Annotated in this window: 54 protein-coding genes (1 of these 54 running past the window's edge); 41 read left to right on the top strand and 13 right to left on the bottom strand. The window is 54.0% G+C overall.

All coding sequences use genetic code 11. From position 1 onward, the window contains the following. The 3 genes from HY913_17165 to HY913_17155 all read left to right on the top strand — a co-directional run. Positions 1-418: the 3' portion of a pentapeptide repeat-containing protein gene (locus HY913_17165; GenBank protein MBI4965008.1), read on the top strand. 383 nt of this gene lie to the left of the window's left edge; only the last 418 of its 801 coding nucleotides appear in the window; its start codon lies beyond the left edge, outside the window; the stop codon is at positions 416-418. Next, positions 415-1,047 carry a nucleotidyltransferase domain-containing protein gene (locus HY913_17160; protein ID MBI4965007.1) on the top strand — a complete coding sequence of 211 codons (633 nt, stop codon included), beginning with the start codon at positions 415-417 and terminating at the stop codon, positions 1,045-1,047. Before HY913_17165 ends, HY913_17160 begins: the two co-directional genes overlap by 4 nt. 656 nt (positions 1,048-1,703) lie before the next feature. Next, a complete protein-coding gene (locus tag HY913_17155; GenBank protein MBI4965006.1) occupies positions 1,704-1,904 on the top strand; it encodes a hypothetical protein in 201 nt (66 codons plus the stop codon). A 78-nt stretch (positions 1,905-1,982) separates the two neighbouring features. On the opposite strand, the gene HY913_17150 is transcribed toward HY913_17155, so the two are convergent. After that, entirely contained in the window at positions 1,983-2,252 is a 270-nt protein-coding gene (locus HY913_17150; protein MBI4965005.1) for a hypothetical protein, read from the bottom strand. Positions 2,253-2,668: 416 nt separating this feature from the next. Next, positions 2,669-3,511 carry a patatin-like phospholipase family protein gene (locus tag HY913_17145; protein MBI4965004.1) on the bottom strand — a complete coding sequence of 281 codons (843 nt, stop codon included), beginning with the start codon at positions 3,509-3,511 and terminating at the stop codon, positions 2,669-2,671. Between the two features lie 394 nt (positions 3,512-3,905). On the opposite strand from HY913_17145, the gene HY913_17140 reads away from it, so the two are divergent. The 3 genes from HY913_17140 (at position 3,906) to HY913_17130 (ending at position 8,224) form a co-directional block, all read left to right on the top strand. Further along, positions 3,906-4,706, top strand: coding sequence for an alpha/beta fold hydrolase (locus HY913_17140; GenBank protein ID MBI4965003.1), 801 nt, complete (start codon positions 3,906-3,908; stop codon positions 4,704-4,706). A 149-nt stretch (positions 4,707-4,855) separates the two neighbouring features. Beyond that, entirely contained in the window at positions 4,856-5,980 is a 1,125-nt protein-coding gene (locus HY913_17135; protein ID MBI4965002.1) for a DegT/DnrJ/EryC1/StrS family aminotransferase, read from the top strand. A gap of 243 nt (positions 5,981-6,223) precedes the next feature. Then, positions 6,224-8,224, top strand: a complete 2,001-nt coding sequence (locus HY913_17130) for an aminotransferase class I/II-fold pyridoxal phosphate-dependent enzyme (protein ID MBI4965001.1) — start codon at positions 6,224-6,226, stop codon at positions 8,222-8,224. Between the two features lie 442 nt (positions 8,225-8,666). On the opposite strand, the gene HY913_17125 is transcribed toward HY913_17130, so the two are convergent. Continuing rightward, positions 8,667-9,068 (bottom strand): hypothetical protein, encoded by a 402-nt coding sequence (locus HY913_17125; GenBank protein MBI4965000.1) that lies wholly within the window; start codon positions 9,066-9,068, stop codon positions 8,667-8,669. Positions 9,069-9,464: 396 nt separating this feature from the next. Between HY913_17125 and HY913_17120 the strand changes: the two genes are divergently transcribed. The 19 genes from HY913_17120 to HY913_17030 all read left to right on the top strand — a co-directional run bounded on the left by HY913_17120 (position 9,465) and on the right by HY913_17030 (position 31,088). Beyond that, positions 9,465-10,805, top strand: a complete 1,341-nt coding sequence (locus tag HY913_17120; GenBank protein ID MBI4964999.1) for a lipopolysaccharide biosynthesis protein — start codon at positions 9,465-9,467, stop codon at positions 10,803-10,805. Positions 10,806-10,875: 70 nt separating this feature from the next. Continuing rightward, on the top strand, positions 10,876-11,577 hold the full coding sequence (locus HY913_17115; protein ID MBI4964998.1) for a class I SAM-dependent methyltransferase: 702 nt from the start codon (positions 10,876-10,878) through the stop codon (positions 11,575-11,577). Next, a complete protein-coding gene (locus tag HY913_17110) occupies positions 11,570-12,367 on the top strand; it encodes a DUF268 domain-containing protein (protein ID MBI4964997.1) in 798 nt (265 codons plus the stop codon). Before HY913_17115 ends, HY913_17110 begins: the two co-directional genes overlap by 8 nt. A 180-nt stretch (positions 12,368-12,547) precedes the next feature. Beyond that, on the top strand, positions 12,548-14,002 hold the full coding sequence (locus tag HY913_17105; protein MBI4964996.1) for a B12-binding domain-containing radical SAM protein: 1,455 nt from the start codon (positions 12,548-12,550) through the stop codon (positions 14,000-14,002). A 495-nt stretch (positions 14,003-14,497) separates the two neighbouring features. Beyond that, entirely contained in the window at positions 14,498-15,334 is an 837-nt protein-coding gene (locus HY913_17100) for an FkbM family methyltransferase (GenBank protein ID MBI4964995.1), read from the top strand. A 23-nt stretch (positions 15,335-15,357) separates the two neighbouring features. Further along, on the top strand, positions 15,358-16,263 hold the full coding sequence (locus HY913_17095; GenBank protein MBI4964994.1) for an alpha-1,2-fucosyltransferase: 906 nt from the start codon (positions 15,358-15,360) through the stop codon (positions 16,261-16,263). A gap of 104 nt (positions 16,264-16,367) precedes the next feature. Further along, positions 16,368-16,538: a helix-turn-helix domain-containing protein gene (locus HY913_17090; GenBank protein ID MBI4964993.1), complete on the top strand. Its 171-nt coding sequence runs from the start codon at positions 16,368-16,370 to the stop codon at positions 16,536-16,538. 56 nt (positions 16,539-16,594) lie between these two features. Next, positions 16,595-17,587, top strand: a complete 993-nt coding sequence (locus HY913_17085; GenBank protein MBI4964992.1) for an acyltransferase — start codon at positions 16,595-16,597, stop codon at positions 17,585-17,587. 62 nt (positions 17,588-17,649) lie between these two features. Continuing rightward, a complete protein-coding gene (locus tag HY913_17080; protein MBI4964991.1) occupies positions 17,650-17,775 on the top strand; it encodes a hypothetical protein in 126 nt (41 codons plus the stop codon). A gap of 19 nt (positions 17,776-17,794) precedes the next feature. Continuing rightward, positions 17,795-18,865 carry a glycosyltransferase family 2 protein gene (locus tag HY913_17075; protein MBI4964990.1) on the top strand — a complete coding sequence of 357 codons (1,071 nt, stop codon included), beginning with the start codon at positions 17,795-17,797 and terminating at the stop codon, positions 18,863-18,865. Between the two features lie 28 nt (positions 18,866-18,893). Then, positions 18,894-19,544, top strand: a complete 651-nt coding sequence (locus HY913_17070; protein MBI4964989.1) for a methyltransferase domain-containing protein — start codon at positions 18,894-18,896, stop codon at positions 19,542-19,544. Further along, the gene (locus tag HY913_17065) at positions 19,541-20,680 is read left to right on the top strand and encodes a glycosyltransferase (protein ID MBI4964988.1); all 1,140 of its coding nucleotides are present in this window, start codon (positions 19,541-19,543) and stop codon (positions 20,678-20,680) included. The genes HY913_17070 and HY913_17065 overlap by 4 nt, the downstream gene beginning before the upstream one ends. After that, on the top strand, positions 20,668-21,552 hold the full coding sequence (locus HY913_17060) for a methyltransferase domain-containing protein (protein MBI4964987.1): 885 nt from the start codon (positions 20,668-20,670) through the stop codon (positions 21,550-21,552). Before HY913_17065 ends, HY913_17060 begins: the two co-directional genes overlap by 13 nt. 423 nt (positions 21,553-21,975) lie before the next feature. Then, complete coding sequence (gene asnB / locus HY913_17055; GenBank protein MBI4964986.1) at positions 21,976-23,856, top strand: asparagine synthase (glutamine-hydrolyzing); 1,881 nt, start codon at positions 21,976-21,978, stop codon at positions 23,854-23,856. A gap of 47 nt (positions 23,857-23,903) precedes the next feature. Then, positions 23,904-25,028, top strand: a complete 1,125-nt coding sequence (locus HY913_17050) for a glycosyltransferase (GenBank protein MBI4964985.1) — start codon at positions 23,904-23,906, stop codon at positions 25,026-25,028. 313 nt (positions 25,029-25,341) lie between these two features. Then, on the top strand, positions 25,342-25,536 hold the full coding sequence (locus tag HY913_17045) for a hypothetical protein (GenBank protein MBI4964984.1): 195 nt from the start codon (positions 25,342-25,344) through the stop codon (positions 25,534-25,536). A 72-nt stretch (positions 25,537-25,608) separates the two neighbouring features. Beyond that, positions 25,609-27,360, top strand: coding sequence for a carbamoyltransferase (locus tag HY913_17040; protein ID MBI4964983.1), 1,752 nt, complete (start codon positions 25,609-25,611; stop codon positions 27,358-27,360). Between the two features lie 597 nt (positions 27,361-27,957). After that, complete coding sequence (locus tag HY913_17035; GenBank protein MBI4964982.1) at positions 27,958-30,042, top strand: glycosyltransferase family 39 protein; 2,085 nt, start codon at positions 27,958-27,960, stop codon at positions 30,040-30,042. A 512-nt stretch (positions 30,043-30,554) separates the two neighbouring features. Next, the gene (locus HY913_17030; GenBank protein MBI4964981.1) at positions 30,555-31,088 is read left to right on the top strand and encodes a hypothetical protein; all 534 of its coding nucleotides are present in this window, start codon (positions 30,555-30,557) and stop codon (positions 31,086-31,088) included. A 92-nt stretch (positions 31,089-31,180) separates the two neighbouring features. Here HY913_17030 and HY913_17025 read toward each other — a convergent pair whose 3' ends face one another. Beyond that, positions 31,181-31,705, bottom strand: a complete 525-nt coding sequence (locus HY913_17025; GenBank protein MBI4964980.1) for a PilZ domain-containing protein — start codon at positions 31,703-31,705, stop codon at positions 31,181-31,183. A 198-nt stretch (positions 31,706-31,903) separates the two neighbouring features. Beyond that, on the bottom strand, positions 31,904-32,707 hold the full coding sequence (locus HY913_17020; protein MBI4964979.1) for a DUF3786 domain-containing protein: 804 nt from the start codon (positions 32,705-32,707) through the stop codon (positions 31,904-31,906). A 351-nt stretch (positions 32,708-33,058) separates the two neighbouring features. On the opposite strand from HY913_17020, the gene HY913_17015 reads away from it, so the two are divergent. The 10 genes from HY913_17015 (at position 33,059) to HY913_16970 (ending at position 40,025) form a co-directional block, all read left to right on the top strand. Beyond that, positions 33,059-33,994 (top strand): hypothetical protein, encoded by a 936-nt coding sequence (locus HY913_17015; protein MBI4964978.1) that lies wholly within the window; start codon positions 33,059-33,061, stop codon positions 33,992-33,994. Positions 33,995-34,185: 191 nt separating this feature from the next. Beyond that, positions 34,186-36,366: a HAMP domain-containing protein gene (locus tag HY913_17010; protein ID MBI4964977.1), complete on the top strand. Its 2,181-nt coding sequence runs from the start codon at positions 34,186-34,188 to the stop codon at positions 36,364-36,366. A gap of 193 nt (positions 36,367-36,559) precedes the next feature. Next, complete coding sequence (locus HY913_17005) at positions 36,560-36,790, top strand: type II toxin-antitoxin system HicB family antitoxin (protein ID MBI4964976.1); 231 nt, start codon at positions 36,560-36,562, stop codon at positions 36,788-36,790. A gap of 51 nt (positions 36,791-36,841) precedes the next feature. After that, positions 36,842-37,132, top strand: a complete 291-nt coding sequence (locus HY913_17000; GenBank protein MBI4964975.1) for a nucleotidyltransferase family protein — start codon at positions 36,842-36,844, stop codon at positions 37,130-37,132. After that, complete coding sequence (locus HY913_16995; protein ID MBI4964974.1) at positions 37,129-37,476, top strand: DUF86 domain-containing protein; 348 nt, start codon at positions 37,129-37,131, stop codon at positions 37,474-37,476. Before HY913_17000 ends, HY913_16995 begins: the two co-directional genes overlap by 4 nt. Before the next feature lie 63 nt (positions 37,477-37,539). Beyond that, on the top strand, positions 37,540-37,785 hold the full coding sequence (locus HY913_16990) for a DUF433 domain-containing protein (protein ID MBI4964973.1): 246 nt from the start codon (positions 37,540-37,542) through the stop codon (positions 37,783-37,785). Between the two features lie 140 nt (positions 37,786-37,925). After that, on the top strand, positions 37,926-38,114 hold the full coding sequence (locus HY913_16985) for a hypothetical protein (protein MBI4964972.1): 189 nt from the start codon (positions 37,926-37,928) through the stop codon (positions 38,112-38,114). Continuing rightward, positions 38,111-38,398 carry a type II toxin-antitoxin system RelE/ParE family toxin gene (locus HY913_16980; protein ID MBI4964971.1) on the top strand — a complete coding sequence of 96 codons (288 nt, stop codon included), beginning with the start codon at positions 38,111-38,113 and terminating at the stop codon, positions 38,396-38,398. Before HY913_16985 ends, HY913_16980 begins: the two co-directional genes overlap by 4 nt. Positions 38,399-38,677: 279 nt before the next feature. Then, the gene (locus HY913_16975; protein MBI4964970.1) at positions 38,678-39,232 is read left to right on the top strand and encodes a hypothetical protein; all 555 of its coding nucleotides are present in this window, start codon (positions 38,678-38,680) and stop codon (positions 39,230-39,232) included. Positions 39,233-39,383: 151 nt separating this feature from the next. After that, positions 39,384-40,025, top strand: coding sequence for a transposase (locus HY913_16970; GenBank protein ID MBI4964969.1), 642 nt, complete (start codon positions 39,384-39,386; stop codon positions 40,023-40,025). A gap of 59 nt (positions 40,026-40,084) precedes the next feature. Here the strand turns inward: HY913_16970 and xsc are convergent, their stop codons facing one another. The 6 genes from xsc to HY913_16940 form a co-directional block, all read right to left on the bottom strand. Continuing rightward, positions 40,085-41,806, bottom strand: coding sequence for a sulfoacetaldehyde acetyltransferase (gene xsc / locus HY913_16965; protein ID MBI4964968.1), 1,722 nt, complete (start codon positions 41,804-41,806; stop codon positions 40,085-40,087). 250 nt (positions 41,807-42,056) lie between these two features. Beyond that, positions 42,057-42,893, bottom strand: coding sequence for an SDR family oxidoreductase (locus HY913_16960; protein ID MBI4964967.1), 837 nt, complete (start codon positions 42,891-42,893; stop codon positions 42,057-42,059). Then, complete coding sequence (locus tag HY913_16955) at positions 42,859-43,842, bottom strand: SDR family oxidoreductase (GenBank protein ID MBI4964966.1); 984 nt, start codon at positions 43,840-43,842, stop codon at positions 42,859-42,861. Before HY913_16955 ends, HY913_16960 begins: the two co-directional genes overlap by 35 nt. A gap of 106 nt (positions 43,843-43,948) precedes the next feature. Next, the gene (locus tag HY913_16950) at positions 43,949-45,247 is read right to left on the bottom strand and encodes an MFS transporter (GenBank protein MBI4964965.1); all 1,299 of its coding nucleotides are present in this window, start codon (positions 45,245-45,247) and stop codon (positions 43,949-43,951) included. A 44-nt stretch (positions 45,248-45,291) separates the two neighbouring features. Further along, positions 45,292-47,043: a thiamine pyrophosphate-binding protein gene (locus HY913_16945; GenBank protein MBI4964964.1), complete on the bottom strand. Its 1,752-nt coding sequence runs from the start codon at positions 47,041-47,043 to the stop codon at positions 45,292-45,294. A gap of 49 nt (positions 47,044-47,092) precedes the next feature. Next, the gene (locus HY913_16940; GenBank protein ID MBI4964963.1) at positions 47,093-47,752 is read right to left on the bottom strand and encodes a TetR/AcrR family transcriptional regulator; all 660 of its coding nucleotides are present in this window, start codon (positions 47,750-47,752) and stop codon (positions 47,093-47,095) included. A gap of 339 nt (positions 47,753-48,091) precedes the next feature. On the opposite strand from HY913_16940, the gene HY913_16935 reads away from it, so the two are divergent. From HY913_16935 to HY913_16910, 6 genes are all read left to right on the top strand, one after another. After that, positions 48,092-49,330 carry a glycosyltransferase gene (locus HY913_16935; GenBank protein MBI4964962.1) on the top strand — a complete coding sequence of 413 codons (1,239 nt, stop codon included), beginning with the start codon at positions 48,092-48,094 and terminating at the stop codon, positions 49,328-49,330. A 431-nt stretch (positions 49,331-49,761) separates the two neighbouring features. After that, complete coding sequence (locus HY913_16930; protein ID MBI4964961.1) at positions 49,762-50,946, top strand: efflux RND transporter periplasmic adaptor subunit; 1,185 nt, start codon at positions 49,762-49,764, stop codon at positions 50,944-50,946. 14 nt (positions 50,947-50,960) lie between these two features. Further along, on the top strand, positions 50,961-54,062 hold the full coding sequence (locus HY913_16925) for a multidrug efflux RND transporter permease subunit (GenBank protein ID MBI4964960.1): 3,102 nt from the start codon (positions 50,961-50,963) through the stop codon (positions 54,060-54,062). A gap of 106 nt (positions 54,063-54,168) precedes the next feature. Further along, complete coding sequence (locus HY913_16920) at positions 54,169-54,585, top strand: hypothetical protein (protein MBI4964959.1); 417 nt, start codon at positions 54,169-54,171, stop codon at positions 54,583-54,585. A gap of 69 nt (positions 54,586-54,654) precedes the next feature. Then, positions 54,655-56,637 (top strand): MBL fold metallo-hydrolase, encoded by a 1,983-nt coding sequence (locus HY913_16915; protein MBI4964958.1) that lies wholly within the window; start codon positions 54,655-54,657, stop codon positions 56,635-56,637. 35 nt (positions 56,638-56,672) lie between these two features. Continuing rightward, the gene (locus HY913_16910; GenBank protein MBI4964957.1) at positions 56,673-57,050 is read left to right on the top strand and encodes a hypothetical protein; all 378 of its coding nucleotides are present in this window, start codon (positions 56,673-56,675) and stop codon (positions 57,048-57,050) included. Here HY913_16910 and HY913_16905 read toward each other — a convergent pair. Next, positions 56,952-57,506, bottom strand: a complete 555-nt coding sequence (locus HY913_16905) for a type II toxin-antitoxin system VapC family toxin (protein MBI4964956.1) — start codon at positions 57,504-57,506, stop codon at positions 56,952-56,954. The two genes, HY913_16910 and HY913_16905, sit on opposite strands and share 99 nt — an antisense overlap. Continuing rightward, positions 57,499-57,636 carry a hypothetical protein gene (locus tag HY913_16900; GenBank protein MBI4964955.1) on the bottom strand — a complete coding sequence of 46 codons (138 nt, stop codon included), beginning with the start codon at positions 57,634-57,636 and terminating at the stop codon, positions 57,499-57,501. The genes HY913_16905 and HY913_16900 overlap by 8 nt, the downstream gene beginning before the upstream one ends. Between the last annotated feature and the right edge of the window lie 35 nt (positions 57,637-57,671).

Genomic DNA, 57,671 nt, shown 5'->3' with positions numbered 1-57,671 from the left:
CGAGGCTGTAAATAAAGCAGCAGCAATGGAAGTGAAACTGACAGGCCAACATCTTTACAACGCGGCCTATTCTCACCAGTCCTATTACCGCGCGAAATATAAAGGACAAGCCCGTTTAGCGCATGTACTGCGGCACTTACGCTGGAAAGCCCTGGAATTGCTTTGGGGTAATGGGGAAAGCATCTTCCGAGTTGCTCTAACAGGTCTTGTCGTTATTATCGTTGTGGCTGTTTTCTACTGGTGCAACACGGCTGGGGTCTCGCTCCCAGAATCTTTCCTAGAGGCGCTCGGGCACTTCTGGGGTGTCCAATATCGTGGGCCGATGCCCATGACTTACGGTGTCCTGCTTGCGGTGCCCCGGTACGTTCTCATTGGCCTGTTTGTAGCAATTATGGTGAAGAGGTTATCTCGGCGGTGAATGACGAAATATATATATTTGGGTCCGCGGTTCGCGGTGAGGTATCACCAACTTCGGACGTCGATGTACTAGTCATCGCGACGCAGGGTGCCCGTGCAGAATATCCAGCATCATGGAGCGTTTACTCGCCCGAAATCATCGAGTCGTACTTTCGTGAAGGGCGCTTATTCGCATGGCATCTTCATCTGGAGGCACAGCGCATCTTCCCGCTCGAAGGTGCGTCCTATTTGGAGCGACTTGGGGCGCCAGCCTCATATACTTCGGCTCAATCAGATATTTCTGACCTTGAATTTATGTTGGCTGAGTCGCTCATGGAAATCCGGTCAGAAACCAACAGCCTGATCTACGAACTCGGTATCGTGTATACAGCGATTCGAGACATAGCCATGGCCGCGTCATGGATTATCTTGGAAAAGCCAAGCTTCTCTAGATATACGCCATACATTCTTCCTACGGCTTGCCCGCTTCCAATTGATGCATATCGCGGAGCCATGCTTGCGCGACACCAAGCGACCCGCGGTACTGTATATCCGTTTGACCCGGGGGTTGTCGCCTCCCAGGTACTCGCGTCACCTGTCCTCGAATGGGCAAACAATCTCAGGAGAGCAATATGCCCAATTCCTTCTTGAACAAAGTCTCCGCCGAGCGGCGTGTCCTATCCGTAATTAACGCCCGTTTTCGGGGCGACAAACAGTTAGCTGGTCTATCTAAGTCAGCGATCGATTTGTGGCAACGCACAGTGGGTGCTCAGGTAACTGGTGAGGTTATAGAGACATTAATAGCCCTCGCTGACATGTGTCAGAGCCTCTCGGATAGAAGCCATGAATCGTTCAGACCGCTTAAACGAGATGTGGAAGAACGGCTTGAGGCAGCGCTTCTTACATTAAATACCGCCATCCATCAACTCAAACATGAAGAGTAACAATCGCGTCGACACGAAAAAGGGGACAAGGGAGAATTCTGGGGACACAAAACCCATTTATTGTTGCCGCGTGAGCGGCTCTCTCATACGGTAGCTCTGTGACCGGACTTTCGCGAATCCATGAGGGTTCTCGGCGGCGTACCAGCATGAGATCCCATTGCGAGGCCATGGGCGGCAGCAAACCTTCTTCTGTTTGACACCGAAGAGTTTATCGCCCTTCTTAATAAAACTCTTGGGCGGGTGATCCAAAGAAAAAAGCCGGGGCCAAAAAGAAGGGCGGACACGATGGAGCGTAGCGCACGTGGAACTTCCGCTGGACTACCGTCCGTATTGAGGATAAATTGTCGATAGAGGTGGACAAAAATGACAAGGGTCCAAAAACTGGAACAGGAAATCAAGGAACTCTCTTCCAGTGAGCTTGCAGCCTTTCGGGAATGGTTCCAGGAGTACGATGCCACCGAGTGGGACAGGCAGATTCAAGACGATGCTATTGCAGGGAAGTTCGATAAACTCGCAAAAAAAGCCCTTGCAGACCACAAGGCAGGAAGAACAAGGGAAATTTGAAGCATTTTGCGTCACCCGACTTTTGGGCGGGCTAAAGAAGGCGGTTAGTGGGCACGATGGAGGATGGTGTACCAGGGACTAACGAAATGTGGTTTCTATCGCTTCATGCGCGGCGAGCGCTTTTCTTAGGAGCATCACCTTTTTCCAGGCAGTTTCTTTCCAAACTACATACTGCATCCTCATGGCAAGCCTGCCGGAAGCGACAGGCATCTTCCGAACAATCAGCATATCCTCTGTTGAAGCAGTCAGAGTAACCGGCTCTGAGTTGGGAAGCTCGAATTCTGTCCGTATATCTTGCTCGTATGCACGCCAGGCAGTACCCATGCGAGATGTCGATATCTGTCGCATGAACATCGCCCCATTCTGTCCCACAAAGTAAACACCTGTATTTTAGCATTTCTTGAAGGCCTCCTGGGCTCGCTCTTTCGTGCCGCGTCGCCCTGAAAGTCTTGAGAAGCATAAGACGTGCCAACCACGGCCACGCCTTGCGACGCAAGTCGGACTGGCTTAGCATGGCTCGTGGAATTTTTCCAGAAATTTTTCAGGACCATGCGCGAAGAGCCTGAGAGCTATGGAGTAAGTTCCACATGTGGGGATCAATTTCCCCAACTCGCACCGGCGGGGTTCGGGCCAAACCGCGGCGTGGTCGTTTGTCAAACGTCTGACTCCGAGGTCGTGTTTGTGAGGCCGGGAGCCGCGGACGCCAGCCAGGGCAGGCGATTCTCGCCGAAGCATGAGGGGTGTCTTGCTGCGGTTGCCGGCCTTCATCGAGTCGCCGTGCCTTTCGACAGTACCTGAATAAGTCCTTTTCGCAATTCTTGTGCTGCTGAGGCGGCCTGGCTAAAGACCTCTTCGACCTTGCCAAAATCAAGCATCCTGACGTCACGGATCTGCGGCCATACATAGATGTCCGGCTTGAGCCTCTTCAGTTTATGGGTTAGGATCGTTGTCTGCATGATGTCGAAGGTCCCGAGCACTGACTCCAACGCATTTGGGACCTCGGGGCCGTCGGCAACCCGCACTCTACTGACGTTCACAGCGATGATGAAGTCCGCACGGCCTACAAGCAGGTCATAGGGCACCAGGTTGACGACACCGCCGTCCACCAGAATTCTCCCATCTACGGAAACGGGTGAAAAGACCCCTGGGACAGCCATGCTGGCATGTATGGCTGTTAGCAACGCACCCTTTCCAAACACGACCTCCTCAGCCGACCAATAATCGGCTGCAACGACGAGCAGGGGAATTTCCAGATCTTCAAACTTGTCCACCTTGATTTCCTGGAGCAGCGAATTCAGGATGCCCTGCGCATTGATCAACCCACTGCCCGAGAAGTCCGGTTTGAAAGCATAAACCCACCTAAGCAAGTCTTCCCTTTTCTCTATGACGTCCCGCCACGTATCATTCCTGAGAATGAGACGTCTTTCGATAACCTCCCTGATCTCTCTGGCGGACATTCCCGATGCATACAGGGCGCCGACAATCGCCCCCATGCTGGTGCCCGATATAACGGCAGGACGGATCCGCAGATCGTCCAGAACTTGAAGCATGGGGATATGGGCCAGGCCTCTCACGCCGCCGCCGCCCAGAGCGATACCCACGTTCATGGGTTACACCTCCTGACACAGAGTAGCTTCCCTGTTTGTCATTTGCCGCATCGTACCACACATCCGAGTCTTTTGCTTCGGCGGATGTTCCTCGCTTGGGGTCTCGACTTCGTCACGCTTGATCATTGGCTATGATTGCTTTGAGGGGATGGAAGGCAATGTGGGATAAGATTCCTTGAAAGTTGCTCCAAGCGAGCCTCAGCACTCGGAGGCACACACGGCGTCAGGAGACTTTCTTCCGCTTGACAGCGACTGGTTAATAGGCCACCTTGGGGTGGCGGGAACGCGTCCTGAAGGCCAGGGACCTTCTCCGGCACGCTCACCTAGCCTGTATGTGGAGCTTTCAGCCTGAAGGCTTCCCAACAATTCCAATCGCAGCTCAAAGGGTAACACAATGGCCATAGCGCATGTAAAAGACATAGACATCTATTTCGAAATTCACGGCAGTGGACCGCCGCTTGTCCTGATCATGGGACTAAGGAGAAATGCGGAGTGGTGGTATCGCCAGATCCCGGAATTATCCAAGCACTTCACCGTAATCGCTTTCGACAATCGAGGCGCGGGAAGATCCGACAAGCCTGAGATGGAATACTCTATCCGGCTCTTTGCAGATGATACCGCGGAGCTGATGAATTTCCTGGAAATTCCCAGAGCCCACATCCTCGGCGTCTCCATGGGAGGATACATCGCTCAGGAATTGGCCATCAACTACCCGGACAAGGTCAATGGGCTGATCTTGGGTTGCACCAGCTGCGGTGGACGCCGAGCGGTGATGATGCCGAACGACAGGATGGAGAAATTCAAGGCCAACAAGGGGTTAACGCCGGAGCAGATATTGAGAAAGGATATGGATCTATTATTCTCAGATCGTTTCGTCCAAGAGCAACCCGAGTGGATCGAAGAATTTGTGAGCATCTCACTCCGTTATTATCAACCTGCCGATGCTTTCTTCCGGCAACTCGATGCCTGCCTGAAGCACGACACCGTGGATCGGGTCAGCGAGATATCCTCGGCCACGATGATCATGACCGGAGACGACGATCTTTTGGTCCCGTCGGAAAACTCGCTCATTCTGAAGGAACTTATGCCCGCAGCCGACTTGGAACTCTTTGCAGGGTGTCGGCACTGCTTTTTCTTGGAAGAGTCCGCAACGTTTAACAACTCGGTCGTCCGCTTTTTCCAGTCGGTTCGTTGATTGCCGCGGCGGGAGCAAGATCCGTGATTGCGTGAACACTAGACGATTGACAGTAGCCGCCAAAATCGCCTATCGTGCTTCTAGCGTTTGCACTCTGCGCTCGGCGCCCCGTGCCGAGGCGGGTGGAAAGGAAATCAACAGGAGAAACTTTGGACAGCATTCCCGTTTCGTGTCCCACAATGCCGGACATGGCTGAAGTTCAGGAATTAATCAAGGAGAACTTCTACCCCCGCGAAAACCAAGCAGCGGACATCGAAAGTCAGTTCGAAGATGCGTTGCAGCGATTTGTGCACTGCGAGCACGCTGTTGCAGTATCGAGTTCCACATTCGGTTTGATGCTGGCTCTAGCCTCGATGGAATTGCCTCGCGGACGTGAGGTCATAGTCCCGTCATTTGCATTTGGCGCCACTATTCAAGCCATCTACTGGAATGAGTTCACCCCCGTGTTCGTGGATTGCCTGCCCGGAACCATGACAATAGATCCGGAAGAGGTCGTTAAAGCCATAAACCCTCAGACCACAGCGATAGTTCCGATTACGGTTTTTGGCCTACCCCCTGATATTAGAGCCCTAGACCAGATATCGCAGAAATATGGTATACCCATCATATCCGACTCCAGCCAGGGGCTTGGTTCGTTGGTCGACGGAAAGCCCATCGGAGGATTCGGTCAATGTGAAGTTTTTTCGCTCAATTCAGAGATGGTTGTCTGCGCAGGAGAAGGAGGAGTTCTGGTCACCAATGACGCCAACCTTGCCAACAAAGTCCGAGCTATGAGACAGTGGGGACAAGGCAAAGACGGTGAGAACTCGGTTTTCAAGGGCGTGTCATCCCGAATGGGACATTTCAATGCGGCAATCGGGCTCTTGAGCCTGCGCCGGGCAGACTCCCTGATAAGTTCACGCCTGAGATTGATTGCCGGATATCGTGAGCGACTCTGCAACCTTCCGGGATGCCAATTCCAACAGGATGCGCCCGATCGGAAGTCGAATGGCACCTATTTCACTTTATTCGTAACAGAGGAAGCCGGAATGAATCGAGATCAGGTTCTGGAAGGACTCAAGGAAATGGGTGTCCAGGGCCGTAGGATGTTTTTCCCACCGGCCCATGCTCACCAGGCATTCCAGGGCAGGCCTGCTAGAATCATTGGCGATCTCGGCAATACCCGGGCGGCATCATCATCCAGCCTGGCCCTGCCGCTTTTCTCGCACATGACCGAGGAGACTTTGGATCGCGTGTGCGGTGCAGTCAGGTCATTGCTGGGAGGCCGCTCTTGAAATTGGTGGCGGCCTTTCCGGTTACTGAAGGGTCCTTCCCGATGAGCTTGACGGATGCGCATATTGTATTGGCACGGCTTTTGCTATTATTTGCGTGGCGCGAGGCTCGCGCGGGACGTTGCATGATCCGCTTTTTCCGGTCTCGCATGGACAATATCGTTGGTCTGCTTCCAACCCACGGGTTCAAGGCCGATTCCGGGGGAGGATTGCAGGTCTGAGGAATCTGCTATTACACAGTTATCCATGACGAAATCACTCCAATACTACTTGAAGCGTTTACTCGCTCTTTCTATTGTTTTCCTCCTGGCCTGTTTGGGCTTCCTCGCGTCCTATCTTCTGCGATTCGATTTCGAAATCCCTGAATACTGGCTAAGACAGTTTTTCTTGCACGTGCCTCACGTTGCCCTTATAAAAGTCGGCGTTTTTTGGTTGCTGAGCGCCCGCTTGAGCAACTGGCGGTATTTCAGCGCCAGCAGCATATTCTTTGTTTGCCTTTATGCGATCGTGTGTTCGGTCCTTGTATTCGTGCTCGCATCTTTCGATTCCCGACCGCGCATTCCCAGGGGTGTTATCATTATAGATTTTCTGGTCACCTTGAGTATCGGCATCGGCGCGGGCCTGATTTGGAAATCCGCGTCGGAACGCATCGCCACGGGGTTCGACCGCAGCAGGAAAAGAGCGCAGCGTGCCGTAATAGTGGGAATCAGCAACGCTACCGAGGCCTACATCATCGAGACGAAACGAAGCCCGGGCGCCAACGTACAGGTCGAGGCCATATTCGACGTGGACTCATCGAGGAAAGGCTCATTCATCCACGGCGTGCCTGTAAAGGGAAGCCTGGAGGAGTTAAGACCGTACCTTGCCAAAAGCCCGGTTGACATGGTTCTGGTGTCACTGGACCCTTCCGTTCAGGGCACGATGAAACGGATCAACAAACTTCTGAAAGGGTTTGACGTTATTGTTAAGCCGCTCCGCCCAATGCTGGAATCCGTGGACCGGTCCCTCCCCCTGTCGAGATTGGACGTTACCGGAGCGTACGATGTTGCGGCCCAAAATGGAGGCCAAGGTCTGCCGCCTCGTTCGGAAAGGGACCCGAACTTCATCCCATTGGTGAAACCAACTCTCCCGGAATTTGAGGACGTGTTCTGGGTGGTGAAGCAGTCCTACGCATCGGGCCAGGTGACCTCCGGAGACGTTGTGAAGCTCTTCGAGAAGGAGCTTCAAAGATTTACCGGGGTTGAGCATGCCATAGCGGTTTCGAGTGGAACATCGGGTCTAATGCTGGTTTTTTCCGCTCTTGATCTCCCTGAGGGCTCAGAGGTAATTGTTCCGTCTTTCACCTTTGCAGCGACAGTCCACGCTCTGCTATGGAATGGGCTCACACCTGTTTTCGTGGATTGCCTACCAGGCACGATGACCGTGGATCCGGAAGAAGTGTCCAAGGCATTGAGCCCTAAAACCAAGGCTATCTATCCTGTTACCGTGTTCGGTTTGCCCCCGGATTTGGACGAACTGGAGGCTCTTTCACGGAAATGGGATCTCCCTCTGATATGTGACTCGGCACAGGGGCTGGGAGCCAGTTACAAAGGGCGACCTTTGGGCGGGTTTGGTATTTGTGAGGTCTTTTCGCTAAGTCCCAGCAAAGCTATTACGTCTATGGAGGGAGGAGTAGTCACCACCAACGACCCGCAATTGGCAGACAAGCTGAGGTCCATGAGAAATTACGGCAAGGCTTCCCAGGGACAAGAGATGGTCTATATGGGACTTTCGGCAAGAATGGTGGAAATTGACGCAGCAGTTGGTCTTCTCAACTTGCGGAGAGCCGAGTCTTTGCTGGCAAACCGCCTGAAATTAATCGGTGATTACTGTGAACGTCTAAAGGGCATTCCAGGATGCTCTCCCCAGGAATTTCCCACCGACCGCACGTCCAGCGGGAGCCTCTTTGCTTTTCGCGTTGGTTCGGAGGCGGTGAAAAGCAGGGACGGCTTGATGAAAGCTCTCAGATCCAAAAATATAGAGAGTAAGGAATACTTTTCACCGCCCGCGCATGCCCATCCGTTGGTCAGCAACAGGCCGCACCGGATAGTGGGTGACCTGCCTGTGACATGGGCGTGCAGCCGGGAATGTATCGCCTTGCCTCTGTATTCCGAAATGGCATCGGAGGATCATGAACGAGTTTGCGCAGTTGTGGAATCCATACTCGGCACAGGTTATCAGGGTGTTGTGTCTCCCACCTTGTCTTAAAGGCCCCATTGTTTAGTTACGTGCACATCGGTGGGAGCTTCCGCAAAAAAAATCGCAATTTGCGGTGGAGCCCGAAGGATCATCAGTTTCCGAAAGTAAACACAGATTAATTGTGGGTATTCCGCCAACGCGGGACGATCCCATTCGGGAAGAGCTTTAGGGAACAACTATATTGGACCCTTCTGTCAAACGATGCTTTCTGTATTGGTTGCCACGGACCTGGGCCTTACCAGGTCCGTGCTTCCTACCGGTTCTATTGCCACGATAACCTTGAAGATTCCAAGCCTTAAGGTACCGTCCGCTCGTTTTTCAATTTGGTTTCAATGCGGGTGACAACCTTATCGTTGTCCAAAAACGCGGGCACGGACCTAGCGGAGCCCAGGTCCGTGGCACCCGGGACTCAATCTGTGACAACTGCCGTGAACCGGCCTAACAACAAGATTCAATCGAGTTCCTCAATAGCTTTGCCCATTTCGACAAATGCTTCTCTAACCTGGCTTCTGGTAATGGTGAGCCGATTGCCCAGCTCCAGCGGCCCCATCAAACCCGCCTCTATGACCTTTCTGAAGCAGGTTTGAAGTTCTCGTGGAGTCAGGGTGTATCTGATCATCAACGATTCGTCTTCCATTCCTGATTTGATATCAGTGACGAACCGCTTTGCGTCTATTTTCCTCGCGTTTTTGCCGCGGGTGGCTTTTACCTTGGCGATGATGTCCAAGGCAGCGGCCTTGTACAAGTAAAACTTCTTTTCCGACAAACCATATTTCTCTTGGAGGACAGCGTCCGGCAAACCGGCCTTCACGTCGGCTAAGAATGCTTGGGATCTCGTCCTGTCGCGGCTCATTCCTGTCCCCTCCCCCACTCTTCGACCATCTGTCCCATAACATAACAAGAATTGCCGGTACTTAGCCAGCGCAAAAGTGAGATCCGCGGAAAGCCCTAGTTGTTGCCGATGGCCTTTCCGGAAGGCTGCGCAACTTGACTTCCCGCAGGGATTTGCGTACGATAACCCTCGGTAGGAAACAAACGAATATACGCTCGGCCCTGGCGAGGATGCAACAATTCATCGTGATTCCCGGCCGAGGCATGGTGCGGCCGTCGGGATCTCGAACTTCTTGAGAAGCTCTCCTGAGAGGAAACCTTTGTATTATCATGGCGCTGCTGTCATGGTACGGGGCGGAGCTGTGCTTGTCAACATTTCCCGCAAGGCGTTTTAAAAAAACATGACCCAAGAACGTTCGTGAGCAGGACCAGCCTCAGAAGAGTGCCCGGAGAGATCGCTCGGCTTGTCCGAGGCCGAAAGCGGCTTTCCCGAGAGATTTTATGGGTCCTTACAGGCCAAGTGACCTCTGTGGTCGGCGCAATCGTGGGCGTCAAGCTGCTCACCGAAGTGCTCCCTCCCCATGCCTATGGCGAACTGGCCTTGGCGATGACCGCGGCTGCACTTAGCCATCAAATCGTTTTGGGACCATTGTCCAATGCCTTTACACGATTCTTCGCTCCTGCCAGTGAAGCCCGTGAAGTGCGGCGATATCTCAAAGCCGTGCTGTCCCTTACTCTGGGTGGAGCGGCGGCACTGTTCGCTTTAGGAGTGCTGGCATTTGGTTTTTTCGAAATAGCCGGTCACGGGCGGTGGCTCGCACTCGTCGCCGCGACGTTCGCTTTTGCCGTAGTGTCAGGATGCAATTCCGTAATGGATAGCATACAGAATGCGGCTAGACACAGGTCGGTGGTGGCCTTGCACCAAGGCCTGGGAACCTGGCTTAGGTTCCTATGTGCAGTTTTTCTGGTGGAAAAACTGGGAGTAAGCAGCACGGCGGCGATGTTTGGATACGCCGTAGGGGCTCTCGTGACAGCGGCTTCGCAGGCGTGTTTTTTTTCCCGTGGAATAGTTAGTCCCCTGTCTGGAGAGCAAAGCGCCTTAAGTGGGGTTTCCTCGCGATGGGGTCCCAGAATGATTGATTATGCCTCACCTTTTGCACTCTTCGGCATATTCACATGGTTGCACATGGCCTCGGACAGGTGGGCGATTCAAATATTCGGGTCCACCGCGGAGGTCGGCCGGTTCGCCGTATTGTACCAGTTGGGATATTACCCAATGATGCTCCTGTCCGGCATCGCTTCCCAGCTTCTGGCACCAATTCTCTTTCAAATGGCTGGAGATGCGACTGACCCACTGAGGAGAGGAGCAGTATCTAGAACAAATCACCTGGTGATCTGGGCATCACTGGGCTTTACAGTATTTGCCGTTTTGGCCTTAGCCATGTTTCACACCCACATATTTGCAGTACTGACATCAAGGAATTATCTGGAAGTGTCCTGGCTCTTGCCCCTCATGGCACTGGCAGGAGGATTGTTTGGAACAGGTCAGTTGGCGGCCTTGGAAATGTTGAGCAACGAGAGTGCCCGAAACCTGATCAGGCCCAAGATCGTGACTGCCGTTCTTGGGGTCACGTTGAACATCGCCTTTGCTGCACTCTGGGGAGTTAGCGGAGTAGTATTGGCCGCGATAGTTTTCGCGGGGGCATATTTCGGATGGGTTATTTTGCTAAATTATTACTCCGCAGATGCTTCGCGATAGGGAAGGAAAATCGGGAACGCAATCCTGCCTTGACGGACAACGTTTTGCTCATGACTTTGATGATTGAAGGATGGCTATGAGGCTTGGTTTCAATCAGAGGGAACGAGATCGGTGGGTGGCTATGCACGCGTCACAGATCCGGCCGGGGCTCCGAGTCCTCGATGTTGGAGCAGGTAGTGGCCGATATCGCGACCTATTTGCCCACTGCGAATATAAGACCCATGACTTTGGCCAAGAACCGAGCACTTTGGGCGGCTATACCAAGCTGGATTATGAATCGGACATCACAGATATTCCGGTTCCCGATGGCTCATTTGACATGGTCTTGTGTACGGAAGTGTTGGAACACGTCCCTGAGCCTATCAAAGCCGTGCAAGAAATTGGACGCATCCTCAAGCCCGGAGGCCGTCTGTTGCTGACTGCACCCCTTGGCTCTTTCTTGCATCAGGAACCGTACCACTTTTATGGCGGCTTCACACCGCATTGGTATTTGAAATTTCTTCCGTTGGCCGGATTTACGGTTGAGACTATTGAACCGAACAGGGGTTTTTTCAGTTGGTTCGGACAAGAGGCAGACCGGTTTAGCGCTCTCATCGACCCTCGCAGGACTCTCAGAACAGGAGCAAACTGGCTCCTGGTAACCCCGTTGTGGGCATTGACGCTGCCTTTTTGCCGTGTATTGTTCCCTCTGGTTTCCGGTTGGCTTGACCGCCTTGGCTTGGACCAAACTGCCACTGTCGGCTACCACGTTGCGGCTACGAGGAATGCGTAAAACATTAATAAGAACGTATTGGCTCATGCGCGAGCAGTTTGGGCTTGATCCTATCAGGACCTACAGGTCACTGATTGAGTTACCCCGGTTCGCAAGAGCGTGGTTGGCCTTCAGGAGATCCTACGAGGGAAGAATGGGGTTTCTCCCCTGTCTGCATGACTGGGACGAGGAAGCCGGGGTGGTCGGCAATGAGTATTTCTGGCAGGATTTGTATGTCGCTCGCAAGATTTTCCATGCGAATCCTGACAGGCATGTGGATGTCGGATCCCGTATTGACGGTTTTGTGGCCCATGTAGCCAGTTTTCGCCAAATTGAGGTTATTGACGTAAGGCCGTTGCCTGCCATTCCGGGAGTCGTATTCAAACAGGCCGACTTGACAAAGAAGGAGCCGGCGTCGCTAGGTTACTGTGATTCGCTGTCCTGCCTCCATGCCTTGGAGCACTTCGGTCTGGGGCGATATGGAGACGCGATAGATCCTGATGGACACAGGTCCGCTCTGAAGAATATGGCGCAAATGGTGTCACATGAAGGATTGTTCTATCTTTCCGTGCCAATAGGACTCGAACGGGTGGAGTTCAACGGTCAACGTGTGTTTGATCCGCGTACTGTCGTCTCGCTTGCCGGTGAATACGGTCTCCGACTCAAGGAATTCGCATACTGCAGCGATGGCCGTTCAATCCAGGAATCCTCAGAGCCTCACGGGGACTTTCAGGTGCTGAGCAAATCACATTATGCCCTTGGCATTTTTACCTTTCAGAAGGTAATTGAGCATGGGGAGAGCAAAAGGTAAATTTACCGGCTCAAGCTTCATAGTTGTCGCAGCCGCTGATTCCAGCCGAGGCGCAGATCTTGTGGGAGCCACACTTGGAGTCTGTCTCAAGGCCGAGCCTGACCGGAGATCGCGCCACTCGGGAGCGAGGGTTATGTTTCCGAGGCCCACACTGAGCAGTGGATGGCAGAAGGAAGAGCAATGGACTACATTTTGATCGATGCGCAGCCTAGCACCGAAGACGCCAGTTCCGGTCACGGCTGGTTTGTCCCATATGGCCTTGCGATTTTGGCTCAGGAATTGAACCGGAACGGATATACAGGAAAGGTTTTGCTCGATCGGACCGAATATCAATCTTTTATTTCCCAGGCGAGCGGGCGATCCGCTCCAAAGATGATTGGGGTGTCAGCGTCAAGCTGGAGTCGATTTGATGCAATAGACAAAATCAAGGAATGCCGCGGCTTGTTCCCGGATGCGCTCATAGTGGCCGGTGGGTTTCATTTTGGGAGTTGTGCCGAAGATTCGATTCGCAACATTCCCGAATTAGACGTTGTAGTGCGAGGGGATGGCGAAGAAGTTATCGTAGCATTAATGCAGCATGCTTTGAACAAAACGGGACTAGGCGAAACAAAGGGGATCACTTATCGAGGCGGAAACGGGCAGCCTATCGAGCAAGGGGCAAACGCCGTTGTCAAGAACCTGCCGGACTTGGGCTTTCTCGATCAATTTTTCACAAAGCAAGCCTTCGAGGCCAATCCGCTTCATCCGGATATGCCGATTCCCTCAATGAACGTTCTTGCCGGAAGAGGATGTCCGCATAATTGCATCTTCTGTTCTGTCGGACGAACCAAATATCGTCCTTATCCTCCAGAGCAAGTAGTTGATCTTATTTCCAGAGTCACCAGTAGTTACGGAATTAAAGGGGTAAAGTTCTGGGATGACTCCCTGACCATCCGTAAGTCGCATGTAATTGAATTGTGTGAAGGAATTAAGCGGAGGGGGTTGGAAATTTTCTGGTTCTGTGATTCGCGAGCGGACATTGACCTTGATCTTATTCCGCTTATGCATTCAGCGGGTTGCAGGTTCATATCGGTTGGATTGGAATCGGGCTCCCCCACAATCCAAAAGATTGTTGACAAGAAGATCTCGAATGAGGACATCCTCAAATTTGCGGCAAAATGCCACGAGGTCGGGATTCGACCGTTCATTTTTCTCATTGCGGGTTTCCCGGATGAGGGGCCTGATGAACTCGAGATGACGATTGAAATTGCAAAAGAGCTGAGCCAAAAATATCGCGCTCGTGCCGGGTCGATGGGGATACTGACGATCCTGCCCGGAACGCGACTTGAGCAGATAGCGAGGGAGCGCGGCCTTCTGCCCGCAACCTTTTCGTGGGCTCGGCCATACAATAATCCGGAAAACAGCGAATATGGTCAATCACCATTGATGCCTATTTATAATGAGGGACTTTCCGCTCAAATGCTTAGAGAAGCAAACCGGATCATTCAGGCAAACTATGCCAGTAGCATGTCACCAGCCGAATTTGCCAAGAGTGTGTTGGAGAATCTGTGTCGAAGAGACTTGAGCCTGCTGGAAAAAATTGCCATTGGCAAGAAGGTTTTTGTCTCCAAGGTCAAAATGTTAGTCGGAGGATAGTGGAGCTGCTCTCCCAGCCCTAAAATGATACGATACAACTCCACATGCCATCGAATCATATCCTCCTCGGTGAAGCCGCAGGCACTCTTTAAATCCGGTCTTCCTTTTTCGTCTCCTCCTGCTTGTGGCAGGAGCAGCGCCGGCATTTTACCTCGAATCCCGGAATGACTTCCATTCCGACGATGTGACGAGAGGATTTCGGGCGCAATGTATTGGGTGCAGCCTCAAAGGCTTTTTGAGCTATTCTGCAAGCAGTCTCCCCTGTCGTAGGGACAGCTAATCAGGCAAATAATCCTATCGATGAGCTTGCCCGACCGACCGATTTTCACTTCTAGTTATGATAATCACTTCAACCAGGTCGCGGCTGCTTATGTCGTCGAATACCTGGCAAAGGATCTGCTATTTGAATCTCCTTTACCATGTATTCGCCCCATAAAGGATATGAACGAGAAATTGCCTCCGAATTATCTTCGGTGAACGATTACAGGGAATGGTATGAAGTTTCTGGGCCCGTTTAAGAGAGCTGTCGAGCGAACTCCTCTGGCCACCATCTATCGGTCCGTACGCGATGACTGGCGATGGATGCGCTCTCGTCCAATCCTGACCCCCTTCGGCTACCGATTTGCGGGGTGGGAGGACATGCAAGCCGAGGGCTTCGAGCCTGACGAGGCAGCGCTAATCCAAAGCTGCCTGGGTGAGGCAGATGTCTTCGTGGACGTGGGTGCCAACATCGGTTGGTACACCTGTCTGGCCCGGTCAAAGGGCAAGCACACGATTGCCATTGAGCCGTTTCCGGACAATGTGCGCTACCTCATGGGCAATCTGGAGGCAAACGGCTGGACCGACGGCGTTGAAATATATCCTGTTGGCGTTTCGGACAGGCCGGGATTGGCCCGGCTGCACGGAGGCGGAACAGGCGCCTCATTGGTAAGCGGTTGGTCGGGGACGTCTCACAGGTTCGGGCGCATGATTCCTTTGACCACGCTCGACATCCTGGTCGGGGGCCGGTTTGCTGGAAAACGTCTGATGATAAAGATCGACATTGAAGGCGCAGAGTACTCCGCTCTACAAGGCGCGTCGAACATCTTGAACTTCGTCCCGCGGCCGACCTGGCTCGTGGAAATAACGCTTTCTGAAAACTGGCCTGCAGGCAGCGACAATCCGAATTTCGTCAACACCTTTGAGTTGATGTGGCGCCACGGTTATCGGTTTCGATCTGTCGGCCCCACTGGCCGGGAGATCTCCATCGAAGATGTCCGAGAGTACGTGACCACCCGTCGGCGACCTGACTGGGTCGGAGTCAACTACGTTTTCACCGGCGATAGTAGATAACGTCGTATTTGGACTCGCCCTGCATGAACAAAAGACGCAAGGTCATCGTCCGCTTGATGGGCGGTCTCGGCAACCAGCTTTTCTGCTACGCCGCCGCGCGCAGACTCGCCCTAGTGAACGACGCAGAACTTGTTATTGAGGACGTGAGCGGGTTCGCATGGGATTTCCTGTATCGCCGGCGGTACGCTCTGGATCAATTCAATATAACCGCTCGAAAGGCAACTCCAGCGGAGAGGTTTGAACCGTTTGCGCGGTATCGTCGGTACATCACCAAGATGATTGCCCGCCAGCGCCCCTTCCTCAAGCGGAAGTACTTGCAGCAAGAAGACATTGCCTTCGACCCGCGTCTCCTGGATTACAGGGTCAAGGGCACAGTCTATCTCGACGGCTTGTGGCAAAGCGAGAGGTACTTCAAGGACGTTGAGGACGTGATCCGGGAAGACCTGCGAATTGTTCCTCCGCAAGACAAGGCCAACCAGGCGATGGCGGAACGAATCCGGACTTCAAACGCGGTGAGCGTCCACGTGCGGTGGTTCGAGAAGCCTCAACAAGGCCAAGGTGGGTCGGAATACAATTTGGAGTCGGATTATTACAGCCGTGCTGTTCAGTGGATTAAAGCCCGCGTGGACGATCCCCATTTCTTTCTCTTCTCGGACGATCCGCACGCGGCACGGCTCCTGCTAAAGTTGCCGGAAAGCCTTATCACCTGCGTGGATCACAATCGAGGAGCCGAGAGCGCCTATGCCGACCTCTGGCTCATGACTCAGTGCAAGCATTTCATAATCGCAAACAGCACCTTCAGTTGGTGGGGAGCGTGGCTCGGGAAGTTTCCGGAAGCCGTGGTCATCGCGCCGGCGTTGAGTATTGAGGGCATAGCAGCGTGGGGTTTTGAAGGATTGATGCCGAGCAGATGGATCGTTCTCCAGTAGCGGCCCAAGCAATGGGCCGAGGAATATGTTCCTGAATCCTTTGGATCGTGAAACGAAATTTTGGGAATGGATAAGCTCCGGGAATTTGAAAGGAGAATTGTCAGATGACCACGGAGCGGAAGACCATTAAGGACAGGTTGGGCGTTCTGAAGTTTGCAGAGAAGCTGGGGAGTGTGCCTTGTGCCTGCAAGGTTATGGGGTATTCCCGAGACGGCTTCTCTCGGTTCAAGCAGTTGTATGAGCAAGAGGGGACCTGGCGCTCCAGGAGATCGTAATCCCCTAGTCACGGCCGGTATTTTCATCGGAGCAGCGGGAAAGGACAGATTGACAAATGGAGGAGCAAAAGTCACAATTTCTGCATTTCCTCCGCTGGATAAGTGCCCTCTTCGTGGCCATTGGACATTCCCAAATGATAGGTGGCGGCGGAAACTCCATCTTTATTTTTTTGGCTTCCCATGCCCATGCAGCAGTAATGGTTTTTTTTGTTCTGAGCGGTTATGTAATTGCAGCGACCGTGGAAAAAAAACGAGCCTCTGGGTATAAGCTTCAACAATATTTTATTGATCGCATTTCTCGTATCTATTCCGTTTTAATACCTGCAATCATTCTCACGATGCTGCTTGATTTTATCGGCACGCAACTTTTCCCTGTTAGATATTCAGATCCTAACCTTTTGCCACAAACCCATGGAATTATCAGATTCCTTGTGAATGCTTTTTCCTTGCAAGGTCTATGGGGGTATCGGGTGCAGTTTGGGAGTAACCCGGCGCTGTGGTCGATCGGCTATGAGTTTTGTTATTACGTCCTCTTTGGCTTGGTCACGTGGAAACCAAAATACTGGCAATTATTAGTAGCAGCAACTCTGTTGGTCTATGGACCAACGGTCTCATTTTACGGAATAATATGGGCCCTTGGTGTTTTTGCATACAGGTCCGATAAGCGGCTTCCATTGCTCCCGGTCCTCGCTCTTTTCCTGGTTGCCAACCATTTTCTCGAATATCAGCCCGCGATTGAACTACCGGAATTCGTCAGAGATTTTCTATTTGCGATTACGGTCATGCTGCTAATAATGGCGAGGCCTAAAATAAATCGCCGACTCTTTCCAATCAACCGCGAGATGGCTGAATTTAGCTATTCCTTGTACGCCTACCACACGCCAATATTGTTTATGGCATATTCATTTATAACGCCAACGCCAATCTCCGCTTGGGGTATGGTGGTATTGTGTCTGATCCTTTCTCGATTGCTTTATTACATTACGGAAAATAAGCGTGCAACGCTCAAATCCGCTTTGACTCGTATTGGTTCTTCATTTGCGAGGTAGCGGTCTTAGCGAAGCCGTGATCACTTCGTCAGCAGTGCCGTTTCACTCACCCGTTTTACACCGTGGACGATTACAGATGCGTTTCGGCGTGTAAGCAGGCTACCGAGAATTACAGGGCTCAGCACAACATCATGGAACCCGGTCAGCAAATAGATTGGACAGGAGTTTTCTGTAGGAAGAACCGATGACCGGAGCGTTGCCGTAACCATGACAGGCTGCACTGGAGAGCATACAATTGTGAATACCGGCGAGGCATTTGAGCCGCTCCTTTCCATTTGTATTCCAAGCTATAACAGGCCGGAGCAACTCAAAAGACTGTTGGAGTCGATCGACTGTGACCCCGCGTCGGTTGAAGTCGTGATAGCGGAAGATCACGCGCCCCTAAGAGCGGAGGTCCGTGCCGTAGTTGACGGATTTGCATGTAAATCTCCATACAGAACGCGCTACCACGAAAATGACCAAAATCTGGGATACGACGGTAATATTCGCAGGTTGATCGATCTGGCCGCCGGAAACTTTGTCCTGTTCATGGGGGATGACGACTGGTTTAGTCCCGGCGCCCTGGATCTCTATCTGGTTTTTCTTGAAAGGAATCGGGATGTCGGGTATGTCTTGAGGTCCTATTTTGGGCAGCATCCGGACGGCACCCTGGAGGTTTTCAAGCACTTGCCGGCGGAAAAGAGGCTGCCTCCCGGCCCAGAAACCTGCACATGGCTTTATAGGCGAAGCGTGGTCATTTGCGGTGTCACGTTCAAACGTCCTAGCGCATTGCGCTACCGGACAGAGCAGTTTGACGGGACACTGCTTTATCAATTGCATTTGGTGTTAGAAATCTGTCTTCGCGAAGAGGCCGTCTATTGTGATATCCCGGTTGCCGTTGCCGAACAGTCTTACAGGCTTGATCGACCGCAATTTGGCACCGCAACCAAAGAACGAGACCGATTTCAGCCGGGCATGGTGACACCGGAAAACAGCATCACTTTTACCAAAGGCTTCTTTGAAATCACACGTGCGTTTGACGAAAAACATGGCCTAAATCTGACAGAAGCCGTCCAACGAGACATTTCAAAATACTCATATCCATTTCTGTCCATTCAACGCAAGCGCGGGATGTATCCGTTCCTGCTCTATGCTCGACGCCTGGCCCAGCAAACGGGCATCAATTCAAGCTGGCATTTTTATTTTTATACTGTAGCGTTGCTCCTGTTGGGAGAGCGTGTGTGCGACCAATTTATCCTGAGAATTAAGAGAGTGCTAGGGCACACGCCTGCGCTCTGACCTGCCCCGAGATAGCTTGGATCCAATTATGCCGTCTGAACGAATCAATTTCGGATGTGGTACCACACCGACCGAGGGTTGGAGAAATTTCGACAACTCCTTAAGTCTTCGTCTGTCCCGAATTCCGCTACTACCTGCAATCCTGTACAAGTGTAAACTCATTCAAAGGGCCCAGTACCAGTTCATTCAATACGCACGATACAACCGGATAGAATATGGCGATGCCACACAGGGTCTGCCGCTGGCAGACGGCTCAATCGACGTGCTGTACAGTTCACATATGCTGGAGCATCTCGACCGGATGGAGGCTTCAATCTTTCTTAAAGAAGCGAAAAGAGTTCTTCGATCCGGTGGAATAATCAGGTTGGCGCTTCCGGATTTACGCAAGCAGGTCCGGCAATACCTTGAATCTTCAGATGCCGATTCGTTTATAGAGGGCACACATCTTTGCCAACCACGGCCAAGAACCATAGCTCAGCGCTTGAGGATCTTACTGGTGGGAACACGCCATCATCAATGGATGTATGACGGTGACTCAGCGTGTAAGACTCTCTTGACTCATGGTTTCCTAAATCCCGCTATCCTTCCTCCCGGAGAAACCGGAATACATGATCCCGGCCTGTTGGATTTAAACGAAAGGGCAGATGAAAGCGTGTACGTGGAAGCCCGCAATCCATGACGAAAAGGACACCTGCCCGCGAATTGGTTGATCCTAAATCAGATCAAATGAAAATAGTCGTTGTCGGCGATTGGCATTCAGAGGTGCACGAAGAGCCTGTTTACAGAGCTTTGCGCCAGTTGGGGCACATTGCTGTCCGTTTTTCTTGGCATCAGTACTTCAAGCCGAGCAGCCTCCTCGAACGCATTTTCTTCCCGGCATACAAGTTCCAGAACAAATATCTGCTTGGTCCGCTTATCAATCGCCTCAACCGTGACCTTGTCGGCTGCATCGAAAAAGAGAAGCCCGACGCCGTCTTCGTGTACCGCGGAACCCATATTCTCCCGAGAACATTGAAGGAATTGCGCAAAGTCAGTCCGGAAACGATACTGGTCGGCTATAACAATGATGACCCCTTCTCGCCTCTCCATCCTGGATGGAGGTGGAGGCTTTTTCTCGCGGGCGTCCCGGAATACGATCTGGTGCTGGCCTATCGCCCGCACAATATAGCGGACTTCCAGGCGGCCGGTGCAAAACAGGTGAAATTGCTGCGTTCGTGGTACCTCCCGGAAGTAAACCACCCGATCCGATTGAACGATGAGGACGCCCGAAATTTCACGTGCGACGTGGTTTTTGCAGGACATTACGAAGATGACGGACGGCTCCGGTGTTTGGAGGAAATCGTGCGACGAGGATGGAAACTCAACCTGTTCGGTCCCGACTTCGGTTGGCATCCGGCCCTGAGGAAATCTAGCGCATTGCGATCGTTCGTCCCGTTGCGCCTCGTATGGGGGAAAGACTACAACAAGGCAATTTGTGGAGCCAAGGTGGCGCTCTGCTTCCTGTCCAAGCTCAATCGCGATACCTATACCAGGCGCTGCTTTGAGATTCCTGCCTCCGGGACTCTGCTCTTAACAGAATATAGCGACGATCTGGCCGGGCTGTTCGAGTTCGGCAAAGAGGCCGATTCCTTTCGTACCCCGGATGAACTGCTTGACAAGCTCGATTTGTACCTGCGCAACGACAGGCTTCGCATGGATGTTGCTGCCGCCGGCCGAAGGCGAGTGGTTGCAGAGGGCCACGACGTGGTGTCTCGCACACGTCAACTGGTGACATTCATTCAGGAGTTGCAGGAGAACCGCGAGTGCGCCAATTAAGTGAGGAATCGCGTGCCATGCAGTTGATGCATGGATTAGGGTTCGAGTCCCTGGCCTGGTCCCTTCGCCGCCTGCACTGCCCTGTCGATGCGCATGCATTGGTCCTGGAGGTAGGATCCGGGGGCAACCCATACCCACGAGCGAACGTGCTTCTAGACGCTTACGAGGAGTCGCGGCATCGACACTGGGTCCCGCTGGTCGCAGACAGACCCACGGTGCTCGGCTTCGTGGAGAATCTACCGTTCAAGGACAAGGTTTTCGACTTTGTTATCGCTTCTCACGTCCTGGAGCACTCGACCGAGCCGGAGCGTTTTTTAGGCGAGCTGCAACGCGTCTCAAAGGCAGGATACATCGAAGTCCCAGATGCATTCTTCGAGAGGATCAACCCTTACCGGGATCATCGTTTGGAGATCACTGCTCGGGGTGGTCTGATCATTCGCAAAAAGAAAGCCTGGCAGGTGGACTGCGAACTCGTGGAACTCTATGAACATCGCGCTAAGGCCGTGATCGCTCGTGAGACTATGCCGCGTCGTCCCTTTGAGTTTCACGTGCGCTATTACTGGGAAGACGCAATTGATTTCACGGTAATCAACCCTGAGGTGAACTGTGAATGGCCGGCCCCCGAGTCTCGTGCCGGTGACAGTAGCTTGCCGAAACCTTATGCTAAAGCTCGGGAGATCGCCCAACGCCTGCTGCGCCGAATGCTTTCGCAAAACCGGCGCAATCGGTCCCTGGATTTGATTAAGCTCCTGCGATGTCCTGCGTGCCTGAGTGACGATCTTCTGCGAGAAGCGGATTTGGTCTGTCCGGACTGTACTCGTCGATATCCAATAATGAACGGAATTCCGCAAATGAACGTGCCGAATCCGTAAGGCTTCGCTTGGTCGAGGTCGCGTAACTTGGGAAAGGCATAGATTTCTCACCTCGGAGACCTCCGAGTGAGTAAGGGCACGACATGGAAACTGTCTCAGAATCGAATTTTGAACAGGGATCGTGCCACGAATTGGACGGGAGTGCAGGTTTTGGGTAGCCCGGAGGCTACGGCCTCCGGGTGCCGAAGGCACAAGAGGTCTGGACCTGTGATACGTGACCGGAATCAATGCGAAAAATAGGGGCTTGGACGATCAGTTCGGCCCCAAGACCTCTTGTCGCTTTGCGACCCGGACGTAGTAACGTCCGGGCTACCCGGTTTCGTAACACGATTTGTCTCGTGCCTCGACTTTTGAGACAGCCTCCACGCTGTGCCCCTACGCCTCCGCGATCCCTGCGGTGAACAATCCTTAGGAATTTTGCGCATGTGCGGCATCGTTGGCCTGGCATCCAGAATACCAATTCCGGATCGAAATCTCATCTCTTCCCAGAGGGATACTCTTGTACACCGAGGTCCGGATGACGCGGGGACCTGGTGGTCACCGGATTCTCGTGTGGGCTTGGCCCATCGACGGCTTTCCATCATCGATCTGTCTCCGGCCGGACGGCAGCCGATGCTAGACGGCAAGGGCGAACTTTGCATCACCTTTAACGGCGAAATCTACAACTTCCCGGAACTCAGGAAGGAGCTTATTCGTCTCGGCCACCACTTCCGGTCTGCGAGCGATACGGAAGTGATTCTCGAAGCTTACCGCGAGTGGGGCACAGATTGCCTGGAACGCCTCAACGGCATGTTTGCCTTTGGCCTCTATGACATGCCCCGCCAACGCCTTTTTCTGGCGAGAGACCGGGCAGGCGAGAAGCCTCTGTTCTACTCGGTGCGAGGAAATTCCCTCGTTTTCGCGTCCGAGTTGAAGGCGATTTTGGCCGATCCCGAGTTCCCGCGAAGGATTGATCCGCTGTCTCTGAAGCTGTGGCTCGAGTTCGGCTATGTTCCGGGAGAATCCTGCATTTTGCAGGGGGTGAGAAAACTGGCCCCTGCGCATGCTTTGACCTGGGACGTCGAGATGGGGAACGTGCGCGGGTGGAGGTATTGGAGCCTTGCACCGATGCAAAATGACGGGGCAGGACGAAGCTCCGATGAGGACTTGGTGGAGGACCTGCACCATTTGCTTGAAGATTCGGTGCGACGCCAGCTCGTGTCTGACGTGCCGGTGGGCGTTCTGCTGAGCGGTGGAGTGGATTCCAGCCTGGTCACGGCAATGGCCGCTCATGCGTCAAGCAACGTGAAAACCTTCACCATTCGCTTTCCGGATTATCCTGAATATGACGAAACCGAACCCGCAAGGCTCATCGCCGAACATTTCTCCACAGATCATTACGAACTGGCAGCCGAGCCGACGACATGGGAACTCCTCCCGAAATTGGCGCTGCAATACGACGAACCAATCGTAGACTCGTCCATGATTCCAACCTATTTGGTTTCAAGGCTGGTGCGCTCGAAATGCACTGTGGCGCTTGGCGGAGATGGCGGAGACGAATTGTTCGGTGGATACTCCCATTATGGGAGGCTGTTATGGGCAAAACGCAATCTCGGATGGATTCCGCGACCCTTGAAAATGGTGATGGCCGGCGTTGGTGCGACGCTCTTGCCTACCGGCTTCAGGGGGCGCAATTACCTGATGGGACTGAAGCGGGACCTGTCGGCTGACGGTTCGTCCTTGCCCTTTTTGTTCGATCGTGAAGCGCGAAAAAGGCTGCTTGCCCGCGATCTGTTTGAAGCAACCGAGAAGTCCATACCGCCAACTGCAAACTGGCGCGAGTCTTTGACAGAGAATGCGGATTTGTTGGATCGGGCTTGTCGAATCGATTTTCACACCCTCCTACCGGAGGACATTCTCGTAAAAGTGGATCGAGCCTCCATGCTGAATTCTTTGGAGGTCCGTGCCCCGTTCCTCGACCACCGAATCATCGAATTTGCCTTCGGCATGGTTCCGAGCCAACTCAAGGCCACTGGAAACGGACTCAAGATACTTCCGAAAATGCTGGGAAAACGGCTATTGCCCGCGAGTTTCCAGTGGGATCGCAAGCAGGGGTTTTCGATTCCTCTGGACCGGTGGCTTCGGACCGATTGGAGAGACCCAGTTGAGCAAACCTTGCTCCACAACCAGTCCCCCTTCTGGAACCCACGCGCTGTTCGCCGGCTATGGCAAGGTCATCTGCGGGGTTATTCCAATTCGGAGCGTGTGTTTGGCCTTCTCATGTTTGAATTGTGGCGAAAGGCCTACGGGATAGAAGTTCCGTAGGCGGTTTCTCCAGGAAGCTCCCGCCCCTTCCGGAGCCGAGTCGCTAAGTGATTGATGGGATTCATATAGCTGTTGAAGCCACAGGGGCAAAGTTTGGGGGCTCAGAGACTATCTTGCTCGAATTCCTCGATGCCGCGATTGCCGACAGGCGAGTCGCACAGACAAGCATCTTTTGCTCGCCAAGGCGGAATAGAGGGTTTGAATTCCCCTCTTCGGCAAAAGTTAACCTCATCGAGAATGAGTGGTGTGACAAGAACTACTTGGCTCGCGTGGCTTGGTATGAATTCGGTTTGGGAATCGCGGCCAAGCGATTGTCCTCGCACGTGATATTTGCCTCCAGCCAATTCGGGAGAGGATGTTTCGGTGTTCCCCACGTCACGTATGTGCAGCAGTCACTCCCATTCAGCGATGAAGCCGTCTCTACCTATCGCTCAGCCCTCTGGCGATTCCGCATAGGGATGATTCGTCACCAGATGAAGCGGTCCTGCACGTCAGCCCGCCGGGTGTTGGTCCAGTGTGCTGTGATGAAGGACTGGATCTGCTCTTCATTCAACATCGAACCAAGCAAAGTAACAGTTGTGTACTCCGGGCCAAAACATATGGCCAACCCGGATACACCCAGCCCTAAGCTGGCTTCTATGCGTTTGACCGGTCTCGGGCCCAAACTGCTCTACGTTGGTGCAGACTATCCGTATAAGAAGCTTGATACAGCGGTGGCGGGACTTGCTCTTTTGAGAGAGTTATCGCCTGAAGCTCGATTATTCCTCACCTTACCGGAGAAGCACCACTACGCCGCGAGACCCGGTGTCCACTGCCTCGGGTATCTCAGGGGTGCGGAGTTAACCGAAGCCTACCAATTGGCCGATGCCCTCATACTGCCTTCATTGGTTGAAAGCATGGGGCAGACTCCTCTGGAGGCTATGTCCGTCGGCACTCCTGCCCTCGTGGCCGACAGGCCTTATGCCCATGACATATGCCAGGACGCCGCCCTCTTTTTTGACCCCTGGAGCCCCGACGACTTTGCAAAAAAGGCTTCTCTTATCTTGGCAGACCGCAGTTTACATCAGTCTCTTGTCGAGAAAGGATTTGCGCTCGTAATGGAACGGAAAGCCGCCAAACCGTATGAACAGATCCTGGATATCGTTCTCGAAAGCGCAAACGCGGCTAAATAGACCGGATGATGTAATCATTCAGTTACGTGCGGGAGCGCCTCCCATGCCCCGAAGGGGCAGCCCAACAGTAGCCACGGGCGTGAGCCCGTGGACAATGGCCCACACAATCATTTGGATCACCGACCCTGGAGGGGTCGACCAATCCCGAAGCCCAACTCACATTCATGGTCGACCCCTCCAGGGTCGGTGATTCAGGGCTGTAGCAGTACTTCCGGTCCACGGGTTTACATCCCGCGTCCCGCGGGACTACCATTGGTACGCCCCTTCAGAGCTCAGAATTTTTTCTACCCCCGCAAGACTGGATGGTTACAGCGTGAGCTGGTTCAGACTGGTAACCAGGAGCCAGTTGTGGTACGATCATTGGTTTACCACCATGGGGTGCGTTGTGTTGCCGGAAGCGGAGGCGATCCAGGCTGGTGATGTGGGAGTTACAACGAGGGCTACCAACGGCGCATTTGACGTGCTGAGGCCTGATCCATCGCACAAACAAACGCTCCGCTCTTCCTGAAGTGATGTATCGTACCACCCCGTTGGGTCTTGCACTTCCAACCCATTTTCAGCGATTTGAGTGAGGGAGAAGGTGTCTGTCATTCTCGGAATAAATGCTTTCCATCCAGGCGCTTCAGCGTCCTTGGTGATTGATGGGGTCCCCGTCTGCGCAATTGCCGAAGAGCGCCTCAACCGCGTTAAGTATTACGCCAAGTTCCCGGTGCTGTCGATTCGGAAATGTCTGGAAATTGCCGGCATAACCTTCCGCGACGTAGATTATGTTGCGCTTGGCAACGACCCGAAGGCCAACCTGGGCCAAAAGGCGTATTTCGTCATGAGGAACGTTCAGCACTTGCCCAGTATTCTTTCGCGGGCGAGCAAACGGCTTCAGCACACTGACCTCAAGAACCAGATCGTCAAGGAATGCGGCATCGAACCTTCATCCGTGCGATTCAAGCCCATACACGTAGAGCATCATCTAGCGCATGCCGCAAGCTCGTACTTCATCTCCGACTGGGAAAGATGCGCTGCCTTCACAGTAGACGGTTCCGGCGACTTCGTTACTTGCACACTAGGCAAATGCGAGAATGACAGCATCGAACTGTTGCGCAAGGTATACGTGCCCCATTCCTTGGGTACTTTCTACACCATGGTTTGCGAGTTCATCGGGTATTCTAAGTATGGAGATGAAGGCAAGGTCATGGCCCTGGCCGCGTTCGGTAATGATTCTTTTAAGCAAGAGTTTCGCGATATTCTGACTGTCACTCCCGAGGGCTTCACGCTCAATCTTAAGTATTTCATGCCCTTGGGGCCGAACCAGGGCATCAGATTTGACGAAACGGGCGAGGCTTTTTTCAGCCGGCAGTATTCGGATCGTATGGAGAAAACTTTCGGTTCTCCCAGGGATTTAGCCACGCCTTTGGCTGAGCGTGATATGAATTTAGCGGCGGCAATGCAGCATCGGTTCGAGCAGGCCTATTTCCACATGCTCAACTTGCTGCACGGCCTGGTTCCCGATGCTCGCGTCGCAATCGCCGGAGGTTCAGCGCTCAACAGCGTCGCCAACGGAAAGATCGCTCAACAAACACCATTTCGGGAAACCTCGATTCAACCTGCAGCCGGCGACGAAGGCAACTCGCTGGGAGCGGCTCTGTATGTGGCCCGGTCCATTCTGCACGACGGGGACCGGTATATCATGAAGCACCCGTACCTCGGACCGGAGTACTCGGAGTCTGTCGTTCAGGCGGCTCTGGAAGCTCATCACATCCCCTATCGACGAATGGAGCAGCCTGAGCTGCTGAAGGCAACAGCCCGGTCGATAGCCGATGGGGCCATTGTCGGCTGGTTCCAGGGACGGATGGAATGGGGACCGCGGGCCCTCGGCAACCGGTCAATTCTGGCTCATCCCGGCCTGGAGACCATGAAAGAAACCTTGAACGCGCGCATCAAGCGCCGAGAGTGGTTTCGTCCTTTCGCACCGGCTGTTTTGGCGGAAAGGCAGAACGATCTTTTTGAAGAAAGCTCCCCCTCCCCGTTCATGCTTCACGTGTATAAGATCAGGCCGGAATGGCGCGAAAAATTGCCGGCTGTCAATCATGTCGACAATACCGGCCGATTGCAGACAGTGACCAGGGAATGTAACGCTCTTTTTCATAACCTTATTCGAGCCTTCGACGAATTGACCGGCATTCCAGTGATCCTCAATACGAGCTTCAATGAGAACGAACCTATCGTCTGCTCGCCTGAGGACGCGATCGAGTGCTTCCTTCGGACCCGAATGGACGCGCTGGCAATCGGCCCCTTTTTCTGCAAAAAGGAACTCACCGCGGAAGCGCCAGTGTAGCCGCAACAAGGCCCCAATCCGGCGGGAAACGCCGACGACACCGTTCCGGGTCCCCGTGGGGACGTCAAGATAATAGACTGAATAGACAGGGAAGTTGGAAAACTCCAACTTCCCTTTTTTTGTTGGTTAAGGAATCCAGGCCCTGTATATCCGTTGCCAAAAGTAATGTCCGTTTGGCCAGAAGATAATCAATCTGGTCTTCAGATCGTATCTACGGGGCCTACTTCTCAAGAGCGTCACAACGCCCGTCGTTCCAGCGAAGGCGGGAACCCAGGAAATCCCACGAGACGCGGGACTGGATTCCTGCCTCCGCAGGAATGACGGAATGGAGTGCTTGCCAATCGGACAAAAATTATGGCAACCGCCATAAAATTCCCCAAACGAATCTCTGACAATCTCGTCTATAAAGAAGACTGCTCACACTGATGCGCTTTCCCGGACGTCAGCATGGCAGGCTTTCCGCGGGACCGCCAGGCTATTGCGGTGGAGGCCAGAGCCTGCCCCGGACCACGATCCGGGGTCCCTGCCGGCCCACGTTAATATTGCCCGTTTGATCGCACATTGGTGCACGACTGCAATTCACCGGAGCCTTTTATAATGTCCCATCCCGTGCCAATCCACGAGCTAGAGACCGCGGCCGCTCGCCTGTGGAAAAGCGTCATGCTCCTCGCCATCCTCCTGCTGGGCCTCGGGTTGCGCTTGGTCAAGCTGGCGCAGAATGGATGGGGAAACGAGTACTACACCGCCGGCGTTCGGAGCATGACGACTAGTTGGCACAACTTCCTTTACAATTCCTTCGATCCGGCCGGGTTCGTTTCAGTGGACAAGCCCCCGGTTGCGCTGTGGATCCAGGCCGCTAGTGCCAAGTTTTTCGGCTTCCATGCCTTCAGCGTCCTCATGCCCCAGGTCCTCGAAGGTGTGGCCGCGGTGTGGATCGTTTACCATCTCGTGCAGCGCGGTTTTGGCGCTCGGGCCGGGCTGTTGGCCGCGCTCTTCCTGGCTATCACGCCGATAAGCGTCGCGATCGACCGATCGAGCAACACCGATAGTTGCCTGGTGCTGGTCCTGCTCCTAGCGACATGGGCCCTAATCCGGGCTGCCGAAGAAGGTAGCCGGCGTTTTTTGCTGCTATCTATGGCCCTTATTGGCCTCGGGTTCAACGTCAAGATGCTGGCCGCGTTTGTCGTGCTGCCGGCCTTCGTGCTGGTTTACTATCTGGGCGCACCCGTCGTGCGGGGACGCCGCTTAGCAGACTTGGCCATCGCCGGCCTACTCTTGATCGTGGTGTCTCTGTCCTGGGTCCTTATTTACGACTTGACGCCGCCCGAACAGCGGCCGTTCGCCGGTACCACCAAGAAGAATTCCATGCTGGAACTTGCGGTCGGTCCGTACGCGGTCGGACGGTTCGTGTCGCCTCTGAAATCGTCTGAGCCTACCCGGAGCGATCCGCGGTCCCGACAAGACGCTGCTGGCCGAGTTCAATGGGCTCCCGGCGAAGAAACTCCGTCCCAGCCCGGGGATGGCAAAAGATTGTCGCGACTTTTCGTCCGGGCCCCGGCGGGGCCGCTGCGGCTTGCCGACGGCCAATTGGCCGGGCAAGTCGGGTGGCTGTTCCCTCTGGCAATTATGGGGCTTGTGCTCGCAGCGGTTCGGGAACGGTTCCGCAAGCCGCCGGCGCCGACTCACCTGGCGCTGCTGCTGTGGTTCTGCTGGGCCGTCGCTTATGGAGTTGTCTACAGCTTTGCGGGCGGCATCATGCACCTGTATTACCTCGCGACCCTGGCGCCTGCGCTGGCTGCGCTGGCCGGCATCGGAGTGGCCTGTCTTTGGGACAGGTACGCTCAGAAGGGTTGGGGCGCGCTTCTCCTTCCCGCCTCACTTGTCCTGACCGCCGTGTGGCAGATATATATCAACGCAAGTGCCTTCGATGGGACGCTTGGGGAAATGCTAAATGCCATGGCCGCACTCATAGCTCTGAGGGGACGCCCTGGTGTTCAGCTTACGTGGCTTCATGTTGATCTCCTTGCGGTAACCCTCTTTGTGGCAGGCGGGTCGCTCCTCATGCTTTTTCGTCAACCCTGGGGTCGGACCGAACGGGCCCTGGCAGCTGGTATGTTCGGAATTGGACTCCTGGCGCTGCTGGCGTTCCCTATGGCTTGGGCCTGGAGCAGTGTCATCGCGCCTGGACATGGCACGCTACCCTCGGCAGACCCGGCACGCCTTCTTCCTGGCCACGGCAATTCCGCAGCGCTCTCCAGCCCCGGGTTAAGCAAGGTCATGGGCGACTCGAAACTGGTTCGCTTCCTCAAGGCCAACAGCGGAGGCGAACGCTTTCTGCTGGCTACATCGAGCGCGCGGCTTGCCGCTCCGATCATCATCAGCACGGGAGGGGCTGTGATGGCGATGGGAGGCTTTCATGGGCTGGACCCTATTTTGAGTCCGGAGAAGTTGGAGCGGATGGTCCAAGCCGACCAGGTCCGCTTCGTGATGCTGGGCGATTGGTGGTTCGTCAGCCGTATGCTCGGCGCGGAGGCAGCGGAACGGCCCATCGCCGACTGGGTCAGAGCCAAAGGGAGATTAGTCGATTCCACTCTGTGGCGCTCCTTCGATAGTACGAGGAGTCGTCTGGAGCTTTATGATCTGCGGCCGGACGTGGCCCTTGTACAGGTTCCGTCGCGATAACCGCGGTGATCGGGACACGTTTGCCTATTGTGGACACGGAAATATGCCGTTGACAAATAATCACCGGGACAGACCTGTGCCATTGCGAGGAGTGAAACGACGAAGCAATCTCATTTTCGGTGGGACCGGCATCTTGCCGGTCATTCAAATAGACAGGCTGGAAGCCTGTCCCACCAGGCATGGCTGCCACCAATGGAGATTGCTTCGGGCTTGCGCCCTCGCAATGACAGTTGCATTCTTTCCCAAGTGAATAATTCCGTGTGGACAAAAGATTATTTGTGGACTAGGTGTGAGCTACAAGAGCGTAATCACTCATTTAATCTGGGCTTCTTGAGGTCTCTGTCATTGCGAGCGCAGCGAAGCAATGACCGTTTTCCGCCGCTGGTGACTGAACGGCTAGGCAAGAGCCGAATGCGTTGTTGCTGCATCGGCTGGAACATGATATTTCAGGATCGCACGCTGGTTAAGCCTGTTCCCCCAATGCAGTCTTCAGCCCTCGGTAGGGGTCCACTATGAAAATCCTTGTCCCGGTTATGTTGGCCTTCTTGAACCTCGCATTTGCTGCCGAAGCGCAAGAAACCTTTACGGCATACGGCTCGACTGTCATGTACACTCGCCCGGACCCTTCCCAGTGGAACCTAGTCCACGATGGCATAGACGCGAAGTCAAATGCATTTCTGCTCATGTTCGAGCACAACCCGATCGAAGATGCTGAAGGTCGTAAGATACGCCCTGTCATGGCTCTCATCTGTGAAACGGTCCCGGAGGCCATTGACGTAATAAAGTACTCCATCGGCAAACGGGTACAAGTTCCATTCGACGTCAAGGAGATGCTGACCCCCCAGCGAGGCAATTTCACTCACAGCAACTCCGTCGGGTATGAGGGGGAATATAAAAGAGGAGCCGTGGTTCACAAGGTTCTTGTGGGCCATTTGCGCCATAAGGTGGCCGGGGTTCAGGTGATCTGCGATTCGACGGACGGTGTTTACGACAAAGTGGAGGCAGACATGAGGGCCTTTCTGTTCTCCATAACGTTCAAAGAGTAAGCGGCCGCTACCTCTCCTCTTTCCCGTTGTGGTAAAATCCCGAGCTGATGGGAAATGGGATAAAAGGGGGAACCGTTGCGCAGTTAAGGACGTTACCCGTGAACAATCGTCCGAATTAATTCTCTGAGAAGAACCGCGTTGCCTTGAGAAATATTCACTATCTCAAATCCCGCCAGAAAGTCAGCGTCGCCCTCTGGTTCCTCCCAACGAAAGACGGCCTCAAGTACTATCTCGTCGGCTGACACTAGTCCCCCGGTATCAATTCTTAAAGCTAGCATCACGCCAAGAGGTGGGCGCATACCCTTTACGCAACCGCCCTTTTCATTAATGTCGACCAGGAGCCCTGAAGTCGATTCCGGAGACTCCATGGCGTTGACTGTTAAGAGCAACTCAAGGGGGTAACGTGGTGTGACTCTTCTGTCGCTGTCACTGGCCTCGTAGTCGTAGAGTATGGGCCTCCAGTAGACATGTGCAGAATTTACCGCCTGTTCGCTCATTAGCTGGAGAAGCCTTCTGCGCAGGTTCGCAGCGGACAACCGATATTTCTCCATCAACTCCGAATCAATTACACCACGCCGAACATCGTCAATCAAAGAGCCTTCGTCATTCGTTATCATTTGGACCTCCGCCGACCCACCCCCCAAAAACCGGTCCAGATTCTTGGTAAGTATTATGGCAGAATCTCAAGTCAATAGGAACACAAATGCATAAAGGAGGTCAGGGCTGGAAGTCGGCGCTGCAAAAACAATATACTTGCCTCCATCCCTGACCATCCAGCGGGCTCGGAACGTCCTTGACATAAGTGGAATCGCTCCTTACTTGCCGTGGGTGACCGCGATTTTTTCGAACATCATCACGAGCCCGGTGGCAAGCGTGTAGAGTGAATCAACAACCAGATTGTCTTCCGCTGTGTCGTCGAAGAAAACATTCAGCGATGATTCCATGCCGTCGTCCGGCTTCCAGTAACAAATGAGCATCGGTATCCTCGGAAGAGGGTGCAATATTACTGCAATGTCCGAATTAAAGGCATTAGGCGCAGATTTCGCGCTGAAGATTTGGATCATATGCTCAAACAGATCTGTATGAGTATCGGCAACTTGCTTCAACGGCTTTTCACACCGCTGGCCGAAAAGGCGAGCCCACGTGGCCCCATTCTTGAGTTCACGCATGGGGACCCAGTTGCCTGAAACGGGCTTCCCGGAGCAACCCACAACATAGTTTAAGAGCGGTATTGTGACCCACCCATGCACGTGGCAGTCAGAAGTGACATTTCCCTGGGAATCGACATGGAAGTCCTTGCCAAGGCACTTGACCGCGAGTTTTTCCTCCGAAAACGAAGCGCCCAACCTCGCGGCGGAAGAACCCAAATCTACTCCGGCGATTTTCCGCTTCAATTGTGCCAGCGCTTGTTCCTGTTCCCGGTCCAAAGTCCTGGACTGAGAGTTCTGGACACTGAACGTCTCCAGGTTGGCCTTTGGTATATGGACGCATTCCTCCAGGCCCTTATCACCCTTGAAGACAGCCGCGGCAAAAGCAAAACATGTCGGAACCCTACAGTCCCGGCAATTGGTCTTTGGTAGAATCTTGAAGATCTCCATGGCGTTGTTTAGTTGAATCATTTCCACGTTCTCCCACTCACCTCGTCAATGTCGATCGGCACCGTTTGGATCGCCCAAGATCTTGCAGGGGCTGGTGTTAACGACCACCTTCGCTCCTCAAGCTCCAATCGGGCGTGACTGTCAATGGAATCCATTGTATTCGACGGCGTTCCATCATGCAACGTCTGTAACCGGGGCCACATTCGGCAGGTTGCCATCGCAAAAGCAATGGGCCTGACCCTTTTCTCCGATAGTGCTTGACTGAAGAAAAAACGAAGAGATATGCTTTAGCTATCGGCGAGAATTCCTTCGTCAAGCAAGTCGGTCTGTAATATGCTCGGCTTCTCGGCTAATTCAGGTGGGGGAAATGGCATGTCAAAGAAGATTAGCGCTCGTCAGGTCCACGAAGACCTCAAGTCCGGTATGAGTGATCATGCCGTGATGGAGAAATACGGGATCAATGCCGCAGGGCTTGCGAAAGTTCGTGCAAGGATCGAGCAAATAGGTTTGTCGCGAAACACCGAAGGATCTCATGGCGAGGAAAGGCAACCTCATCGCACAATAGACCACGCACCATGCCCCTCCTGTGGCTTCCCCTTGAACGGCAAATCACTAGACTGCCCCAAATGCGGAGTTTTATTGTCGCGGGTGACCGCGACCCCCGTTCCTCGCGATGGGTTTGGCGAACAGGAAGGCGTAAGCAATTCGACCGGTCACCTAAGAACCGAAAAACGACCTCAAGCTGAAAGCGGAGTTCGAGATTATGACGAAGAAGGGGATTTTGGAGCAGCACATGCCCAGATACGCAGTCGCGGCAAGCTGGCTCAGTTTTTTGGAGACCACAAATTGATTGCGATCATGGTCTGTGTTGTCGGCGTACTGCTGGTACTTGCGCTAATCGGCTTTGGCGTCGAGACCTACTTCAAGAGCAAGCGCATGAACGCGTACAAGCAGGTCCTCGACGACTGTCGAAACAATCTGTCAATGAGCAGCAAACCCGATTTCGAGGCTTCATTGGAACGGGTGAAACGCCTGATTGCCGCCGCGGCGGGGACCGCAAAGGGCACGAGCTGGTCGGAAGAAGAAGTCGCGTTTATGGTTTTTTCCGCGCTAGATGAGACGGACAGATTCCTCGACGAAATGAAACGGCTGGCAGACGAAAACGAGGAATTGTACGGCCGCAATGCCGCCCAAACAGGGCAATTGCTGAAAAGCGGCGTGGCAAGGATGGTCGCGTCCATTGGCAACAAGAACGCGAAAGCCTCGATTCGGCTTTCGCTTATATCTCGAGGGTATGTGAGCCAATGAAAGCAATGATGACGCGGTGTTGCCCAGCAGAGTCCGATGATCTCCCATGTTAAAAAGAAATCGGCCTGCGCAGCCCGTCAACCGCTTCCTAACCGACCTGACTTCCTATCCAAACCGGGACTCCGATAGAGAATTCATTCACTATCCGGACCGGTTTCCTGGGGGTTGATGGGCAAAGGTGGTTTCCGGAAATGATAACCCTTCGCAAAAGCATTGCCGTCAAAATCGCTCTGCTGGTTCTCGGCAGCACTTGCCTGGTTCTAGCCATGGTCTTGTGGGTCAATTACAGTAGATCCAAAGAGTTAATAAAGCAAGAGGCAGGGAAAAGCGCACGGAATCTCACCGCCTCTCTGGCCAATGAAATCGAGCAGGAATTTCTGTTGGTGGCTCAGGCAGTCGAGGATTTAACTGCCTTCTTGGAGTCAAGCACTTGGGATGAGGAGGCCCTTCTCCGCCATATCAGACACATGGTCACGGGGCATGATCGAGTTTTCGGGTCCACTGTGGCCTTTTTGCCCAATATGTTCAAACCGGATGTTGAAAGATTTGCCCCTTATTTTTTTAGAGCAAACGGCGAGATCAAGTTCGAGCAGCTCGGCACAGAATCTTACAATTACTTTTCCAAAAATTGGTTCAGCGTTCCTGTGAAGCTGAGAAAGCCCGTATGGACAGACCCTTACTTTGATGAGGGCGGTGGCAATGCAGCGATGATCACCTACGCGAGCCCCATGTTTGGCGAAAAGGAGGAAGGCTCAACACCGCGCTTGAGGGCCGTCGTAACTGCGGATATCTCTCTGGAACAGTTGAATAAACTTACGAATTCCAAGCATGTCTATGAAACCGGATTCCTGTCAGTGATCTCGGATGAAGGGACTTTTGTCACCAATCGAAATCCTGATCTAATTATGCGCTCGTCAATATTCGATACTGCTGATAAGGCGAAAGATCCGCGAGCCAAAGAGCTTGCCCGGGCGATGATAACTGAGGAATCAGGCTTCTACGACATTGGTCCGGGCATTACCGGAGTCGATTCCTACCTGGCTTTCACGCGAATTAATCCTCCGGGGTGGACCCTGGCTGCCATCCTGCCAAAGAAAGAGCTTTTCGCAGAAGTGGAGGATCTTTTCCGGACAACGATCCTCTTGGCAGTGGTTGGCATAGTATTGCTGGTGTTCGCTTCCGTTTTAGTTGCACGCTCTATCAGCCGTCCTTTGCGCCGCATGGCCGATGAAACGGTCAAGGTTGCCGCGGGCGATCTAGATATCGATTTGGGAGATATCCAATCCAATGACGAGGTGGGCCAGTTGGCACGGGCCTTCACTCGAATGACAGAGGGATTGAAGGACAGAGACCGCATAAAAGACACTTTCGGACGCTACTTGACACAAGAAGTGGTCAAGCGACTTCTTGACTCTAAAGACGGTCTCAGGCTCGGCGGAGAAATGAGAGAGCTTTCCATCATGATGTCGGATCTGAGGGGCTTTACTGCTCTCACCTCGACGATGAGCCCTGAGCAGGTGATCAAGTTTTTGAACAGATATTTGGGCAAGATGGTGGACATCATCTTGGATCACCGCGGGATCATCGATGAGATCATCGGGGATGGTATTCTGGCTTTTTTTGGCGCACCGGAAGCCCTGGAAAATCATCCGGAGTTGGCCGTGGCGTGCGCCCTGAAGATGCAATTAGCCATGGAAGGAATCAACGCTCAGAACGAGGCCGATGGCTTGCCGCATCTCGAAATGGGAGTCGCAGTCAACACCGGCGAGGTTGTGGTTGGTAACATCGGGTCGGAAAAACGAGCCAAGTACGGGGCGGTTGGAGCACAAGTCAACTTCACGGGAAGAATGGAATCCTTTACCGTAGGCGGACAGGTTTTGATCAGTAAGGGAACGTATGAGAAGGTCTCCGATAAACTCGACGTGACGCAAGTGCTCGACGTTGCAATGAAAGGAGTACCCGGGAAGGTCAAACTCTACGACGTGAAGGGCATTGCGGGCCAGTACGAGGCCTATCTGCGCGATAGGGATGAAACACTGACCCGAATAGGTGAGCGGGTACCAGTCCGGGTATTTCGGCTTGATCAGAAAATGATGTCCGGCAAAGGAGAAGGCGGCCATATTACTTACGCATCGCTTATCTCGGCAAAAGTAATGTTCGAGAAAGAAATTTCATCGTGGGAAGACATACGAATGGTTGTGGAGCAAAGCCCAGCTAGCCAGGCACCTCCGGAAATATACGGCAAGGTCATCTCGGTCAGCGGTCTGCCGGATGGAACGGAAGGCCTCGTCCGTTTCACGTCGGTCTCGGCTTCTGCTTACGAACTGATTCGTAGGCTTCTTGGGATTGAACATAGTTCCGGTTCAGCATGATGTCCTTGGAATCCCGAGCCCTAAGGAATCTGAACACCGGAGGAAGTTCAAGCACAAGGCCCAATAAACATCGTGGCCTGGAATTACACGCTGAATCGACGGAGTATAGCGTTGCAGCGCATCCTAAAGTGCTCTAATATGGCAGCAGTTGGTGGTTGGAGGCAGCGGAATTCCCGGATCGACGGGGCGAATCATGAAATACCGTATTTTGATTGAGCCAGACGAGGATGGCGTCTTTGTGGCAGAGGTTCCGTCACTGCCGGGATGCGTATCACAGAGTCGAACCCGCCAGGAAGCCATAGAAAATGTCAAAGAAGCCATAGGAGCTTATCTTGAGAGCCTCGCGGTACGCGGGGAGCCTATTCCTCCTCTTTTTGCCGTAATTCAAGGATTATATCCATTTGGCGAAGGATGTTCCGGATAAAATACGGGAACTGATTGAGGAATAAGCACTCGTACACCAAGGGATTCAGTCATGGGCATCAACGAACTGTTAAAGGAAAAGCGGGAAGACATCTTGCGGTTGGCAGCGAGATACGGCGCCTCAAACGTGCGAATCTTCGGCTCCGTGGCGAGGAGGCAGGCCGGACCTGAGAGCGATATAGATTTCCTCATCGATATGGAGCCAGGGCGGACCCTCTTTGACCTCGGAGGATTCCTTTATGAACTCCAGGAACTACTGGGCATTCCGGTAGATGTGGTGCCGGAACAAGGACTCCGAGAGAACGTCCGGTCGAATGTAATCAGAGATGCGGTCCCGTTATGAGAGATGACCGAGCACGTCTCATGGACATGGTCGAAGCCGTAACAAGTATTGAAAAGTACGCTGTTTTCGGTAAGGACCGTTTTCTTAGGGACGAGCTGATACGGACTTATATCATTTATCAGTTGCAAACCCTCGGCGAAGCGGCCTCCAAGTTGTCTCCCGCTCTACGGGCAAGGCACACCGAGGTCCCGTGGCCGAAGGTCCTCGGCATGCGACATGTCCTCGTTCACGATTATTTTCGCGTCAACTATGACATTGTGTGGGGTGTTATCGAGGCTGATCTTCCCCCCCTGAAGGCTCAGCTCCAAGGGATTCTCTCGGAGTTAGCGGGCCTGGAGCAATGACTTGACACACCCGGTCGAGTTGGCCCACACCGTTTTGTCAGATCCAAAAAGGAGGGCTTCTCGGTGACCTGGCAGGAAAGAATTGTCATAGACCCACGCATACTCGCGGGCAAACCAGTTGTAAAGGGCACCCGGCTTGCAGTGGAATTCATTGTCGGTCTGCTCGCGGAAGGGTGGCCGGAAGAGGAAATAGTGAAGAATTATCCTGGGTTAACCAGGGAAGACATCCACGCGTGTCTTGGTTATGCCAGTGCTGTTCTGAAAGCCGAAAAGGTCTATCCCCTTCCGGACCCGGTGTCTAATCCATGAGATTCCTGGCGCCGAGCCAACAACAAAATAAATACGGTGGCCCTGGAATTACATGCTGAATCGACGGGGTAGAATTGCAGGGCAATCCAAACTGTTCTAGTATGACGGCAGTTGTCAGTTGTCGGCAAAAGGAGTGGGCAATGGAGAGTACCAACATAAAAGAAGAGGCCCGACGTTTAGTGGATCGACTGCCAGACGATTCCACTTGGGACGATCTGATGCATGAAATTTATGTGCGTCAATCCATAGAGAAAGGTCTTGCCGACAGCGAGGCCGGGCGTACTACTAGTGTTGAAGAGGTTCGTGCCAAGTTTGGGCTCGACAAGTGAAGGTCGAGTGGACAGACAATGCGCTGGAACAGCTCTGGGCCATTCATGACTATATAACTCAAAGCTCTCCGGAATACGCCCAGAGAGTTGTCGATCGTCTCACCGCGCGCAGTCAACAAATCAGAGACTTTCCTTTATCCGGTCGTGTCGTGCAGGAATACAATGCACCACAAATACGAGAGGTCATTGAAGGACCGTATCGGATTATCTACTACATAAGGCCCGACCGGATTGATGTTCTTGCGGTAATTCACGGCGCACAACAGACTCCCTGGAGCAGGTAGGTTAGGCGAGTAGTAAGAAACGCAAGAAGGGGCTCTCATTCAAGAAACCCGAGTTCCTCTTTGTTTTTCGCTCCCGCATCCAGAACCTCCAAACCGACCCAAGGAATAGTGAACTGTATTACAGGATGTTATGTCCTTGCCCACAGGAACCGGATTAAGTATGGTGTCCCCAGAATACCGGAATTCCCCTGGACCTCTTTGCTGGAATTCCAAAAACTATAATTTCAAAGAGTGACTTCGTCATTAAATGATTTATGAGACGCTGCTGGAGAAACAATCATGCCAGATTTTCGCATCAGCAAGCTTGATTCAGCCCGTCGCCAGCTTGAGACAGCAATAAACCTGTACTTTTATGAACGTGACGTCGTGTCCGTCCATACGTTATCAGCAGCAGCATTCAACATCATGGCAGATATCGGTCGGCACGATGAGGGTGGCAAAAACACTTTACGAGGTATCATTCTTGATAACTTTATCAAGAAAGAGCATAGAAAATTTGTTCGAGAAAGGCTTCGGCAAGCGGAGAACTTCTTCAAGCATGCGGATAAAGATTCGAAGGCCTTTCTTGTTTTCAATCCTGGACAGACCGAATTTCTCATCTGGGATTCCATTGTCACGTATCTATCAATGACTGGTGAATCGCCCCCGATTTTCAAGGTCTTTCATCTTTGGTTCGGCCTCCAGCACGCAGACATTTACCCTGTCAGCGATGATCAGGCCAGCATCCTAAATCGTGCCAAGGCGGCGGTTCAGGACATGAACAGGCAAGCTTTCTTTGAGTTTGTTTTGCCTCTGCTTTACAGGTTGGATAGACCCCAGGGCTCGGAGGTGTAAGGATCCGCTGAAGAACTTCCGGCAATACAGCGCAATCCATGGGAGACGGAACTTGACCCCGGCTGCGCTTATTGCCAGCCTCTCCACTGCTCCGTCAAGGCTTGAATGGCCTGTGGCCTCCCCCCAATGCTATTGAATTAAGAGAGTCTCTGTGTGTGCTGAACCACCCGAGGCAAGACTGCGTGCGATTAGAGAGTGGCTGGGGGCTAGGCATGTGGGGCAGGCTTTCCAGCCTGCCGTCAACCTGCCTGAACTGAGATCTTTTGCCAGAGAAGACCTCCAGGCTGTTGCTCTGTTCAGGAGGAAGCTGCCTCATTGGGAATTGGCCGGTTCTACCTATTTTGTGACTTTCCGGGTCCATAAGGCGCTCGGCACGATTTTGGAGGCCGGCGCCGTTGCATGTGCTATCGAAGAAGCTTTGTGGTTTTGGCATGGAGAAAGGTATTGCCTGCAAGCCTATGTGATCATGCCTGACCATGTGCATTTGTTGCTAAAACCGGTTGCCGGATGGAGCCTTGCCAAAATCCTACAGGGGATAAAAGGATTTACGGCAAGGCAGATCAATAGATGCCTTGGTAGAAAGGGTACCTTCTGGCAGGATGAGAGTTTTGATCATCTGATAAGGAATGAGCGGGATTGGCTGGATAAATTCACCTATATTCATGACAACCCGGTCAAAGCAGGCCTGGTGATTAAACCCCAGGATTATCCGTTCAGCAGTCTGGTAACCATGCACAGCCAAGGCAGGCTGGAAAGCCTGCCCCACAACAGCAGTTTGGTCTCACCTCCTTAAGCCAACACCATTGGGAGCCTCCCCCTGCCCTACAAAGGCTCTTGGCCTGGACAATGCTTCTATTCCACGATCAGGTGCCGGTACTTTTCCAGGAAGCGGACTGGCTTTTTCAGAGCGTCTCTGCGGAAGGGCTCAGCCAAGACTTCAGCGCTTCCGTCGATAACAGCGTCGATGACCGCGGGCTTGCCGGATTTCAGTGCCGCTTCGACAACCCCTCTCACATCTTCGGCCTTTTCGATCCGGTAGCCTTCTGCTCCCATGTCCCTTGCGATTTGCGCAAAATCGGGATTTTTCAGGTTCGTTCCCACGAAGCGGTCATCGTAGTAGTCGATCTGGTTTTTCTTCTCCGCGGCCCACTCATTGTTGTTGAAAACAACGGCGATGACGGGAATTTCTTCTCGCACAGCGGTCATGACTTCGCTTAGGCCGCTGATGCCGTAAGCTCCATCACCCTGGAGAGCGAAAACCGGCTTGTCCGGTGCTCCCAGTTTAGCTCCCAGAGCCACACCGTACGCGATGCCGCAGTTGCCCCAGCTCAGCGGAGCCAGAAACTGCCTTGGGCCGGTGGGCCGAAAGTAGCTGTTGCACATGGAGCAAGTATTTCCCACGTCCGTGGTCACAATGGCATTCTGAGGCAACGCCGCCGACAGCTCGCTGAGCAATCGCCTGGGATGAAGCAATCCGGACCGCGGGGTTGCCCATTGGTCTAACTCTTTACCCCATGCCTCCTTTTCTCGCTGAATCTCCGCGGGCCTCTCGGTGTGGTCCTCGGCGGTCTTGCCGATCTCTCGAAGCTTCTCCAACACACGTGCAGCGAACTCCCCGGCATCTGCCGCTACAGGCAGATTCACCGGCCGACTCGCGCCCAATTGCCGGTGATCCGCATCCACCTGGATGATGTAAGCTCCTGTGGGCCAATAGTTCATATCGTACTGCCGCAGAGTGCCGAATGGACCGAGACGAGTTCCCAGAGCCAGCACCACGTCAGCCTTGGAAAGAATGCGCATGGCCGCCTTGGAGCCGCAATAGCCTATGGGACCGACGCTCAGGGGGTGATCCGAGGGGAAACTGTCATTGTGCAGATATGTGTTTACAACAGGCGCGGTAAGATATTCCGCAAGGGCCTTGGTCTGGGATATCGCGCTTGAAATGGTGACCCCTCCGCCGGCAAGAATGACCGGGAACGAAGCCCGTGCCAGGACCTCCGCTGCTTTGGTCACATCCGAGTCTGAGCCCGGGCCTCTCTTCACATCCGGGGTCTTGAATATTTCGCAGTCCATCTCGCCGTAGAAGTAGTCCCGCGGAATATTGAGCTGTGTGGGGCCGCACTCGGCTTTGGCATGGTAAAAGCAGCGCCTCGCAAGCTCGGCCATGCGGTCAGGCCGGTTCACTCGCACCTGAAACTTCGTGCAGGCCTGGAACCACGGCATCTGGTCAAGCTCCTGGAACCCGCCCGTGCCTATTCCGGCACTGCCCGTCTCCGGCGTTATGGCTACTACAGGAGAATGCGCCCAGAACGCGGCGGTGATGGCTGAGACAAAATTCGCGGCGCCGGGACCGTTTTGCGCTATGCAGACCTGAGGCTTTCCCGTGACACGAGCGAGCCCGTCCGCGGCATGCGCGGCCGCTTGTTCATGGGCTACGGAAACAAACCGTATGCCCGCTGCCGGGAAGAGATCCAAAGCGTCCATATAAGCGCTTCCCACTATACCGAAGACCACTTTGACTTCTTCGGCAACCAGAGTCTCCACTAGTGCTTCCGATGGTGTCATTCTAGCCATGTATTTTCTCCGTCCGCGTTATGCCAATGTGGTTAGAAACAGGGAATCTGCAAGAGGGAATCCTTGCGACACATTAAAGGTTCCACCTGCAATTTCATCGTAAACGTTCACCGGGATAATGTTGCGGTGGGCCTTTGTAGGGGCGAGGCATGCCTCGCCCACGGGCGACACGTGTGTCGCCCCTACAACAAATACACCTCGCCTCGAATCAGTACAGGCAACGACCGCGATCCCGCTGATTGGTTACACTTCATCTTTCCAACTCCGATGAGAGCGACCGAGCCATGAGCCGCTCGTACAGTCCCGGAAACATCTTGTTAACCAGCCGGGTGAGGCGTCCCACAGCCGAGAGAACCAACAAGCGCTTGCCGCTCACCGCGGCCCGGAAGACCGCGTCGGCTACATCTGCCGGCCTCGCGATGCGCCCCAACGTGGATTGGGGATGGAGCGTAATTTCACCATCACCGCCGAGAGCGCTAGCCGATATCCCCGTTGCGGTGAAGCCGGGGCACACGATCATTACGTCTACGCCCAAGGGACTCAACTCTGTTCTCAAGGAGTCGAACAGGCCGTGAAGAGCGTGCTTGCTCGCCGCGTAACCCGAGCGTCCGTAAAGCGGTGAAAACCCCGCAACGGAACTGACTGCTATGATCAGGCCATTGCGTTCGATGAGACTTTCCAAAGCCGCTTTTGTGCAGTAAAGGGAACCGAAGAAGTTCACACCCATAACTCTTTGGAACACGCCTAGCTTTGTGTCTCTGAACGCGCTCCGGTGAGTTATCCCCGCGTTGTTGATCAGGACGTCGATTCCTCCAAAGCACTTAATCACGCTGGTAATTGCGGCCTGGCACTCTTCCGCGGCGGTCACATCGCACGCAACTGCAAGGTTTTCGATGCCGCGGCCCCGAAGGTCTGCGGCAAGGGATTCAATGCCTTCAACGCTCAAATCCAGCAGTCCGAGCTTCGCGCCCGCTTCGCCGAAGCGATGTGCGAACGCAGCGCCCATACCGCCGGCCGCGCCGGTTATCACCACTATCTTGCCTCTAAAATCCCTACCGGCGCCCACTTTGCCTGGCCTCGAGGTAATAGTCGAAGACCTCTCGGGTGGTCTTTCGCGGTGTGTATCCGAACTCCCCCTTAAGTCTCCTGTTGCTCAGAACAGGGCGATATCGGAGGAAGTTCACCTGCTCAGGGCCGTACTGGGTCAATCCAAGGCGTTTGAGCAACCACAGAGCAGGCGTGATCACACAAATCGGGATCGGTATGTACGGCTTGCCCATGATTGTGGCGATTTCTTTCATTGTGAGTACGCCGTCGCCCGCCATGTTGTAAATGCCGCTCTTGTTATCATGTATTCCTTTAATTATCGCCCCTACTACGTCTTCATCCCATATGAAAACAAAAGGTGTAGGCGCGGATCGCAGGCCCAGAACGTACCACTTCTCGAACAAGGCCGTAATTTGATTGGACGTGGTCCTCCCCAGCACGGTCCCCGGTCGAAATATCAGTTGCTCAAGCTCGGGGTGTTCCTGACGACACGTCGCGAGCATCTCTTCGACCTGCCGTTTGTGATCCGAATAAGCAAACTCGACGTTGCCCCGAAGCGTATCCTGTTCGTCCAACCACTCGGGATTGTCTGCATAATAGCCGTAAGCGGCCCCGGAGCTTGTATAGATCAGCCTCCTCACACCGGCTTCCAAGCACCCGGCAATCACGTTTCTGGTGCCCAACACATCCACCGAGTACTCGAATTCCCGGTCCGATTTTCGGCCGGGTGTAACCACCGCTGCGAGGTGCGCGACTACGTCTGCAGAGTACTTTTTCAACAACTCACGGAATTCCGGAGTTCGTATATCCGCGGTGACGTACTCCACCCCAGGTAGCTTGTCCTTGTCCGCGGGGGCTCGAACGTCCGCAGCCACAATTGTCTTAACGGACTGCCGGTCTCGGGAAAGCGCGGCCACCACCTTGCGGCCTATGTATCCGCCTGCGCCCGTTATTACGACTGATTCGGCCGGTCCTGTTTTGGTTGACATCAGACTCTCTATTCCCGTGGTCCCGCGAGTTCGCGGGAGTAACACATCGTCAATATTAGAGAAAAATCTAAAACAATCGAAATAGCCGAAGAGACATCAACAAAGATCATTTCTCGAACTCCAGGGCCACTTTTTCCACTTTCGCGAGATCCCGCGGATAAAAGAATGATCCCATAAAGAAGAACGCGGCAGCTACCACGAACGAAAAAGGAAGTATAAGGAACGCAGTACGAATCCCATAGTGGTCGGAAATTGCTCCGACAAACACAGGACCGAGCGCGGTCCCTAGCACGTGCTGAATTATCACGCACAGGCTGTAAGATATGGCTCTCAATCCGGGGTGAACCACGTCTTGAGTCACCGCGGCCGCTGATGGAACAAAGAAAGCAGCGGTCATTCCGCCCAGGCATGCTATGGGAAAGACAAGCGAGTCCGGGGCCAATGCAAATGCCGATATGAAGACGGCAAAGGCGAAAAGTGACGACGACGCCGGCAACAAGAGCCTTCCCTTCGGGTTTGTCCTTTGCCACTTGTCCGCGAGGAATCCGCCTATGGGCGACCCCGCAATGGCCATGAGCATAATGAGCCCGGCTTTCGTTCCAGCCTCACTCACGGAAATTCCTTGCAGTCGATGGAAATAAGTGGGCAGCCAAGCCAGCATAGCCGCGGTCGCAAACAGGCAGCCTGCAAAGCCCAGGTAGGTCAGTATGAGCGATGGCGTGCGAGCGAACTCCCTGGCTATATCCGCGGGTCGCATAGAACTCTTGGCTTGGGATTGGGCTTCGTTGCCGGCAGATCGGACCAGATCGACGTTCTTGTAATCCTTGATCCCAAAAAACAGCAGTGCGACCAGTAGGCCGGGCAGCGCCACGATCCCGAATGCATAACGCCATCCGAACCTCTCGGCGATGATTCCGCCTAGAGCTATTCCTAGAGCCGCTCCTAGAGGAATGGAAGCGTTCCATAATCCCATTATCCTGGCACGATGTTTCTCGGGGAATATGGCCGATATCATCGCGGTGCCGCCGGGCCCATAGCCCGCTTCCCCGAGTCCGATGAATACACGGGCAATGAAAAGCTGGAAGAAATTTGTGGTGGCAGCGCAAGCAGCCGTGGCCAGACTCCACAACACGCACATGATGCCGACGCTCTTCTTTCGGCTCCACCTGTCCACCAATATTGAGACCGGAAACGTGAAAATCATAATGGACCATGAAACCGCTGCTACGAGCAGGCCGCACTGGGTATCCGTCAGTCCCCATTCCGCCTTCAAAAATGGGAATAGGGAGACGATCACCATCCTGTCGATATAGTCAAACATGTAAACCAGGAAAAGGAGCCCGAACACGTAATAGGAATACTTCTTGGAAACCAGGTATCCGTTTTCAGCTCGCACGCTTGTCATGGACTCTCCTCCTCAGTGCCGGATCGGCCGCTGAAGGACTCACGTCATTTTCCTTTGGGCTCCTGATGCATGGCCTTGAAATGCATGAGCCCGGGCGCCCACATGTGCTTGGTCGGATCGACGTCCACGTGTATTACCGAGCATTTTCCCGCGGCAAGGCACCGCTCTATTGCAGGCTTGAGGTCTGCCGGGCGGGAGACTCTTTCCCCGTGAGCCCCCATAGCCTGTGCAAGCTTGTCAAACTGGATCTCGCCCAATTCCGTGTTAATGGTTTCTTCCGGGCTCAGGGATTTCATCAACAATGTCTTGATGGGCTTCAGGGCAAAACTCATGCTCATCTTGACCATACCCCACTGCTTGTCACAGCATACCAGGTAAATCACCTTCAGATTGTTTCTTACGGCAGTTTCTATTTCCTGAAGATTGAATCCCATGGCCCCGTCGCCGATAATACAGACTACCTGCCGGTCGGGCAGAGCTACAGCTGCTCCCAACGCCTGACCCACGCCGGCCCCTAGGTGGCCGAAATGATGGGTAGCCATTTGGGTATTCGGCTCGCGCACCTGGTAAAAGAAGTTGCCCCACACAGCGGCATTTCCACCATCGAAGATCACCACCGCGTCGTCATTAAACACCTGCCGGCAGACAGAGGCCACGTGCGCTGTCACCATGGGAGATGACTGATCAGTCAGCTTCTCGTCCAGTTTCATTCGGTCCTTGTCGATCTCTTTTCTCAGTGCCGCGGTCTCTGAGCGACGGCGATCCAGCGCGAGGCTGTCTTTTGCGCCCTGGAGCCTTTCAGCGAGCCGGCGCATGAAGACTCCAACATCGGCCAGGATGGCCAAATCGACCTGCCTGGTCCGCCCGAGTATCTCCTCGTCGATGTCTACCTGTATCCACCGCTGATCCGCAGGCTGAGCCCAGTACGGGGCTTTACCCCACCAGTCGGTCTCTCCCACCTCAGATCCCAAGCAGAGCACGAGGTCCGCGCGGTTTCTGATCTGGTTCACCTGTTTGACGTGTATCATGGGCCAGGAGAGATGAGAGGTCTCCGGCAGGACCCCGCGAGCGCTCCATGATGTGGTGACCGGCGAGTGCAGCAGCGTGGCCAGTCTCTCCAACTCACCGAACGCCTTAGCGTGGATCACCCCGCTGCCCGCGTGAATAATAGGGAGTTTCGCGGAGGCAAGCATTTCCGCAGCCTTGGCAACCTGATCCGGGTCGGGGTAAATAGGCCCTACCCTGCGATACTGGTGGGGCTTTAATATGGGGATAGGGTTGGTCGCCCCATTGATCACGCTCTCCGGAACATCGAGGTGCACGACTCCCGGCCTGCCTTCATAGCACTTGCGCAAGGCCTTGCGAAGAAGCTCCGGAATTCTGGCGACCGTGGCCGCATGGCCGGACCATTTGCACATGGCCCCAATTACTCCCACCTGATCAAAACACTGGTAACCGCCTCCTCGATCCGGGTAGGTGATGCCAAATCTTCTGGAGCTGGTTATGAGGAGGACCCGGTTACCCTCAGCGTTTTCCACAGCTACGCCGGAGAGCATATTTGCTACTCCCGGACCGTTGCTCGCAATGCATACGCCCAACTTGCCGGTCATTCGAGCGTAAGCTCCGGCCATGTGGGCGGCGATGGTCTCGTGACGAGGCGTCACCAGTTCGATCCCCAGATCCACTGCACCTTTCAGCAGCCGTAGGTACGTTCCGTCACTTATGCCGAAAATCTTTTCGACTCCCTCTTCTTTGAGCATGCTTGCGATTATGTGTCCACCGGTCGTCGTTGCCATTTCAACCCCCGTTTTCAGGCACGAGATTGTTCAGTCATCATACCGATTTCTAATCGACGTGATCGGGCCGCAAGAACCCCTCGATAAACGAAACTATCTTCTCCAAATGTGTTTCCGCGGCGCGCTGGTCAATAGGCCCGCTGATCTCAAGGTACTCCCTCATTCTGATCTCGAAGTGTTGCGATACCAGTGAAGCCAGAAAGATAATGTACACGGTGTTGATCAGAAAGGCCGTCAGGTTGATGTCGATGTCCTTGCGGACGATGCCTTTTTGTATTCCGTCTCGGATCAGAGATTTGAGGTGCACTGCGGTGTACCCTTCCACTTCCCGCGTGATCGCATTGGCGAAGACTTCCATTCCCGGAGAGGTGATTTGCAAGTACATCTGGACATACTCGGGGTGGGCCAGGGAAAAGGCAGCCCCCTTGCGGAAGATGTGATCCACCTGGCGATAGATGTCCCAGCCGGGCTTGATACCGCCGTAAACGGCCTCTCGCGACCGTCTCAGCGCATCCCTGCAAACGGATATATACAGGTCTTCCTTGCTCTCGAAATAGTCGTAGAGTGAGCCTTTTGAGACATTGGCTCTGGCCGCGAGTTCGGCCATATCACTCTGGGAGAATCCCCTCTCTGCGAAGAAGCGTGCGGCCTCTGTCAGGACCCTGTCTCGTTTTTCTTCAGAGATTTTGGAGAAGGTTTTTTTCGGCATGCGACTCTCCATAGTGACTGACCGCCCAGTCGGAATTATCGCCCGAGGGTTTCACCTTGTCAACTTTTTTTTTAGGATGCGACCGCGTTCGGTCAGGTAACGGAATGATGCTGCATGACTAAGCCTTGCATTGCGTTTGAGGCCCAGTGGTGTTATACCGGTGGTCTCTGTTGAGAGTTCGCACGGGAAGACCACCACGGGAATGCACTTTTCACGCAACTTTGGGGGATAGGCCCAACCGAATTCTCAAATCACAGAAGCCCGGGGGAGAAAGCCAGGCCCAACACCTACCCGGTATGGTGTCCCGGGAATCCCAAGAACATAAGTCAGGTGACTCTATTGGACCATACTCTTGTCGCGGTTGCGGTTGCAGTGCTGCTTTTCCAGATTTATTTTTGGGCCGTGGGGCTGCGAGGCTTGCTGCAGAGCCTGCTATGGATCCCCGGTATCCGGCCTGGAGGAAACGAAGATTCCTCGGAAGATTTTCCACTCATTTCCGTAATAGTCCCCGCTCACAACGAACAAGCAACGATAGAAGAATGTGTGCGGTCGGTATTGGAACAGGATTATCCGCGCTACGAACTTATTCTGGTCGACGACAGGTCCGAAGACCGCACGGCCTCTATAGCTTCCGACTTGGCCCGGGGTAGATCCAATTTCAAAATCGTCACGGTAAGGGAACTGGCTCAGGGGTGGACAGGGAAGTGCCACGCTCTGGACGTTGGAGTGGGCTATGCATCAGGCAAATGGTTGGCCTTTCTCGATGCGGACAGCACCCTCCACAGTTCGGCGCTGCGACAGTGCTATCAGGCGGCCTTGAAGCACCAAGTGAGCATGGTCACTCTCAGCCCGAAATTCATACTCAAGTCATTTTGGGAGAAAGCGCTCCAGCCCGCATTTGCCGTTGCGTCCTCCATTCTGTTTCCTTTGCCCCAAATAAATGATCCTGCCAGCCCCGTGGCCTCTGCCAACGGGATGTTCTTCCTGATAAGCAGAGACGCTTACGACAAAATCGGCGGCCATCACGATGTGAAGGGGTTGGCCGTGGAAGACATCGGGATCGGGAAGAGGGTTAAGGCGTCAGGACTGGGGCTGCTTTTTTTAAACGGTCGACATTTATTGCAGACGCGAATGTACGAGGGGTTCCAGGCGACCCTGGACGGGTGGACCCGTATACTCTGCGGATCCATGAACTACGAAGTGACCACGGTTGTCCGGCACCTGGTCATCCACACTCTGATGAGTCCTTTCGCTGCGGCTTTTGCGCTGTATATGTTCGTGCCTGCCGCACAAGGGCTCTTCCCCAACACCTGGTTCGTATTGCCTCTGATTTTTGCAGCGGAACTCCTTGTGATCCCTCCCTGGTTTTGCTCGCAGTTGGGCATCCCCAAAAGATACTGCGTATTGATGTGTCTGGGAAACTTGTTTCTAACATGGACCTTCCTGGTCATGATCAAGAAGATCCTGATGAAGGACGCTCTCCAATGGCGCGGGACAACCTACGAGAACCACCTTTACCAGCCCACGGGGTTGAATCCCGCGACCCGTTCACGCGAGGTCGGCTCCGTTGGCAAATAGTTGTGAACCGCCATTGCCATTGGATCAACACTGTTAATGTACGAGTGACCACCCTGCTGCAAATGTCATGATGAGCGTGCCGGCTTCCCCAAAAAGGGCATTGTGAAAGAGCGGTCTCTCTATCGAAGGGTAAAAGTGGCCGTGTTTCTGCCTTTTGGCGCGGGGCCATGCCTCCTATTAAAACCAATTGCTTCGCCATGTGCATGATTAATTGCCTTGACACAGCGGTATGATCCCTCTTAAGGTCGAGGCTTGATTCCTAAATCAACGAATAAAGGGCCGAAGGCGCTAAACGTGTGGCTCCCGACGGGGGTGGGGGGTGGCTGCAAAACCTGCATCTTTCATGCGGAATTTCCGGCCGGCCCGAAGTCGATATCTGCAACGAGCAAGTGTTAACGGCATTTCCGGGTTCTAGCGAAGGGGTTTTTCAGATGCGTTGTCCGGATCGGTATCCGATTCTCATTTTGATGATTGCCGCTTTCTGCCTTTTCTCGGCTTGTGGGCACCAGCCCGCCAAGAAGGTCGTGCAACCGCCTGAGGTCACAGTGGTCCAGCCAGTGGGACAGGAAGTTACCAAGTTCCTGGAATACACCGGCAATACTGCCGCGCTTCAAACCGTCGAAATCAGAGCCAGGGTGCCCGGGTTTCTGACCAGGATGACGTTCGAGCCTCGAGCAAAAGTCAAAGCAGGAGATCTATTGTTTGTCATAGATCCGAGGCAGTACGAAGCCTCCGTTAAAGAGGCCACCGGTAAATTGGACGCGGCAAAAGCGCAGTCCAAGCTTGCTCAAACCGAAGTGCAGATTGCGCAGCAGTTGGAGAGCAAAGAAGCCATCAGCGGGCTGAAACTCGAGAAAAAAGTCGCAGAGCGAGATAAGGCCGTGGCCGACGTGGAACTTGCCGATGCTGACCGGGATAAGGCAAGGCTAGACCTGGAATGGACGCAAGTCACCTCTCCTATAAACGGCAGAGTCAGCCGGAACAAGGTTGATGTGGGCAATCTCGTTGGGGCCACTGAGAAGACCCTTTTGACCACAGTGGTCAACGATGACCCGATCTACGCGTATTTCAGTGTGAGCGAGCTGGATCTTCTCCCGATATTGCGGCGGCTCGACCAGACGAAATCGGATCTCTCCTCGAAGGCTCTAAGCAAAATTCCTGTCTTTCTCGGCCTCGCGGATGAGACCGGGTACCCTCACGAAGGACACTTCGACTTTGCGGAGACTACGGTAGACCAGTCCACCGGTACTGTCCAGGTCCGAGGGATCTTCCCGAATCCTAACGGCCTGTTGATGGCGGGCATGTTCGTTAGAATTCGTGTCCCGGTGGAGAAACGCGCAGCCATTCTCGTGCCGGATGTTGCCGTGCAATTTGACCAGGGCGGCAAGTATGTGCTCGTGGCAGATGACGAGAACATAGTGCAGCAAAGGCGCATAAAGATGGGAGACCAGGTCGGCGAGATGCGGGTTGTCGAGCAGGGCCTGACGCCAAAGGACCGCGTGATCATTGCAGGGGTCCAGCGAGCCAGGCCCGGCGCCAAGGTCAACCCCACACTCAGCCCTGCCGGCGCTCCGAAATCCGAAAAAGCGGTCCAAAGCAAGACTCAGGAAAAATGAACGGGGGTACAGGGATGTTCAGCCGTTTCTTTATCGATCGGCCCATTCTCGCCTCCGTGATCTCGCTGTTGATCATGGTTGCGGGTGGGGTTGCCATCTTTTCCTTGCCTGTTTCGCAATTTCCGCAAATAGCCCCGCCTATGGTCCAGGTAACGGCCTCGTATCCGGGCGCGGATCCCAAAGTTGTGGCGGACACTGTAGCAGCGCCCATCGAACAGCAAGTCAACGGCGTTGAAAACATGATTTACATGCAGAGCACCAGCGCCCGCGACGGGTCTTACACTCTGCGAATAACCTTTGAACTGGGCACCGACATCGATATGGCTACCGTGCTGGTGCAGAACCGCGTGAACTGGGCCATGGCGTCACTGCCGGATGAGGTCCAGCGTCAAGGCGTCATCACCAAGAAAGCCTCTACGTCTTTCGTTACCGTGCTGTCTCTCTATTCTCCCGACGGCTCGTACGACGATCTTTTTCTGACCAACTACGTCACCACGACCATCAAGGACCAAATAAGTCGTCTCCACGGGGTCGGCGATGTGGTGATGTTTCCTACAAAAGACTACAGCATGCGGTTTTGGCTCAACCCCAACAGGCTCCAGTACAACAGTCTCACCACCAACGACATTGTCAATGCTCTCAAAAGCCAAAACGTTCAGGTCGCGGCCGGCCGCCTAGGCCAGGAACCCGCGCCGAAGGGACAGAAATACGATCTTACGATCAACACCCTCGGCCGTCTGACCGACGTCCGCCAGTTTGAAGACATTATCGTGAAGACCGGCAAGGACGGCAGCGTAGTCCGGATGAAAGATGTAGGCCGCGTGGAGCTGGGCGCGAAGAGCTACGATACCCGATCGTATTACAACGGATCGCCCGCGGTGACGCTTATCGTATACCAGACTCCCGGTTCTAACGCCCTGGACGTTGCGGACGAGGTCCACCGGACCATGGACCAGCTGAAAAAGGACTTTCCCAAGGGTGTCGATTACCGGCTCGTTTACGAGAGTTCAGACTTCGTCCGGGCCTCAATTCGTGAGGTTGTCATAACTCTGATTGAGGCATTCATCCTTGTATTCATCGTGGTTTTTATTTTTCTCCAGGATTGGCGAGCCACCCTGGTGCCTGCCACGACCGTCCCCGTCTCGATAGTCGGAGCGTTCGCGATCATGTACCTGATGGGCTTTTCCATTAACATGCTCACTCTGTTCGGCGTGGTGCTGGCTATCGGAATTGTGGTGGATGACGCCATTGTGGTGGTGGAGAACGTTGACCGCAACATGGCTCAGTATGGCTTGGGAGCCAAAGAAGCATCTATTAAAGCTATGAACGAAATTACCGGCGCTATTATAGGGATCACTTTAGTCCTCATGGCCGTTTTTATCCCCGCGGCCTTTCTGGGAGGGATCTCGGGCCAACTCTACCGCCAGTTCTCGTTGACCATAGCGTTTACTACGCTGCTCAGTGCGATAAACGCCATGACGCTCAAACCGGTGCAGTGCTCGGTGTGGCTGCGGCCGCATCACGGAGAGAAAAATGCATTCTACAGGGGGTTCGACAAGGTATTCGACAGAATCACGCATGGGTACACTGAAGTTGTGTCGTTTCTTGTGAAGAATGTGCCGCTCATGGTCGTAATCTGGCTTGCCGCCATAGGCCTTACGTACTACGCATTCACCCAAGTCCCCGCCGGATTTCTGCCGGACGAGGACGACGGTCTCATCCTGTTGAACGCACAGCTCCCGGACGGCGCGTCTCTGCAGCGGACCGACGCTACAATGCAACGGGTGATGGATATTCTCAAATCCACGGATGGAGTTGCCCATTTCTCCGTCACACCCGGCAACTCCATCCTGGACGGGACCGGCCCCACACTCGGATGCGGCTTCGCTGCCCTGGAACCATGGGACGACCGCCTTAAGAAAGGGCGCTCTAAACAAGTGATTATGTCGGAGTTGGCTGAGAAATTTTCCCACATTCAGGACGGTGTGGTATTCCCGTTCTCCTTGCCCCCTATCGTAGGTCTCGGCCAAAGCGCAGGCAGCGAAATGTGGCTGGAAGATAGAGCCGGCGTCGGCCTTGTGAAACTGGCTCAAGCAGCAGACGAGTTGGTGAAAGAGGGCTCGGCCCGAAATGAATTGCGCACGGTGAACTCGACATTCCGGGCGACGACACCGGCCATTTTCGCCGATGTGGACCGGACCAAAGCGCTCAATCTCAAGGTCCCGCTGCAATCGGTATTCGACACCCTGCAAGCGTACCTGGGATCGACGTACGTCAACGACTTCAACGAATTCGGCCGCACTTGGCATGTCACCGTCCAGGCGGACGCAGCTCACCGAGCCAAAACCGCAGACATAAACAACCTCCAGGTTAAAAACCAGGATGGTAACATGGTCCCCATAGGCACGCTGGTGAAGCTGGATTATTCGTCCGGTCCCCTGCGGATCGACCGGTACAACATGTTTCCGGCCATTCGCGTCATCGGTGAGAGCGCTCCTGGTGTGAGTTCCGGACAAGTGATAAAGGCTATGGAGGATCTGGCCGGTGAAACACTTCCTCCCGGCACGGGCTATGAATGGACAGGGGTGGCGTACCAGCAGAAAAAAGTCACCGGTCAGGTGTACATGGTTTTTGCCTTGGCCGTCCTCATAGTCGTAATGATTCTCGCGGCCCAGTACGAGAGCTGGATCGACCCGATAGCCGTTGTCGCAATAGTGCCGCTCGCGGTATTGGGCGCGGTCGTAGGGCTGGCTTTACGTGGACTGGATAACAGTCTCTATACGCAAGTCGGCCTTGTGCTCCTTGTCGGGTTGTCGGCCAAGAACGCGATCCTGGTGGTGGAATTCGCGCGAGAAAAACAGGCTCAAGGCAAGTCGCCGCTGGAAGCTGCGGTCGAAGGAGCCAAGCTCCGTTTTAGAGCGATCATCATGACATCTTTCGCCTTTATTATAGGCGTCACCCCGCTGGTGATCGCTACCGGCGCGGGCGCTGCCAGTCGGCAAGCGGTAGGGACCGCCGTGTGCTTCGGAATGTTGGGAGTCACCATGCTGGGGGTGTTCTTCACGCCACCGATGTACGTGCTCATGCAGAAGTTCAAGAGACGCGGCGCAAAATGAAACGCGAAGATTCGGATCGACCGTTTTTATACAACAAGGGCTTCCTGTGAGTTGAACGTGTCGTTGTACATTCGTAGAAGGGTTTAAGCATTCGTGAGGAATTGTCATGAATAGACTGGCAATCTGGGTAATTGTCGGGGCCGTCTGTCTTGGGATGGCGCCATTTGGTCACGCTCAGCAATCCGGCGGGCCGGGAAAACCATCAGGCCGGGAATTGCCCCGCCTGGAATGTAAGGCAGTAGAAACATACATTGCAAAAATAGATGCAGCACGTTCGATCGCGGAGAAAGAACGGCGGGAAGAAAGGTACGCTGAGGCTCAGGCGGAGCTGAAGGCCGCTCTGAAAGGCCGTGACGACGATGCTCTCCTGGCCCTGGCAGCGGATTACGCCAAGTACACTGAGCAAGTCGCCGCGGCCGACTCGGCCGACTCTAAGCTTGCCGACATTGTCGATAAAAGGCTGAAGCTCAGAAGCGCCCTTCTGGAAAGATGCGAAAACTATACCGCCACCCGGTCAGAGTGATTGGCCGGGCCGTCTGACGGCCACATACGGACCGAGAGGCAACGACATATGGAAAGGAGTCCGATGAAATTGAGAGCCATTTTTTGGATTCTTGCCGCTGTTCTTCTTGTCACCTCAGGCAACTTCCGCGGGCAGGCTTGTGCGGATGATTGCACGGATTTCACAAAGAAAGCCAACCAAGGCCTGTACCAGAACCCTAACCTGAAATGGGCGGACCAGGAAGATTTCAAGTTCGCGACAAGAGGGTTTATCGCCACTGACCAGGACCTCGTACTGAAGGACGCTCAAGGCAACGTCATATGGAGCAACGCGGAATATGATGCGTTTCTGAAGGGTGATGCACCGCCGACAGTGAACCCAAGCCTCTGGCGCCACGCAGTCATCAACGCACTCCACGGCCTATTCAAGGTGACCGACGGCGTGTACCAGGTGCGCAGCCAGTCTGCGTCCAACATGACGATCATCGAAGGCCGAACAGGCTACATAGTCATTGATCCGCATATCAGCATAGAAAACGCAAAGAACAACATCGAGCTGGTTTTCCGCCACCTGGGTAAAAAGCCGATAAACGCGGTCATCTACTCGCACTCCCATATCGACCACTTCGGCGGAGTCAAAGGTGTGACCTCCGATGAAGACGTAAAGAGCGGCAAAACCAGGATCATCGCTCCGAAGGGGTTCGTGAAGGCTGCTCTGAGCGAAAACCTAATGGTCGGCCCGGCAATGGGGCGGCGATCCATGTACATGTACGGCAATCTTTTGGAAAAGAACCCCAAAGGCCAAGTGGATGCGGGATTGCTCAAGACCGCGGAGGCCGGTACCGCCAGCTTGATAGCTCCGACCGATTTGATTGACGAGCAGGGGAGCACCATGGACTTGGACGGCGTGGAGCTGGTGTTCCAGAATGCCCCTGGCGAAGCGCCCGTAAACATGCAGGTGTATCTGCCCCAAAAGAAGACACTCTACATAGCTGACAACTGCGCTCACTCACTGCACAACATCTACACAATCCGCGGGGCCAGGACCCGTGAAGCCACCCAGTGGGCCGAGTCGGTGAATCGAGCGCTTCAATTCCAGGACACCGAGACAATCATCGCGGGCCACAATTGGCCTCGGTTTGGCAAGGATCACGTGAAGGAATATCTGGAAACCCAACGTGACGCATTGAAATACGTCCACGACCAGACCCTCCGCCTTATGAATCACGGCTATACTCCAGGCGAAATAGCGGACAAGATCGAGCTACCACCCGGTCTGGCGGAAAAATGGTATCTGAGGCCCTACTATGGCCACATCAAGCACGACGTTCAGGGGATTTACAGCCTTTACGTCGGCTGGTACGACGCGAACCCCGCGCACCTGGACCCGCTGCCACCCAGAGAAACCGGTAAGCGCATGGTGGAGTACATGGGCGGCGCCGATGCTGTAATAACCAAGGCCCAGCAGGCGTACGACAAGGGGGATTACCGTTGGGTAGCACAAGTTCTCGATTACGTAGTCTGGGCCGAGCCCGAAAACATGAAGGCGCGAAAGCTGGCCGCGGCAGCTCAGACCCAACTCGGCTATCAGACGGAGAACGCCACATGGCGAAACGCATATCTCACCGCGGCCCAGGAATTGAACCAGGGCCTCAAGAAGGGGCTGATCGTCGGCACGGGCTCAAGTGCAGGTCGTGGCCTGATAGCAGACATACCCACTGAACAATTCTTCGATTTCCTCGGCATGGCGCTCAACGGACCGAAAGCCTTTGGCAAACGCATTGTCCTCAACTGGGAATTCACCGACACCAAGAATAACTATGTCATGACTCTCCAGAACGCGGTGCTCAACTACCGTGACGGTTCCGATCCAAAGGCTGACGCGACAATGACCCTTACCAGGGACGCTTGGAACAAGATCTTCGCCCGCACCGCCACCGCGGCCCAATTGGTTATGGAAGGGGAAATGAGCGTCAGCGGTGACACCGCAAAGCTCCAAGAGCTTTTCGGTCTTCTTGACCGTTTCGAATTTTCTTTTCCCATCGCAACCCACGAAGCCATATCGAGTCATTGATACCTGTTCACATTTGAACAATGAGGTCTGCCGACATGATGAAATACGACCCGATGACTCAGCCGCCCACGGACGAGTGGCTGGCGCTGGAAGAACCCGAGCAGATCGCCCTTGTCACGGCTCACCATAGGCCAATAGAGGCAACAATTCCAAGGCCGGAAGTCCATGCAATGATTCACGTGGTTGTGGAAAACCAACTAGCCGAAGGGATAGAGCCTGCCCGGGACGCTCTAGAAAGGCTCGTTGCCGAAGGACTGGACAGGCATGAGGCGATCCACGCTATAGCCTCCGTGCTGATGGAGCATATGCGAATTCTAGTGCAGGAGGAGGCGACGGGGCCTGACCCTCACGAGCGGTACTTCCAGGACTTGCAGGAACTGACAGCGGATAAGTGGTTGAGAAGCGGGGATTAAACGCAAGTAAGCCCATTGTCCCAGGGATTGAATGTGTGCCCGTAAAATGTCCGGTGGAATATTTTGGACAAATCTTATATCGGCAGTGAGAAGGCGACAGTTGAGAGATCTTGCCAGCCAGAGATAGGATGAATCCTGAAAGGAGCACTTCAACTGGTTCGCGAAGGTCAGAGTTTCGAGAAAGGCCTGTTTGCCAAGCTCGTGGTAGGTTATTGGATACTCGTGAAAAATCTCCAGGGCTTCCAAGGATCGTTCGTGATCGATTGGTCGTCCATCCTGCCGTTGCGCCCGTGTGAGGATGTTTCCAAATTCGTATCGCAAGAGCGTAGGCGCGTGCAATAGTATTTCGTCGGCAAGAAGCCGCACAAGATAATCGGTCGCTTTTTGCACAGATGTTTCGTCGTTAAGAAACCATTTTGCGGCTACAGAGGCGTCTACGACGTACTGTTCAGGCACCTTGTTCTCTCATTTCGTGAACCAATTCGGCCACGTCCGACACCTTGCCAATCAGACCGCGAACCTTTAGGGTTCTTCTGAGCAGGGCCAGGCGCTCGGGTGACAAACGCCCCTCCATTTCCTTCATCATTTCAGGAAAGGCCCCGCTTTCACCGCATGGACGTG

The organism is Desulfomonile tiedjei (assembly GCA_016212925.1).
In the GTDB taxonomy this organism is placed as follows: Bacteria; Desulfobacterota; Desulfomonilia; order Desulfomonilales; family Desulfomonilaceae; genus JACRDF01.
This window is presented reverse-complemented; position numbering and strand designations above follow the sequence as displayed.

Bases quoted from the DNA above. Each gene is read 5' to 3' on its own strand.
- HY913_17155 (MBI4965006.1), top strand. From the start codon at position 1,704: ATGACAAGGGTCCAAAAACTGGAACAGGAAATCAAGGAACTCTCTTCC.
- HY913_17150 (MBI4965005.1), bottom strand. From the start codon at position 2,252: ATGCGACAGATATCGACATCTCGCATGGGTACTGCCTGGCGTGCATAC.
- HY913_17145 (MBI4965004.1), bottom strand. From the start codon at position 3,511: ATGAACGTGGGTATCGCTCTGGGCGGCGGCGGCGTGAGAGGCCTGGCC.
- HY913_17140 (MBI4965003.1), top strand. From the start codon at position 3,906: ATGGCCATAGCGCATGTAAAAGACATAGACATCTATTTCGAAATTCAC.
- HY913_17130 (MBI4965001.1), top strand. From the start codon at position 6,224: ATGACGAAATCACTCCAATACTACTTGAAGCGTTTACTCGCTCTTTCT.
- HY913_17125 (MBI4965000.1), bottom strand. From the start codon at position 9,068: ATGAGCCGCGACAGGACGAGATCCCAAGCATTCTTAGCCGACGTGAAG.
- HY913_17115 (MBI4964998.1), top strand. From the start codon at position 10,876: ATGGCTATGAGGCTTGGTTTCAATCAGAGGGAACGAGATCGGTGGGTG.
- HY913_17110 (MBI4964997.1), top strand. From the start codon at position 11,570: ATGCGTAAAACATTAATAAGAACGTATTGGCTCATGCGCGAGCAGTTT.
- HY913_17105 (MBI4964996.1), top strand. From the start codon at position 12,548: ATGGACTACATTTTGATCGATGCGCAGCCTAGCACCGAAGACGCCAGT.
- HY913_17100 (MBI4964995.1), top strand. From the start codon at position 14,498: ATGAAGTTTCTGGGCCCGTTTAAGAGAGCTGTCGAGCGAACTCCTCTG.
- HY913_17095 (MBI4964994.1), top strand. From the start codon at position 15,358: ATGAACAAAAGACGCAAGGTCATCGTCCGCTTGATGGGCGGTCTCGGC.
- HY913_17090 (MBI4964993.1), top strand. From the start codon at position 16,368: ATGACCACGGAGCGGAAGACCATTAAGGACAGGTTGGGCGTTCTGAAG.
- HY913_17085 (MBI4964992.1), top strand. From the start codon at position 16,595: ATGGAGGAGCAAAAGTCACAATTTCTGCATTTCCTCCGCTGGATAAGT.
- HY913_17075 (MBI4964990.1), top strand. From the start codon at position 17,795: ATGACAGGCTGCACTGGAGAGCATACAATTGTGAATACCGGCGAGGCA.
- HY913_17070 (MBI4964989.1), top strand. From the start codon at position 18,894: ATGCCGTCTGAACGAATCAATTTCGGATGTGGTACCACACCGACCGAG.
- HY913_17065 (MBI4964988.1), top strand. From the start codon at position 19,541: ATGACGAAAAGGACACCTGCCCGCGAATTGGTTGATCCTAAATCAGAT.
- asnB (MBI4964986.1), top strand. From the start codon at position 21,976: ATGTGCGGCATCGTTGGCCTGGCATCCAGAATACCAATTCCGGATCGA.
- HY913_17035 (MBI4964982.1), top strand. From the start codon at position 27,958: ATGTCCCATCCCGTGCCAATCCACGAGCTAGAGACCGCGGCCGCTCGC.
- HY913_17030 (MBI4964981.1), top strand. From the start codon at position 30,555: ATGAAAATCCTTGTCCCGGTTATGTTGGCCTTCTTGAACCTCGCATTT.
- HY913_17025 (MBI4964980.1), bottom strand. From the start codon at position 31,705: ATGATAACGAATGACGAAGGCTCTTTGATTGACGATGTTCGGCGTGGT.
- HY913_17020 (MBI4964979.1), bottom strand. From the start codon at position 32,707: ATGATTCAACTAAACAACGCCATGGAGATCTTCAAGATTCTACCAAAG.
- HY913_17015 (MBI4964978.1), top strand. From the start codon at position 33,059: ATGTCAAAGAAGATTAGCGCTCGTCAGGTCCACGAAGACCTCAAGTCC.
- HY913_17010 (MBI4964977.1), top strand. From the start codon at position 34,186: ATGATAACCCTTCGCAAAAGCATTGCCGTCAAAATCGCTCTGCTGGTT.
- HY913_17005 (MBI4964976.1), top strand. From the start codon at position 36,560: ATGAAATACCGTATTTTGATTGAGCCAGACGAGGATGGCGTCTTTGTG.
- HY913_17000 (MBI4964975.1), top strand. From the start codon at position 36,842: ATGGGCATCAACGAACTGTTAAAGGAAAAGCGGGAAGACATCTTGCGG.
- HY913_16995 (MBI4964974.1), top strand. From the start codon at position 37,129: ATGAGAGATGACCGAGCACGTCTCATGGACATGGTCGAAGCCGTAACA.
- HY913_16985 (MBI4964972.1), top strand. From the start codon at position 37,926: ATGGAGAGTACCAACATAAAAGAAGAGGCCCGACGTTTAGTGGATCGA.
- HY913_16975 (MBI4964970.1), top strand. From the start codon at position 38,678: ATGCCAGATTTTCGCATCAGCAAGCTTGATTCAGCCCGTCGCCAGCTT.
- xsc (MBI4964968.1), bottom strand. From the start codon at position 41,806: ATGGCTAGAATGACACCATCGGAAGCACTAGTGGAGACTCTGGTTGCC.
- HY913_16955 (MBI4964966.1), bottom strand. From the start codon at position 43,842: ATGTCAACCAAAACAGGACCGGCCGAATCAGTCGTAATAACGGGCGCA.
- HY913_16950 (MBI4964965.1), bottom strand. From the start codon at position 45,247: ATGACAAGCGTGCGAGCTGAAAACGGATACCTGGTTTCCAAGAAGTAT.
- HY913_16945 (MBI4964964.1), bottom strand. From the start codon at position 47,043: ATGGCAACGACGACCGGTGGACACATAATCGCAAGCATGCTCAAAGAA.
- HY913_16940 (MBI4964963.1), bottom strand. From the start codon at position 47,752: ATGCCGAAAAAAACCTTCTCCAAAATCTCTGAAGAAAAACGAGACAGG.
- HY913_16930 (MBI4964961.1), top strand. From the start codon at position 49,762: ATGCGTTGTCCGGATCGGTATCCGATTCTCATTTTGATGATTGCCGCT.
- HY913_16925 (MBI4964960.1), top strand. From the start codon at position 50,961: ATGTTCAGCCGTTTCTTTATCGATCGGCCCATTCTCGCCTCCGTGATC.
- HY913_16920 (MBI4964959.1), top strand. From the start codon at position 54,169: ATGAATAGACTGGCAATCTGGGTAATTGTCGGGGCCGTCTGTCTTGGG.
- HY913_16910 (MBI4964957.1), top strand. From the start codon at position 56,673: ATGATGAAATACGACCCGATGACTCAGCCGCCCACGGACGAGTGGCTG.
- HY913_16900 (MBI4964955.1), bottom strand. From the start codon at position 57,636: ATGATGAAGGAAATGGAGGGGCGTTTGTCACCCGAGCGCCTGGCCCTG.